Origin of the sequence: Devosia sp., from assembly GCF_014860165.1 — a bacterium.
GTDB lineage: Bacteria > Pseudomonadota > Alphaproteobacteria > Rhizobiales > Devosiaceae > Devosia.
Genome location: NZ_JACZKG010000012.1, coordinates 1 through 54,864 on the forward strand (window position 1 = coordinate 1; position 54,864 = coordinate 54,864).

General features: G+C 65.2%; 55 protein-coding genes (1 of these 55 only partly in view). 28 read left to right on the top strand and 27 right to left on the bottom strand.

The window, feature by feature from the left end; genetic code table 11:
• Nucleotides 1-117: 117 nt before the first annotated feature.
• From IH615_RS02375 to IH615_RS02395, 5 genes are all read left to right on the top strand, one after another.
• Nucleotides 118-675, top strand: coding sequence for a hypothetical protein (locus IH615_RS02375; RefSeq protein WP_291359506.1), 558 nt, complete (start codon nt 118-120; stop codon nt 673-675).
• Between the two features lie 123 nt (nt 676-798).
• On the top strand, nt 799-1,974 hold the full coding sequence (locus tag IH615_RS02380; protein ID WP_291359507.1) for an MFS transporter: 1,176 nt from the start codon (nt 799-801) through the stop codon (nt 1,972-1,974).
• On the top strand, nt 1,971-3,158 hold the full coding sequence (locus IH615_RS02385; protein WP_291359509.1) for an MFS transporter: 1,188 nt from the start codon (nt 1,971-1,973) through the stop codon (nt 3,156-3,158). The genes IH615_RS02380 and IH615_RS02385 overlap by 4 nt, the downstream gene beginning before the upstream one ends.
• 3 nt (nt 3,159-3,161) lie before the next feature.
• Entirely contained in the window at nt 3,162-3,623 is a 462-nt protein-coding gene (locus IH615_RS02390; RefSeq protein ID WP_291359510.1) for an MmcB family DNA repair protein, read from the top strand.
• A gap of 5 nt (nt 3,624-3,628) precedes the next feature.
• A complete protein-coding gene (locus tag IH615_RS02395) occupies nt 3,629-4,771 on the top strand; it encodes an MFS transporter (RefSeq protein WP_291359511.1) in 1,143 nt (380 codons plus the stop codon).
• Nucleotides 4,772-4,775: 4 nt separating this feature from the next.
• On the opposite strand, the gene IH615_RS02400 is transcribed toward IH615_RS02395, so the two are convergent.
• From IH615_RS02400 to IH615_RS02410, 3 genes are all read right to left on the bottom strand, one after another.
• Complete coding sequence (locus IH615_RS02400) at nt 4,776-6,428, bottom strand: MBL fold metallo-hydrolase (RefSeq protein ID WP_291359513.1); 1,653 nt, start codon at nt 6,426-6,428, stop codon at nt 4,776-4,778.
• 216 nt (nt 6,429-6,644) lie between these two features.
• Nucleotides 6,645-7,196 (bottom strand): ActR/PrrA/RegA family redox response regulator transcription factor, encoded by a 552-nt coding sequence (locus IH615_RS02405; RefSeq protein WP_291359515.1) that lies wholly within the window; start codon nt 7,194-7,196, stop codon nt 6,645-6,647.
• Between the two features lie 191 nt (nt 7,197-7,387).
• The gene (locus IH615_RS02410; protein WP_291359516.1) at nt 7,388-8,704 is read right to left on the bottom strand and encodes an ActS/PrrB/RegB family redox-sensitive histidine kinase; all 1,317 of its coding nucleotides are present in this window, start codon (nt 8,702-8,704) and stop codon (nt 7,388-7,390) included.
• Nucleotides 8,705-8,849: 145 nt separating this feature from the next.
• On the opposite strand from IH615_RS02410, the gene IH615_RS02415 reads away from it, so the two are divergent.
• From IH615_RS02415 to IH615_RS02430, 4 genes are all read left to right on the top strand, one after another.
• The gene (locus tag IH615_RS02415) at nt 8,850-9,335 is read left to right on the top strand and encodes a DUF2852 domain-containing protein (protein WP_291359517.1); all 486 of its coding nucleotides are present in this window, start codon (nt 8,850-8,852) and stop codon (nt 9,333-9,335) included.
• Between the two features lie 210 nt (nt 9,336-9,545).
• Entirely contained in the window at nt 9,546-10,283 is a 738-nt protein-coding gene (locus IH615_RS02420; protein ID WP_291359519.1) for a SprT family zinc-dependent metalloprotease, read from the top strand.
• Between the two features lie 57 nt (nt 10,284-10,340).
• Nucleotides 10,341-10,679 carry a hypothetical protein gene (locus IH615_RS02425; RefSeq protein WP_291359521.1) on the top strand — a complete coding sequence of 113 codons (339 nt, stop codon included), beginning with the start codon at nt 10,341-10,343 and terminating at the stop codon, nt 10,677-10,679.
• 60 nt (nt 10,680-10,739) lie between these two features.
• Nucleotides 10,740-11,426 carry a L,D-transpeptidase gene (locus IH615_RS02430; protein WP_291359522.1) on the top strand — a complete coding sequence of 229 codons (687 nt, stop codon included), beginning with the start codon at nt 10,740-10,742 and terminating at the stop codon, nt 11,424-11,426.
• Nucleotides 11,427-11,480: 54 nt separating this feature from the next.
• Here the strand turns inward: IH615_RS02430 and IH615_RS02435 are convergent, their stop codons facing one another.
• Nucleotides 11,481-14,138: a PBP1A family penicillin-binding protein gene (locus tag IH615_RS02435; protein WP_291359523.1), complete on the bottom strand. Its 2,658-nt coding sequence runs from the start codon at nt 14,136-14,138 to the stop codon at nt 11,481-11,483.
• Nucleotides 14,139-14,422: 284 nt separating this feature from the next.
• Here IH615_RS02435 and IH615_RS02440 point away from each other — a divergent pair, with 284 nt between their 5' ends.
• The gene (locus IH615_RS02440) at nt 14,423-14,953 is read left to right on the top strand and encodes a hypothetical protein (RefSeq protein WP_291359525.1); all 531 of its coding nucleotides are present in this window, start codon (nt 14,423-14,425) and stop codon (nt 14,951-14,953) included.
• Between the two features lie 42 nt (nt 14,954-14,995).
• Here the strand turns inward: IH615_RS02440 and IH615_RS02445 are convergent, their stop codons facing one another.
• Nucleotides 14,996-16,018 (bottom strand): LLM class flavin-dependent oxidoreductase, encoded by a 1,023-nt coding sequence (locus IH615_RS02445; RefSeq protein WP_291359527.1) that lies wholly within the window; start codon nt 16,016-16,018, stop codon nt 14,996-14,998.
• 198 nt (nt 16,019-16,216) lie between these two features.
• On the opposite strand from IH615_RS02445, the gene IH615_RS02450 reads away from it, so the two are divergent.
• Nucleotides 16,217-17,086: a DMT family transporter gene (locus tag IH615_RS02450; RefSeq protein WP_291359528.1), complete on the top strand. Its 870-nt coding sequence runs from the start codon at nt 16,217-16,219 to the stop codon at nt 17,084-17,086.
• Nucleotides 17,087-17,091: 5 nt separating this feature from the next.
• Here IH615_RS02450 and gyrB read toward each other — a convergent pair whose 3' ends face one another.
• From gyrB to dnaN, 3 genes are all read right to left on the bottom strand, one after another.
• Nucleotides 17,092-19,545, bottom strand: a complete 2,454-nt coding sequence (gene gyrB / locus IH615_RS02455) for a DNA topoisomerase (ATP-hydrolyzing) subunit B (RefSeq protein WP_291359531.1) — start codon at nt 19,543-19,545, stop codon at nt 17,092-17,094.
• A 103-nt stretch (nt 19,546-19,648) separates the two neighbouring features.
• Nucleotides 19,649-20,761 (bottom strand): DNA replication/repair protein RecF, encoded by a 1,113-nt coding sequence (recF, locus tag IH615_RS02460; protein WP_291359532.1) that lies wholly within the window; start codon nt 20,759-20,761, stop codon nt 19,649-19,651.
• Nucleotides 20,762-20,936: 175 nt separating this feature from the next.
• On the bottom strand, nt 20,937-22,058 hold the full coding sequence (gene dnaN / locus IH615_RS02465; protein WP_291359533.1) for a DNA polymerase III subunit beta: 1,122 nt from the start codon (nt 22,056-22,058) through the stop codon (nt 20,937-20,939).
• A gap of 212 nt (nt 22,059-22,270) precedes the next feature.
• Between dnaN and IH615_RS02470 the strand changes: the two genes are divergently transcribed.
• Nucleotides 22,271-23,122, top strand: coding sequence for an SDR family NAD(P)-dependent oxidoreductase (locus IH615_RS02470; protein ID WP_291359535.1), 852 nt, complete (start codon nt 22,271-22,273; stop codon nt 23,120-23,122).
• Between the two features lie 165 nt (nt 23,123-23,287).
• Here the strand turns inward: IH615_RS02470 and dnaA are convergent, their stop codons facing one another.
• From dnaA to mutM, 3 genes are all read right to left on the bottom strand, one after another.
• The gene (gene dnaA / locus IH615_RS02475) at nt 23,288-24,742 is read right to left on the bottom strand and encodes a chromosomal replication initiator protein DnaA (RefSeq protein WP_291359538.1); all 1,455 of its coding nucleotides are present in this window, start codon (nt 24,740-24,742) and stop codon (nt 23,288-23,290) included.
• Between the two features lie 904 nt (nt 24,743-25,646).
• Nucleotides 25,647-25,913 (bottom strand): 30S ribosomal protein S20, encoded by a 267-nt coding sequence (gene rpsT, locus IH615_RS02480; protein ID WP_291359539.1) that lies wholly within the window; start codon nt 25,911-25,913, stop codon nt 25,647-25,649.
• Between the two features lie 322 nt (nt 25,914-26,235).
• Nucleotides 26,236-27,123 carry a bifunctional DNA-formamidopyrimidine glycosylase/DNA-(apurinic or apyrimidinic site) lyase gene (mutM, locus tag IH615_RS02485; protein WP_291359541.1) on the bottom strand — a complete coding sequence of 296 codons (888 nt, stop codon included), beginning with the start codon at nt 27,121-27,123 and terminating at the stop codon, nt 26,236-26,238.
• Nucleotides 27,124-27,240: 117 nt separating this feature from the next.
• On the opposite strand from mutM, the gene ubiE reads away from it, so the two are divergent.
• The 5 genes from ubiE (at nt 27,241) to moeB (ending at nt 31,528) form a co-directional block, all read left to right on the top strand.
• The gene (ubiE, locus tag IH615_RS02490; protein ID WP_291359542.1) at nt 27,241-28,005 is read left to right on the top strand and encodes a bifunctional demethylmenaquinone methyltransferase/2-methoxy-6-polyprenyl-1,4-benzoquinol methylase UbiE; all 765 of its coding nucleotides are present in this window, start codon (nt 27,241-27,243) and stop codon (nt 28,003-28,005) included.
• Between the two features lie 3 nt (nt 28,006-28,008).
• Nucleotides 28,009-29,565: a 2-polyprenylphenol 6-hydroxylase gene (ubiB, locus tag IH615_RS02495; RefSeq protein WP_291359544.1), complete on the top strand. Its 1,557-nt coding sequence runs from the start codon at nt 28,009-28,011 to the stop codon at nt 29,563-29,565.
• Between the two features lie 101 nt (nt 29,566-29,666).
• A complete protein-coding gene (gene dut / locus IH615_RS02500) occupies nt 29,667-30,125 on the top strand; it encodes a dUTP diphosphatase (protein WP_291359546.1) in 459 nt (152 codons plus the stop codon).
• Nucleotides 30,079-30,822, top strand: coding sequence for a DUF2259 domain-containing protein (locus tag IH615_RS02505; RefSeq protein WP_291359548.1), 744 nt, complete (start codon nt 30,079-30,081; stop codon nt 30,820-30,822). Before dut ends, IH615_RS02505 begins: the two co-directional genes overlap by 47 nt.
• Complete coding sequence (gene moeB, locus IH615_RS02510) at nt 30,812-31,528, top strand: molybdopterin-synthase adenylyltransferase MoeB (protein ID WP_291359550.1); 717 nt, start codon at nt 30,812-30,814, stop codon at nt 31,526-31,528. The genes IH615_RS02505 and moeB overlap by 11 nt, the downstream gene beginning before the upstream one ends.
• A 151-nt stretch (nt 31,529-31,679) precedes the next feature.
• Here moeB and fabB read toward each other — a convergent pair whose 3' ends face one another.
• Both fabB and fabA read right to left on the bottom strand, forming a co-directional pair.
• A complete protein-coding gene (gene fabB, locus IH615_RS02515; protein ID WP_291359552.1) occupies nt 31,680-32,906 on the bottom strand; it encodes a beta-ketoacyl-ACP synthase I in 1,227 nt (408 codons plus the stop codon).
• Nucleotides 32,907-32,981: 75 nt separating this feature from the next.
• A complete protein-coding gene (gene fabA / locus IH615_RS02520; RefSeq protein WP_291359555.1) occupies nt 32,982-33,521 on the bottom strand; it encodes a 3-hydroxyacyl-[acyl-carrier-protein] dehydratase FabA in 540 nt (179 codons plus the stop codon).
• Between the two features lie 183 nt (nt 33,522-33,704).
• Between fabA and irrA the strand changes: the two genes are divergently transcribed.
• Nucleotides 33,705-34,151, top strand: coding sequence for an iron response transcriptional regulator IrrA (gene irrA / locus IH615_RS02525; RefSeq protein ID WP_291359556.1), 447 nt, complete (start codon nt 33,705-33,707; stop codon nt 34,149-34,151).
• Nucleotides 34,152-34,180: 29 nt separating this feature from the next.
• Here irrA and IH615_RS02530 read toward each other — a convergent pair whose 3' ends face one another.
• Nucleotides 34,181-34,696: a hypothetical protein gene (locus IH615_RS02530; protein WP_291359558.1), complete on the bottom strand. Its 516-nt coding sequence runs from the start codon at nt 34,694-34,696 to the stop codon at nt 34,181-34,183.
• Between the two features lie 102 nt (nt 34,697-34,798).
• Between IH615_RS02530 and IH615_RS02535 the strand changes: the two genes are divergently transcribed.
• From IH615_RS02535 to IH615_RS02550, 4 genes are read left to right on the top strand one after another with little or no spacing between them, the layout of a single operon-like run.
• A complete protein-coding gene (locus IH615_RS02535) occupies nt 34,799-35,635 on the top strand; it encodes an arylamine N-acetyltransferase (RefSeq protein ID WP_291359560.1) in 837 nt (278 codons plus the stop codon).
• Nucleotides 35,636-36,232, top strand: a complete 597-nt coding sequence (locus tag IH615_RS02540) for a YdeI/OmpD-associated family protein (RefSeq protein WP_291359561.1) — start codon at nt 35,636-35,638, stop codon at nt 36,230-36,232.
• A complete protein-coding gene (locus IH615_RS02545) occupies nt 36,229-36,771 on the top strand; it encodes a DUF1697 domain-containing protein (protein WP_291359562.1) in 543 nt (180 codons plus the stop codon). Before IH615_RS02540 ends, IH615_RS02545 begins: the two co-directional genes overlap by 4 nt.
• Nucleotides 36,768-37,703 (top strand): ribokinase, encoded by a 936-nt coding sequence (locus tag IH615_RS02550; protein WP_291359563.1) that lies wholly within the window; start codon nt 36,768-36,770, stop codon nt 37,701-37,703. The genes IH615_RS02545 and IH615_RS02550 overlap by 4 nt, the downstream gene beginning before the upstream one ends.
• A gap of 10 nt (nt 37,704-37,713) precedes the next feature.
• On the opposite strand, the gene IH615_RS02555 is transcribed toward IH615_RS02550, so the two are convergent.
• Nucleotides 37,714-38,598 carry a LysR family transcriptional regulator gene (locus tag IH615_RS02555; protein WP_291359564.1) on the bottom strand — a complete coding sequence of 295 codons (885 nt, stop codon included), beginning with the start codon at nt 38,596-38,598 and terminating at the stop codon, nt 37,714-37,716.
• 19 nt (nt 38,599-38,617) lie between these two features.
• On the opposite strand from IH615_RS02555, the gene IH615_RS02560 reads away from it, so the two are divergent.
• Complete coding sequence (locus tag IH615_RS02560; protein WP_291359565.1) at nt 38,618-39,331, top strand: NAD(P)-binding domain-containing protein; 714 nt, start codon at nt 38,618-38,620, stop codon at nt 39,329-39,331.
• A 59-nt stretch (nt 39,332-39,390) separates the two neighbouring features.
• On the opposite strand, the gene IH615_RS02565 is transcribed toward IH615_RS02560, so the two are convergent.
• Both IH615_RS02565 and infC read right to left on the bottom strand, forming a co-directional pair.
• Complete coding sequence (locus tag IH615_RS02565; protein WP_291359566.1) at nt 39,391-40,251, bottom strand: SH3 domain-containing protein; 861 nt, start codon at nt 40,249-40,251, stop codon at nt 39,391-39,393.
• A gap of 227 nt (nt 40,252-40,478) precedes the next feature.
• Entirely contained in the window at nt 40,479-41,015 is a 537-nt protein-coding gene (gene infC / locus IH615_RS02570) for a translation initiation factor IF-3 (RefSeq protein ID WP_291359674.1), read from the bottom strand.
• Between the two features lie 179 nt (nt 41,016-41,194).
• On the opposite strand from infC, the gene IH615_RS02575 reads away from it, so the two are divergent.
• Complete coding sequence (locus IH615_RS02575; protein WP_291359568.1) at nt 41,195-41,971, top strand: alpha/beta hydrolase; 777 nt, start codon at nt 41,195-41,197, stop codon at nt 41,969-41,971.
• A gap of 34 nt (nt 41,972-42,005) precedes the next feature.
• On the opposite strand, the gene IH615_RS02580 is transcribed toward IH615_RS02575, so the two are convergent.
• The 4 genes from IH615_RS02580 to IH615_RS02595 form a co-directional block, all read right to left on the bottom strand.
• Nucleotides 42,006-42,665 (bottom strand): GNAT family protein, encoded by a 660-nt coding sequence (locus tag IH615_RS02580; RefSeq protein ID WP_291359570.1) that lies wholly within the window; start codon nt 42,663-42,665, stop codon nt 42,006-42,008.
• A complete protein-coding gene (locus IH615_RS02585) occupies nt 42,662-43,534 on the bottom strand; it encodes an NAD-dependent epimerase/dehydratase family protein (RefSeq protein WP_291359572.1) in 873 nt (290 codons plus the stop codon). Before IH615_RS02585 ends, IH615_RS02580 begins: the two co-directional genes overlap by 4 nt.
• Entirely contained in the window at nt 43,534-44,673 is a 1,140-nt protein-coding gene (queG, locus tag IH615_RS02590) for a tRNA epoxyqueuosine(34) reductase QueG (protein ID WP_291359573.1), read from the bottom strand. Before queG ends, IH615_RS02585 begins: the two co-directional genes overlap by 1 nt.
• 99 nt (nt 44,674-44,772) lie before the next feature.
• Entirely contained in the window at nt 44,773-45,450 is a 678-nt protein-coding gene (locus IH615_RS02595) for a glutathione S-transferase family protein (RefSeq protein WP_291359574.1), read from the bottom strand.
• A gap of 107 nt (nt 45,451-45,557) precedes the next feature.
• Between IH615_RS02595 and IH615_RS02600 the strand changes: the two genes are divergently transcribed.
• Nucleotides 45,558-46,370: an undecaprenyl-diphosphate phosphatase gene (locus IH615_RS02600; RefSeq protein WP_291359575.1), complete on the top strand. Its 813-nt coding sequence runs from the start codon at nt 45,558-45,560 to the stop codon at nt 46,368-46,370.
• Nucleotides 46,371-46,406: 36 nt separating this feature from the next.
• On the opposite strand, the gene IH615_RS02605 is transcribed toward IH615_RS02600, so the two are convergent.
• A complete protein-coding gene (locus IH615_RS02605) occupies nt 46,407-47,030 on the bottom strand; it encodes an outer-membrane lipoprotein carrier protein LolA (protein WP_291359576.1) in 624 nt (207 codons plus the stop codon).
• 114 nt (nt 47,031-47,144) lie between these two features.
• Between IH615_RS02605 and IH615_RS02610 the strand changes: the two genes are divergently transcribed.
• Nucleotides 47,145-47,450: a hypothetical protein gene (locus tag IH615_RS02610; protein WP_291359577.1), complete on the top strand. Its 306-nt coding sequence runs from the start codon at nt 47,145-47,147 to the stop codon at nt 47,448-47,450.
• Between the two features lie 85 nt (nt 47,451-47,535).
• Here the strand turns inward: IH615_RS02610 and IH615_RS02615 are convergent, their stop codons facing one another.
• The 3 genes from IH615_RS02615 to IH615_RS02625 all read right to left on the bottom strand — a co-directional run bounded on the left by IH615_RS02615 (nt 47,536) and on the right by IH615_RS02625 (nt 52,456).
• Entirely contained in the window at nt 47,536-50,262 is a 2,727-nt protein-coding gene (locus tag IH615_RS02615) for a DNA translocase FtsK (protein WP_291359579.1), read from the bottom strand.
• A 472-nt stretch (nt 50,263-50,734) separates the two neighbouring features.
• Nucleotides 50,735-52,096: an ammonium transporter gene (locus IH615_RS02620; RefSeq protein ID WP_291359580.1), complete on the bottom strand. Its 1,362-nt coding sequence runs from the start codon at nt 52,094-52,096 to the stop codon at nt 50,735-50,737.
• 21 nt (nt 52,097-52,117) lie between these two features.
• Nucleotides 52,118-52,456, bottom strand: a complete 339-nt coding sequence (locus IH615_RS02625; protein WP_046134535.1) for a P-II family nitrogen regulator — start codon at nt 52,454-52,456, stop codon at nt 52,118-52,120.
• Between the two features lie 262 nt (nt 52,457-52,718).
• Between IH615_RS02625 and IH615_RS02630 the strand changes: the two genes are divergently transcribed.
• Both IH615_RS02630 and IH615_RS02635 read left to right on the top strand, forming a co-directional pair.
• On the top strand, nt 52,719-53,936 hold the full coding sequence (locus IH615_RS02630) for an FAD-dependent monooxygenase (RefSeq protein ID WP_291359585.1): 1,218 nt from the start codon (nt 52,719-52,721) through the stop codon (nt 53,934-53,936).
• A gap of 3 nt (nt 53,937-53,939) precedes the next feature.
• Nucleotides 53,940-54,152: a KTSC domain-containing protein gene (locus tag IH615_RS02635; RefSeq protein ID WP_291359587.1), complete on the top strand. Its 213-nt coding sequence runs from the start codon at nt 53,940-53,942 to the stop codon at nt 54,150-54,152.
• Between the two features lie 3 nt (nt 54,153-54,155).
• Here IH615_RS02635 and IH615_RS02640 read toward each other — a convergent pair whose 3' ends face one another.
• A complete protein-coding gene (locus IH615_RS02640) occupies nt 54,156-54,398 on the bottom strand; it encodes a Trm112 family protein (RefSeq protein WP_291359589.1) in 243 nt (80 codons plus the stop codon).
• Between the two features lie 62 nt (nt 54,399-54,460).
• Nucleotides 54,461-54,864: the 3' portion of an LON peptidase substrate-binding domain-containing protein gene (locus IH615_RS02645; protein WP_291359591.1), read on the bottom strand. 265 nt of this gene lie beyond the right edge of the window; 404 of the gene's 669 nt are visible here — the last part of the coding sequence; its start codon lies off the right edge, out of view; its stop codon occupies nt 54,461-54,463.

A 54,864-nucleotide genomic window follows, 5' to 3' on the forward strand; every position in this document is an offset into this window, starting at 1 on the left:
CCCCGCAAGGGGGAGGGAGGTCGACTGGGATTCCGGGAAAAAGCCTTTGGCCGGCTGATGTTAGCCCTCCCTTAGTAATCCCGTCTTAGCATGCGCGCGGGAATGCATGGAGCTGGCATGAGAGCCGCCGCCTATGTTGTCGGGCCTTTGGACGGGCCGGGCGCAGCATTGATGGATATGGCACGCCGGCTGAGCTTTTCGGCCGTGTTGCCATATGGCGGCGTGGCGCAGGCCGAGCAGCAGGCCAACCGCACGCCGGTCTGCTTCTTTCTGTTCGCGGCGGTCCCCGATGTCGGCACGCTACGCGGCGTGGCCGAGGCGATCCGGTTCTGCCCGAGCCGGCGCGTTCGCTTTTCGCCACTGATCTATTTTTCCGAGAGCCCGTCGATCGACACGATCACGCGCTGCATCAATATGGGCTTTGACGATGTCATCACCATGCCGTTCACGCGGACGCGGCTGATGGAGCGCATCGACCGGCAGATCGGGCAGAGCCACATCTATTATGAGACGCCGGGCTATTTCGGCCCCGATCGCCGCGACCGCGTCACCGGCCCCAGCCGCGCCGCCGAAAGCCGCATCGGCGGCCAGTTTCGCCGCCTCGAAATCGTGCGCAACCTGCTGACCGGGATCAATGTGGTGCGGGACGACCTCTATGCGGCGCCCGCCGGCTGAGATTCGGGCTGCGGCACTATTGCAACGTTGCAGAAGTGTTCGGAAAACGTTTCCACCCGCTATTTCCCGGATCACAGATTTCGCATAGTCTCGTGGGTACTGATTTCGCGAGTAGTTTCAGCCATGAGATTCGGCATCGATTTGCCGCCCCAGATCAAGGTGTTCGGGGCGTTTTTCATTTATTCGTTTTGCATGGGCAGCCTTTATCCGCGCCTGCCCGCCATCCAGCAGGCCATGGGCGTGGGCGAGGGCGCCCTGGGGCTGGCGCTGATCGGCGCCGCCTTCGGCACGCTGATCTCGCTGACCTTTGCCGGCCCGATCATCGAGCGCATCGGCTATCGCCGGACGCTGCTGACGGCGATCCCGCTGCTGTCGGTATTCTACGCCATTTCGGCATGGGCCCAGGGGCCGGTGATGTTCTTCCTGCTGCTGGTGCCGGTGGGGCTGACCATTGGCTGCATCGAAATCATCATCAATCTCGAGGCCGACCGGGTCGAGCATGCCATCGGCCGCCGGATCATGAACCGCGCCCATGCCTTCTGGAGCTTCGGCTTCTTCTCGGCCGGCATGGTGGGGTCCCTGGTGGCCCAGACCGGGCTGTCGCCGCAATGGCACCTGGCCATCATGGTGCCCATCGTCGCCGTCATCGCGCTGGTTCTGCTGGGCCGCTACGAGCCGGCCGAGCACCGCAGCGGCGGCAGCACCGATGCCGCCCCGCGCTTTGCCCGCCCCACCGGGGCGATCCTGATACTGGTGGGCGTCTGCCTTTCCGCCATGATCCTTGAAGGCGCCGGCATCGATTGGTCGGCCATCTATATGCGCGACGAGTTCGACGCCGCCCCGTTCTGGGCCGGCTTCGCCGTCGCCCTGGGCGCTGGTGCGCAGGCGGTGACACGGTTCTTCGCCGATGCCTTCGTCGAGCGCTGGAGCCCGGCGGTGGTGGCGCGCGGCCTGCTGGCCATTTCGGGCCTGGGTGCGCTGCTGGTGTTCTTCACGCCGGTGTGGTGGCTGGCCTATGTCGGCTTTGCCCTGATCGGCGTGGGCACCAGCGCGCTGTTTCCGCTGGCCATGTCGGCGGCGGCGCAGCGCACCGACCGTCCCGCTGCCGTCAATGTCGCAGCGCTGGCGCAGATCTCGTTCGTGTCCTTCCTGCTGGGACCGCCAATGCTGGGTTATATTGCCGAGCATTTCGGCATTCGCTGGGCCTTTGGCGTGGGCATTCCGCTGGTGATCCTGGGCCTGCTGATGGCCGATGCCGTTGGCACGCGCCGGCAGGCGCAACCGGTGCCTGCCGAATGAAAATCGCCCCGCAATACCGCATCTATGCGTGCTTCTTCCTGTTCGCCTTCGCATTGGGCGCGCTGCTGTCGCGCATGCCTGACCTGCAGACCCATCTCGATGTCAGCGAGAGCCAGCTCGGCCTCACCATCATCGGCATGTCGATCGGCTCGCTGATCTCGCTGACCTTCTCGGCGCCGCTGATCGACCGCATGGGCTCGCGCTTCACCGCCTTCGTCACGGTGCTGGGGACGGCGACGATCTACGCCCTCATCCCCTGGCTGCCCTCCGCCGTGGCGGTGTTTGTGGCGCTGTTCTTTGCCGGCCTGCTGGCCGGCGCGCTCGAGATCAATCTCAATGTCGAGACCGACCGGCTGGAGGCCCAATATGGCCGCAGCTACATGAACCGCGCCCATGGCAATTGGAGCCTGGGTTTCTTCATCACCGCCCTGCTCGGCGCCTCGCTCCGGCAGGCTGGCATGTCGATGCAGCTCCATCTGGCCATTGCCGTGGGCGCGGTATTCGTCATCGGCATCTGGATGATGAGCGGCATGGTCAATGCCCCGCACCGCCCCAACATGCATACCGGCGACACGCCGCGCATCGCCTTCCCCAACTGGGGCCTGCTGCCGCTTTGCCTGATCGGCATTGCCGCCTTCCTGGTCGAGGGCGCCGGCATCGACTGGTCGGCGATCTACATGCGCGACGTGTTTGCGGTGGAGCCGTTCATCGGCGGGCTGGGCCTGACGCTGTTCTCGGGCTTCATGGCGGCAACGCGCCTGTTTGCCGACCCCATCGTCGAACGCTTCGGGCCACGGCACACAGCCATCAGCCTGCTGACGCTGGCGGCAATCGGTGCCCTGGCGGTCGGCCTTGCGCCGGTGCCGTGGGTGGCGCTGCTCGGCTTTGCGCTGCTCGGTATCGGCTGCTCGGCGGTCTATCCGCTGGCGGTATCGGCGGCGGCACAGCGCACCGACCGGCCGAGTGCGGTCAATGTCGCGGCGCTGGGACAGGTGACGTTCATCGTGTTCTTCCTTGCCCCGCCCTTGCTCGGCTTCGTGGCCGAGTATCTGGGCATTCGCAATTCGTATCTCATCGTGCTGCCGGTGATCCTGGTCGGGCTTGTCGCCAGCCGGGCGCTGGGTACGCGCAAGCTCGACATGCCGGCGGGCCTGCCGCCGGAACCGGCGACGCCGCACGGCTGAGCCATGGAGGACCTGCCCCCCATCGTTGACCTGCGCCAATCGGCCACCGCCCTCAGGGTACAGCGCGGGGTGATGCGCATGCTGCGGGAGCGGCATGACATGGCCTGCTATGCCGAAGTGCCGCTGGCCAATGGCAGACGGGCGGATGTGCTGGCGGTGGGGCCCAAGGGGGAGATCTGGATCATCGAGATCAAGTCGAGCCTGATCGACTTCCAGGTCGACCGCAAATGGCCGGAATACCGGGAATTTTCCGACAAGTTCTTCTTTGCCAAGCCGCCGGAGCTGGAGGCGGAAATCTTCCCCGAAAGCGAGGGACTGATCGTTGCCGACGGCCATGACGGCGCCATTTTGCGCGACAGTCCGGATACGCCGCTGGCGCCGGCCCGGCGCAAGACGCTGATGCTCAAGCTGGCGCGGCTCGGCGCCGACCGTATCCACATCCTGATGGACCCCGGTCCCAAGTGAGTTCCATGCCCATTGTCCGCTGGCGCATCGTGGCGCTGTTCTTCGTGCATGCGCTGACCGTCGGCGCCATCCACACGCGCATCCCCGACGTGCAACTCCAGATCGGGCTGAGCGAGGCCCAGCTCGGGCTGGTGCTGATGGGCCAGCCGCTCGGGGCGCTGTCGATGTTCCTGTTTTCGAGCCGGATCATCGAGCGCTTCGGTCCTCGGCTGGTCATTCTCGCTCTGCTGCCGCTGGCCGCGGTGAGCGCGGCGCTGGTGACGGTCATGCTCAACCCGGTGGCAATGTTCGTGCTGCTGGCCTTCAACGGCGTCAGTTTCTCGCTCACCAATATTGCCATCAATGTGGAGGCCGACCGCATCGAGGCCGCCTCGGGCGCGCGCATCATGAATACATGCCACGGTGTGTGGAGCGTCGGGTTCCTGCTGACGTCGCTGCTGGGCGCGGCCCTGCGCGGACTCGATGTCGCCGCGGCGGTGCATCTGTGGCTGCTGGCGCCCGTCGTCATCGGAATGATGCTGCTGGTGGTGCTGCCCATGCCAATAACGCCGCCGCGCGCCCATGCCGGCGACAACAGGCGGCGCCTCGCCTGGCCGACATTGGCAACCATGGGCCTGGTTGCCTTCGGCCTGGGCGCGGGGCTCACCGAAGGCGCGGCGCGCGCCTGGTCCATCATCTACCTGCGCGACAGTTTCGAGGTCGCCGCCTGGGTCGAGTCGCTGGCGCTGCCGGCCCTGCTCGCCACCATGGCGCTGGGGCGGCTCTTGGCCGATCGCTTCATCGATCGCCATGGGCCGGTGCGGGTTGCCCGCGTGCTGGCAGCCATTGCCATTGCCGGCATGGTGCTGCTGGTGGCGTCGCCCAATGCCTGGACAGCGCTGGCGGGTTTCGGGCTGGTGGGTATCGGCATCTGCGTGCTCTATCCGCTGATGCTGTCGGCCGCGGCGCGGCTGGGCGATCGGCCGGCCAGCCAGAACGTGGCCGCGACGACGCTGATCTTCCAATTGGTCAATCTGGGTGCGCCGGTGCTGATCGGCGCCATGGCGCAGGGTTTCGGCATCCGCATGGCCTTCGCGATGCTGCTGCCGCTGCTGGCGCTGACCTGGGCCATGGCGGGAAAACTGGCGCCGAAGGCTACCCCCTCCTGACGCCCTACTCGTCGAAGCTCTGGCTCTCGACCGGGGTGATGGGCGTCGCGATGGGCGGAGGCGTGGGCGTGGCGCCCAGGATGTCGAGCTCCTTCTGCAGGGCCCGCATGATGGCCAGCTTTTCCGCCTCGGATCCGGCCTGAAGGCGCTGGCTGAGCCGGATGGAGAAATCCGAATAGGCATTGTGCCAGTCCGAATGCACCTGCAGCGGATCGATGCGCGGGACTGCCGCCTGCACCTTGGCGGTGATTCCGGCCGCAGTGAGTTCGAAATAGTCGTCCAGCAGCGGCAGGATCACCTGATCGCCGCCAACGCCCAGGGTGATGATGGCGGCGCGCAAGGCCGCCCGCTCCTCGTCTTCGCCATGGGTCAGGAAGATGGCGCCATGGGCGGGCAGGCGCTCCTTGATCCAGGTCATCAGCTCGGAATGATCGGCATGGGCCGAGTAATTGCCCAAGGAGCGAATCTGGGCGCGGATGGGCACCAGCGTGCCGTGGATGCGCGCTTCCCTGGCGCCGCTGAGAATGACGTGCCCCAAGGTGCCCGGCGCCTGGTAGCCGACGAAGAGCACGGTGGCATTGCCGCGAATGAGGTTGTTGCGAAGGTGGTGCTTGATGCGCCCGGCATCGGCCATGCCGGACGCACTGATGATGATGGCGCCGCCGCGGATGGAATTGATGGCCTTGGATTCCTCGACGCCCTCGACGATGCGGAAGCGGGGATCGTTGAACAGCTCATCGGCGCCCAGTTCGACGTCGTCGAACATTTTCGCATATTTGCGATAGACGCCGGTGACCTTGCTGGCGAGGGGCGAGTCGAGGAAGACCAGGCGCGGATCGATCTCGCCTGATTTGATGAGGACGCCGATGTCATGCAGCAACTCCTGGCTGCGCTCGACGGCAAAGGCGGGGATGACCAGATTGCCACCACGCCCCAGGGCAGTGTTGATCTCCTGCTTGAGCGCGGCGCGGCGCTGGGCCAGCGTATAATCCTCGCGCTCGCGCCCGCCATAGGTGCTCTCGCAGAGAATGTAGTCGAAGCCGGCGGGGCCTTCGGGCTCGTTGTAAAAGACCTTTTCATCGGGCCCGATATCGCCCGAGAACAAGAGGCGCATGGTCTTGTCGCCATCCTTCACCTCGACCTCGATCGAGGCCGAGCCGATGATGTGGCCCGCATTCCAGTAGCGGGCGCGCACGCCGGGGCCGGGCTCGATCCATTCGCCATAGGCGCAGGTGTTGCGATGGGCCAGCGCCTCCTCGGCATCCTCCATGGTGTAGAGCGGCTTGGCGGGCTCGTCGCCGCGCCGCGCCTGCTTCTTGGTGGCCCGCTCGGCTTCCGATTCCTGAATGCCGGCGCTGTCGGGCAGCAGATATTCGAGCAGGCCCGAGGTCGGCTCGGTCATCCACATGGGCCCGCGCCAGTGCTCGCGATAGAGTTTTGGCAACAGGCCCGCATGGTCGATATGGGCATGGGTGAGCAGCAGGAAGTCGATGCCCTTGGGGTCGAAGGGGGTGGGCTTGAGATTGAGCTCGCGGACGCTGCGATTGCCCTGGAACAGGCCGCAATCGACGAGGAACTGACCCTGCGGGTGCACGATGCGATAGCAGGAGCCGGTAACCGTGCCCGCCGCGCCGTGGAAGTGAAGGGTGACGGTCATGGGCTGGTTCCTCTGGTTTTGTTGTTGAGCCAGAGTAACGCTTTGGCATTGCGGCGAAAGAGGGGATATGACCCCGCGCCCTAACCGACGCGCGATGTCATCCCGGCGAAGGCCGGAATCCATGCGGCGAGCGACGATTGGCTGGATGTGGCGGGTAACCACGGATATGGATTCCGGCCTTCGCCGGAATGACACCGCGGGTTGGCCGCACCCGGCCTACCGCGGGGCGCGCTTGGCCAGGATGCGCTGCAGGGTGCGGCGGTGCATGTTGAGGCGGCGCGCGGTCTCGGAGACATTGCGGTCGCACAGTTCATAGACGCGCTGGATATGTTCCCAGCGGACGCGGTCGGCCGACATCGGGTTTTCCGGCGGCTCGGGCTTGTCCTCGCCGGTGGCGAGCAGGGCGTTGATGACGTCGTCGGCATCGGCGGGCTTGCTGAGATAGTCGATGGCGCCCAGCTTCACGGCGGTGACGGCGGTGGCGATATTGCCATAGCCGGTCAGCACCACGGCGCGAGCATCGGGGCGCCTGGTGTGGAGGGCCGAGACCACTTCGAGGCCGTTGCCGTCCTCAAGGCGCAGGTCGACCACCGCATAGGCGGGCGGGCGTTCCGCCACGGCGGCAAGCCCTTCGGCGACCGAGCCGGCAATGCGGACATCGAAGCCGCGGCGCGCCATGGCGCGCTCGAGGCGCTGGAGGAAGGCCGCGTCGTCATCGACAAGCAGCAGGCTGGGGTCGGTGGCCAGGAGGTCTTCGATCGTGCTCATGGGGTTTCACATAAGGCTTTGAGCGGGAAAGGTCAAAATGTACGGGGAACTCGGAACGTCCCCCCAAATACTGCGGCCGGCGCCCCTCCCCCTTGAGGGGAGAGTTGGGGAGGGGTGATTCAGTGGATCACTTGCCGGACCCCCACCCTCGATTCCTCCCCTCATGGGGGAGGGAAGGCAGACTGATGGCTCTAGCCCTCCGCCTCCACCGAACTCCGTGGCCAGACGATGCGCACCCGAGCGTGGCCGTCGGCGGCGATATTCTCGAAGGCCAGGCGGGCGCCGGTGCGCTCGAGCAGGGTCTTGGCGATGAAGACGCCCAGGCCCAGGCCGCCGGGCTTGCTGGCATCGGGCCCGTGCGGATCGCGGGGGCGGCTGGTGAGATAGGGTTCGCCCAGCCGGGCAATCAGCTCGGGCGCGAAGCCGGGGCCGTCATCGGTGATCGAGACCGAGACGGCTTCAAGATCCCAGGCCGCCTCTATCCGCACCGAGCTGCGGGCGAAATCGGTGGCGTTTTCGATCAGGTTGCCCAGGCCGTAGAGCAGGCCGACGCTGCGCTGGAACACCGGGGCCGGACCGGCCGCCCGTTCGTAATAGAACAGGATCGCCTTGCCACGGCCCTCATGTGGGCGGGCGACTTCGGCCAACAGGTCGGTCAGCGGTACGGCGGCAAAGGGATCGCCGCCTTCGCTGCCGAGGTTGCGCAGCTTGGCGAGGATGGCGCGGCAGCGGGCCGCCTGCTCGATGATGAGCTCGACATCGTCGGCCAGGTCGCTGCCCGGCTCGGCTTCGGCGCGCATTTCCTTGGCCGCCAGGGCAATGGTGGAGAGCGGGGTGCCCAGCTCGTGGGCGGCGGCGGCGGCGAGGCCATCGAGGGCCGAAAGCTGCTCCTTGCGCGAGAGGGCCAGTTCGGTCGCCGCCAGCGCGTCGGCGATCTGGCGGGCGTCATGGGCCACGCGATTGGTATAGGCGGAGATGAAGACCACGCCGCAGATGATCGAGACCCAGATGCCGATGACATAGATGCGGTTGAAGACGATGGTCTCGCCCGGCGCCCAGGGTAGCGGCAGGTGCCAGACCGAAAGGGCCGAGGCGATCAGGGCGGCCAACAGGGCGATGAGAAACGATGCCCGCTGCGGCAGCGTGGTGGCCGAGACAGAGACCGGCGCCAGCAGCAACAGCGAGAAGGGGTTCTGGAGGCCACCGGTCAGCGCCAGCAGCCCGCCCAGCTGCAGCAGGTCGAAGGCGATCTGGCTCGCCGCCGACAGCGAGGTCGGCCGATAGGCGGCGCCGAGCTTCAGCACCAGCCAGAGATTGAGGCCGGCCGACAGGCCGATCAGCGCGAAGCATTCGAGCAGCGGCAGCGGAAAGCCGAGGCCGAAGGCAACAAAAAGCACGCCTATGGCCTGTCCGCCAACGGCGAGCCAGCGCAGCAGCACCAGGGTTTGCAGGCGCAGCGGCCGCCAGGTGGAGGGCAATGGCAGGCCGTCGGCCTGGGTCATGGTCATTTTTGGGCCCTTCCGGGGCATAAGTCGGTCGCCCCATAGTGAGGCAAAAACTTCATTTCAAGGCCAAATATCGACAGGCACAGCATTGATCCCACCCCAGCGCGGGCCACCTAAGGGTCATCGTGACTGGGAGAATGAAACCGAAATGACCACAGCAATCATCAAACCTCAATGGTCCCCGCTGACCATCGCCCTCATGGTTTTGGGCTTTATCGTCTTCTGGCCGCTCGGCCTCGCCGTCCTGGGCTACATCCTGTGGGGTGAAAAGTTCGGCGGCTCGCCCGAAAAGGCCCAGGCCTACTGGAACAAGGGCAAAGCCTGGTGCAGCTCGAACAAGCATGCACATCGCGGCTGGCACAACAGCAACAGGAGCTACGGCATGAATTCGAGCGGCAATGCAGCCTTTGACGAATACCGGGCGGAACAGCTCAAGCGCCTCGAGGAAGAACGTGCTCGCCTCGACGCCGAGATCGACGCCTTCCACGAATATATGGCCAACCTCAACAAGGCCAAGGATCGGGAAGAGTTCGATCGCTTCATGAATGAGCGCCGCGGTTCGCGCCAGGGCTATACCGAGCCCAGCAAAGACAATGGCGACCAGAACAACAATGGCTGGGGCAATAACGGCTAAGCCCAGCCCTACTTCCGCCTGCCTCCCTCCCTGAAGCCGGTCGTTTCCCAACGACTGAACTGGCGCCCCGCAAGGGGCGCCATTTTTGCTGGGAGTTCCTGGACCGACAACGGCGGGCCCCACCCCACCAGGGAGGTGCCGTCCTGTGGTCGGGGGAGTCATCGTCGCAATTTCCGGCTACAATAACAGGGCGATTCCCCCCGAGCCCAGATGAACCTGTTCTTCCGCGCCAAGCCGAAAATTCCAGCCAGCACCGTCATCGAGATCGATGGCGGGCCGGTGACGGTCACCGTGCGGGTCAATGCGCGGGCGCGCAGCTATCGGCTGTCGCTGCCCCATAGCGGCGGGCCGGTGCTGACGCTGCCGCCGCATGGCAAATGGAGCGAGGCCGAGGCCTTTCTAGCTCGCCACCGCAACTGGCTGGCCGCGCGCCTCCACCGGGCACCGCAGGCGGGCCGTTTCGGCGATGGCGGCACGGTGCCACTGCGCGGCGTCGACCACCGCATCATCGGCACGGGCAAGTTGCGCGGCCGGGTCGAGGTGGCGGACGATGATGGCCAGCCGGTGCTGCTGGTGCCGGGCGATGCGGCGCATCAGGCGCGGCGATTGACCGACTGGCTCAAGGAGGAGGCGCAGGCGGACCTTTCGGCACGCACCGCCATCCATGCGGCGCGGTTGGGCGTGACGGTGAAATCGGTCAAGATGCGCAGCCAGGCCAGCCGCTGGGGCTCATGCTCGTCATCGGGCAATATCAACTACAACTGGCGGCTCATCCTGGCGCCGCCCTTCGTGCTCGATTATGTCGCTGCCCATGAAGTGGCGCATCTGGTGGAAATGAACCACTCGGCGGCCTTCTGGGCGACGGTGAAACGCACCCTGCCCGACATGGAAAAGGGCCACGCCTGGCTCAAGGCACATGGCCGGCAGTTGATGGCGCATGGCGCCTAGCCTCACAGCTGCGTGAGGCTCTCGCCTCGCCCTCCACTGCCGGCCTAGAACCGGCCCATGCAGCGTCTGGCGACTCTCATCGTGCTGATCTTTGCCTTTGCTTCCCTCGCCGGGGCAACGACGGCGCATGCCCATCGCTATGTCAGCACGCCCATCGTGGTGCTCAACCATGTCGACGCCGACAACCAGTCCATTCCGGTGGTGGTGGCAGTCCAGCGCGGCCAGATCGACCTGGGCTCGGGCATCATGATGCCCTGCGGCCCGCACCAGGCGATACCGGTCGCGGTGATGCAGCTGCCAGCGGGCGCACCTACTGCCGGCGTTCCGCCGGGCGCCGATGAAGCGGTGCCGGACTGGTCCGGGGCCGGACCGCTGCGGCCACCCAGACAGGCCTGACGACACACCTCTCCCGATCCTTTCTCTCTTACAGCCCCCTTGCGGGGCCAAGGATGTTTCATGTCGTCTATTGTTTCTGCGTCCCTGCCGCGCCGTGCGGTGCTGGCAGGTCTATCAAGCCTGGGCGCCCTTGCCCTGGCCGGCTGCGCCACCACGGCCAGCCCGCCGCCCGTCGTCCCGGCCGGGCCGGTACGCCACGCCGTGCCGCCCGATGTGCTGGCCATGTATGCCGCCCGGCCCGAGGAGGACTATCCCGTGCCCGCGGCGGACATTGCGATGATCGACCCGCTCTACTGGCGGCAGGAGATCGACAATCCGACCGGTCAGGCGGCGGGAAGCGTGGTGGTCGATACGACCAGCTTCTTCCTCTACTGGACCATGCCGAACGGGCGAGCCATGCACTATGGCGTCGGGCTGGGCCGGGCGGGCTTTGAATGGAGCGGCGAGGGCCATATCGCCTATAAGCGCAAATGGCCGGTCTGGACCCCGCCCAGGGAGATGGTCGACCGGCAGCCGGAGCTGGAAATCTACCGCAATGGCCAGCCGCCGGGCCTGCTCAATGCGCTGGGCGCCCGCGCCCTCTATATCCACCAGGGCAACCGCGACACGCTCTATCGCGTGCATGGCACGATGGATGTCGCCACCATCGGCAAGGCCGTATCGAGCGGCTGCGTGCGGCTGCTGTTCCAGGATGTGATGGACCTTTATGAGCGGGTGCCCAGCGGCAGCCCGATCCTCGTGATCTGAAACGGAAAGGCCGCCCGGTGGGCGGCCTTTTTTTGTCGGGAGACGGTGCCGGCGCTAGTTCTGCTGGTCGCCGAAGATCAGGTCCATCAGCGTGCGCTGGCTGCGCTCGTTTTCGATGGGCACCGGCTGGCCGATAGCGGCCGGCGGCTGCATCTGGGCCGGGGCGCTGGGCACCCAGACCTGCTGGCCGGTGGCCGGATCGACCACCAGGATCATGGGCTGGCCAGTCGCGGGGTCGATCGGCGCCTGGCCGACGCCATTGCTCTGCGGCTGCAGTGGGAAGCCGGTGACCGGATCGATCGCCTGCGGCTGGACGACCTGGCCGACCGGCATGCCGGTCGCGGGATCGATCTGGACGCCATTGGCATCCACCAGCATGGCGCCGGTATTGTTGATGGGCATGCCCGTGGCCGGGTCGATCTGGGCGCCGACCACGGCGCCGGTGGCGGGGTCGATCATCTGGCCGGTCTGGATGGGCTGCTGGGGAGCCGCCTGCGCCGCCGTGGCCGGCACATACTGGCCGGTCGCCGGATCAAGCTGCATCAACTGGCCGGTGGCCGGATCGACCGTGGTCTGCACCGGCGCGCCGGTGCCGGCATCGACATATTGCGTCATCGGCTGGCCGGTCGCCGGATCGATGGCCACCTGGCCGGTGGCTGGATCGATCACGGGCTGGGCCACCAACTGGCCGTCATAGCTGCCGCCGGGAATCTGGGCGACCTGCTTGCCGGCATGGGCCTTGGTCATGAATTCGGACCAGATGGCGGCCGGCACATTGCCGCCCGACAGGGTGGTCTTGGTATCATCGTCATTGCCCAGCCATACGCCGGTGACCATGGCCGCGGTATAGCCGACGAATAGCGCGTCACGCGCGCTCTGGGAGGTGCCGGTCTTGCCGGCAAACTGCCAGCCACCCAGATTGGCGCCCTTGCCCGTCCCCACCTCCACGGCGGTTTTGAGCATGTCGTTCATCTCGGCCAGGATATTGGGCGCGATGACGCGACCCGGGCCGGCATCGGAGGCCTGATAGAGCACCTCGCCGGATTTGGACGAGATGGAGGTGATCACGTTGGGGATCACGCCCATGCCGCCATTGGCGAAGGGCGCATAGGCGCTGGTGAGCTCGAGCAGGTTCACTTCCTGGGTGCCCAGCGCGATGGAGGGCACGGCGGTCAGCGGCGAGGAAATGCCCATGCGGGTCGCCACGTCGATCACCGCCTGCGGGGTGACGTCGATGGCCAGACGGGCCGCAATGGTATTGAGCGAATAGGCAAGGCCCTGACGTAGCGTCACCGTGCCGGCATATTTGCCGGAGGCATTGCGCGGGCTCCAGCCATTATATTCGAACTGGGCGTCTTCGGCCAAAGTGTCGGGCGTATAGCCCTTTTCCATGGCGGCCATATAGACGAAGGGCTTGAAGGTCGAGCCAGGCTGGCGCTTGGCCGTGACGGCGCGGTTATACTGGCTGGCCTGGTAGTCGACGCCGCCCACCATGGCACGCACGGTGCCGTCGACATCCATGGCCACCAGCGCGCCCTGGCTGAAGCCGCGCTTGGGGCCTTCGGAGGCGACGAGTTCCTTGACGATGAACTCGGCATCCTTCTGCATCTTGAAATCGATGGTGGTCTGTACCACCACGTCATCCTTGATCTCGCCGATATAGGCGGTCATCAGGCTTTCCACCCAATCGGCCACGTAGTCTTCGGAGCCCGCGACACGAGTGCGCACGGACTGGCTGGGGTCGATCTGGGCCGCAGCGGCCTCTTCAGGCGTGATGAAGCCATCGCGCGCCATGGCGTTGAGCGACAGGCGCTGACGCTCGATGGCACGTTCCGGGTTGGACTTGGGATTATAGGCCGATGGCGCGGGCAGGATGCCGGCCAGCATGGCCGCCTGGCCCAGCGACAGATTGCGCGCAGAAATGCCGAAATAGGTCTGCGCAGCCGCCTCGATACCCGTTGCCCCGGCGCCGAAATAGACGCGGTTCATATAGAGTTCGAGGATTTCTTCCTTGGTGTAGTTCTGCTCCAGCCAGACCGCGAGAATGGCTTCCTGCACCTTGCGGCCCAGGGTCTGGTCGGGGGTGAGGAAGAGGTTCTTGGCCACCTGCTGGGTGATGGTGGAGGCGCCGCGGGTGACGTCGCCGGCCTGCACCGATTCAATCGCCACCGAGATCAGGCCCAGCGGATCGACGCCGAAATGCTGCATGAAGCGGCGGTCTTCGGAAGCGATGATGGCCGCCGGGACGTAGTAGGGCAATTCGCGATAGGTGATGGCCTCGCCGCCAGTGGCGCCGCGATTGGAAATCAGGCTGCCATCGGCCGCCAGGATGCGGATGTTGGGCGGGCGATCGGGAATGGCCCAGGTATTGGACGAGGGCAGTTGCGCGCCGTAATAGACGATGACGCCGATGACGGCGATGCCGCCCCACAGGCAGGCGACGAAGCCCCACCAGAGCAGGCCCATCAGGAAGCCGCCGCGGCGCGAGCGCTTCTTGCGGGCCGGTTGGGCCTTGCCGCGACGCGGCGCCTTGGGTGGCTTGCCGCCGCCCGATCCGCCGCTGCCGACACGTTCATCGGCCACCGAGAACGGCATGGACTGGCCCAGAGTGGGCTCCACGCGCTGGCCCTTGCCGCGCGCCTCTGCCTTGGGTTTGCTGCCCTTGCCCGGCTGGCTGCCAACGCGGTCATCGGCGGAAATGCGAAAATCCATCAAGCAGACCCTGAAATCTGGTGCCTTTTGCGCGCTTCTAGCCTGTTTGCTCCCGCTGGGAAACAAGAGGTTAGCAAGCGGTTAAGGCTGATACCGACCGGCCGATGGGCGCGGCATCCCTGCCGAGGCGCTGCCCACCCGATCACAGCTATGCTTCTCAGGGGCAATTGTGGCCGGTTTATGAGGCGTTTGGCGGGTTTTGCGGCGGTGTTGCGGAGGCGTCACAGCCTTGTCCGGGGACGACGGAGGCGCTATGTGCGCCCCTCCGCCAGTGAAAGTTCGCCATGTCCTTCCGCCTCGCCGCGCTCCTGATCGCCCTGCTCACCGGCCCGGCCATGGCGGATGACCGCGCGATATTGAACGAGGCGTTCGACGCCGCCATCGCCACATTCGAGGCCGCGCGCCCGGCGCTGGTCGAAACCGAAATGGGGGTCCATGTCGCGGCCTATCGCGATGCGCTGACGCTGCAGCAGTTCCAATCCGGCCATTGGGGCGGCAGGGTGACGCTCGATCCGGATATCCGCGATACCTCGGATGGCTCCTGCAGCCGCTTTGCCGCCTTCGTCCGCATCCCGCCGGAGAATGGCGTGGTGCGCCTGGTGTTCTGCCCGCAGTTCTTTTCTGATGGCGCCGACGGGCTGCGCGAGCTGACGGTACTGCACGAAATGGTCCATGTCGTCGCCGGCCCCGACGAATGCCAGGCCATGGCCTTTGCCGCCAGGGTCGAGCAGGCGGCGACAGGGACATTTACGCCGGTGGACGCCTATTGGCAGGCCAGCGGGTGTGAGGGATCCGGGTTTCGGTTGCCGGAATAGTCCGCCGGACGACGGCTCCCTCGCCCCTGAGGGGAGAGGTAATTACCGCCAGCCGAGTGCCGGTGCGACCAGCTTCAGGATGCTCTCGATGACATGGGCATTGTAGGCCACGCCGAGCTGGTTGGGCACGGTCAGCAGCAGGGTGTCGGCTTCGGCGATTGCCTCGTCCTTGGCCAGGTCACGGATCAGCACATCCGGCTCGCCGGTATAGCCACGGCCGAAGACAGCGCGCTTTTCCGGCTCGATATAGCCGAACTGGTCTTCCTCGGGCCGGCCGGTGCCGAAATAGGCGCGGTCCATGTCGTTGACGATGGCAAAGATCGAGCGGCTGACCGAGACGCGAGGTTGCCTCGCATGCCCGGCTTCCTTCCAAGCCGCCCTAAAGGCGCGGATCTGTTCGGCCTGCTGGATGTGGAAGGGCTTGCCGCTCTCGTCGAATTTCAGCGTCGAGCTTTGGAGGTTCATGCCGAGCTTGGCGGCCCAAACGGCGGTGGCGTCGGTCGCGGCACCCCACCAGATGCGGTCGCGCAGGCCTTCGGAATGCGGCTCGAGCCGCAAGAGACCCGGAGGATTGGGGAACATCGGGCGCGGATTGGGCTGGGCAAAGCCCTGGCCCTTGAGCGCTTCGAGATAGATTTCGGCATTGGTGCGCGCCATGTCGGCATCGGTCTGGCCTTCGGCGGGCACATGGCCGAAATAGCGCCAGCCGTCGATCACCTGCTCGGGCGAACCACGACTGATGCCCAGCTGGAGGCGGCCTCCGGAAATAAGGTCGGCAGCCCCCGAATCCTCAGCCATGTAGAGCGGGTTCTCGTAACGCATGTCGATTACGGCCGTGCCGAGTTCGATCCTGCTGGTCTTGGCCCCGGCGGCGGCCAGCAGCGGAAAGGGCGAGGCCAACTGGCGGGCAAAGTGATGCACGCGGAAATAAGCGCCATCGGCCCCCAGTTCCTCGGCGGCCACGGCCAGGTCGATGGACTGCAGCAGCGCATCGCCGGCCGAGCGGGTGCCCGATTGCGGCGAGGGCGACCAGTGGCCGAAAGAGAGGAAACCGATCTTTTTCATGTGACGCGCCTGATGTGGTTGGTGGCAACGCGCCACGCTGTTCAAGACTTAGCTATGCCGCCGCCGCCACGCAACCAAGCCCGTTATGCGGAACGCATCGTTCAGGCGGGTGAACGATGCCATGCAGGCGGCGTGGAATCGGTGACAAAGGTGCAGCGCGAGCGTAGGCTGGAGGTCCATCGCAAACCGGGCTGAACAGTGTTTCGACTTGTCGGGCTGACCTTGGTTGCCATAACGGCGTTCGCGGCCAATTCCGTACTGGCCCGCCTGGCGCTGGGGTCGGGGACGACCGATGCGGGTCTCTATACCGGTGTGCGCCTGATCTCGGGAGCGCTGGTCTTGATGGGCCTTGTCTCGCTCCGCCCGCAGGGATTGCGCGCGGTGCTGGGTGCCGGAAGCTGGGCGGGCGCTGGCGGGCTATGCGCCTATGCACTGGCCTTTTCTTTCGCCTATGTCGCCCTCGGCGCCGGGACCGGGGCGCTCATCCTGTTTTCCAGCGTGCAATTCACCATGCTGGGCTGGAGCATGATCAAGGGTGAGATGCCGGGGCCGCTGGAATGGCTGGGTATCGGCCTGGCGCTTCTCGCCTTCGGCTTTCTCGTGTGGCCCGGCCTCACGTCGCCCGAGCCGCTGGCGGCGGGGCTGATGGTGGTCGCCGGCATCAGCTGGGCCGTCTATTCGCTTGTCGGCCGGGGGTCCAGCAGTCCCCTGCTCGATACAGCCGCGAACTTCCTGCGCAGCGTGCCTCTGGCCCTGCTGCTGATCGGCCTTGGCCTGCTCCAGCCACTGGGCGACTGGCAGGGTCTGGCATGGGCCATATTGTCGGGCGCCGTGGCCTCGGGACTTGGCTATGCGGTTTGGTATTCCGCCCTGCCTGGGCTGCAGCGCAAGCAGGCGGCCATCGTGCAGCTGAGCGTTCCTGCCCTGGCAGCGCTCGGCGGCGTTCTCTTCCTGCAGGAGACGCTGACAACGCGCTTGCTGCTCTGCAGCGCTGCCATTCTGGGCGGCGTATTGCTGGCTATCGTGGCCAGTGAAAGGCGCCGCCGGACCGGCGCCTCGCCTGCATAGGCCAATCAGACGTCCAGGTTGCTCACGCTGAGCGCATTGTCCTGGATGAAATCGCGCCGCGGCTCCACCAGGTCGCCCATCAGCGCGGTGAAGATCTGGTCGGCTTCGTCGGTCTGGTCGATCTCGACCTTGAGCAGGGTGCGGGCATTGGGGTCGAGCGTGGTTTCCCAGAGCTGGGAGGCGTTCATTTCGCCCAGGCCCTTGTAGCGCTGCATGGTGACACCCTTGCGGCCGGCATCGGTCACGGCCTTGAACAGGCTCGACGGTCCGAAAATCGGGATGGTCTCGCCCTTGCGGGTGAGCGTGGGCACGCCGCCATAGATTTCGTCCAGCCGCTCGGCCAATTGGCGCAGCTTGCGCGCGTCGGCGCTTTGCAGCAGCGCCTTGTCGAGCAGGTGGCGTTCGGCCACGCCGCGCACGGTGCGCGAGAAGGCAAGGTCTTCGGTATCGGTGATCTCGCCCGACCAGCCCTGTTCGAGCTCGTCGGAAATGCGATCGAGCCGATTGGCGACGCGGCCCATCACCTCGCCGATCCGCGCCGGATCGCTGAGACCCTCGGGATCGAGGCCACCCACGATGGCGGCCTGTTCGACCAGGCTTCGATTATAGCGGGTGTTGAGATTGTCGATGGCAGCAACAATGTTGCGCGCCTGCTGCACGATGGCCTGCAGATCCGCCCCGCCATGCTGGTTGCCGTCGCGCGTGGTCAGCACTGCCTCGTCGAGGCCCGCGGCAATCAGGTAGTCGTTGAGCGCATCCTCATCCTTGAGATACTGCTCGGACTTGCCGCGCATGGCTTTGTAGAGCGGCGGCTGGGCGATGTAGATGTGGCCGCGCTCGATCAGCTCCGGCGTCTGCCGGTAGAAGAAGGTCAGCAGCAAGGTGCGGATATGGGCGCCGTCCACGTCGGCGTCGGTCATGATGATGATCTTGTGGTAGCGGAGCTTGTCGGCGTTGAACTCCTCGCGGCCGATGCCGGTGCCCAGCGCGGTGATCAGCGTGCCGACCTGTTCGGACGAGATCATGCGGTCGAAGCGGGCACGCTCGACATTGAGGATCTTGCCGCGCAGTGGCAGCACGGCCTGATTGGAGCGGTCGCGCCCCTGCTTGGCCGAGCCACCGGCCGAGTCACCCTCGACGATGAAGATTTCGGACTTGGCGGGGTCGCGTTCCTGGCAATCGGCGAGCTTGCCGGGGAGCGAGGAGATTTCGAGCGCTCCCTTGCGGCGGGTCAGTTCGCGCGCCTTGCGGGCGGCCTCGCGGGCGGCGGCGGCCTCGGCCACCTTGCCGACGATGATCTTGGCCTCGTTGGGATGTTCCTCGAACCACTGGCCGAGCTTGTCGTTGACGATGTTCTCGACCACGGGGCGAACTTCGGAGGAGACCAGCTTGTCCTTGGTCTGGCTCGAAAATTTGGGGTCCGGTACCTTGACCGAGAGCACGCAGGTGAGGCCTTCGCGCGTGTCATCACCGGTCATGGTGACCTTTTCGCGCTTGGCGATGCCCGAGCTTTCGGCATAGCCGACCACCTGGCGCGTCAGCGCGCCGCGCAGGCCCGCCAGGTGCGTGCCGCCATCGCGCTGCGGGATGTTGTTGGTGAAGCACAGCACGTTCTCGTGGTAGCTGTCGTTCCACTGCAGCGCGACTTCGACGGTGATGCCGTCCTTCTCCGATATCATGGTGATCGGGCGGTCGATGACGCCGGTCTTGGACTTGTCGAGATACTGCACGAAGGCTTCCAGCCCGCCCTCGTAGAACAGTTCGGTGGTCACCGGCTCGGGATGGCGCAGATCGTTGAGCAGGATGCGGACGCCGGAATTGAGGAAAGCCAGCTCGCGCAGGCGGTGCTCCAGCGTCTTGAAGTCGAACTCCACCATGGTGAAGGTCTCGGACGACGGGAAGAAGGTGATCTCGCTGCCGCTGCGGCCATCATAGGTGCCCGGCTGCTTGTCCTCGACATAGGTGCCGGTCTGCTTGAGCGGCGCGTCGGAATTGCCATGGGTGAAGCTCATCTCGTGGATCTCGCCATCACGGCGGATCTTGAGCCTGAGCCATTGGCTGAGCGCATTGACCACCGAAACGCCCACGCCATGCAGGCCGCCCGAGACCTTGTAGCTATTCTGGTCGAACTTACCGCCGGCATGGAGCTGGGTCATGATGACCTCGGCCGCCGAGATGCCTTCTTCGGTGTGGATGCCGGTGGGAATGCCGCGACCATTGTCGATCACGGTCACCGAGCCATCGGCATTGAGCGTCACCGTTACCAGGTCCGCGTGACCCGCCAGCGCCTCGTCGATGGCATTGTCGACCACCTCATAGACCATGTGATGCAGGCCCGAGCCGTCATCCGTATCCCCGATATACATGCCGGGGCGCTTGCGCACCGCATCGAGGCCCTTGAGCACCTTGATGCTGTCGGCGCCGTATTCGTTGGGAACGGGATTTTCGCTATCGGTCATGGGGTCCGAATCAGTAGTTTTCGTCAGGGTTTCGTTCTAGCGGAACGGGGGTATATCCCCAAGCAAAATGGCCGTTTGATGGGCGTTTGCGGGGGATTGAAGGCTAGTCCTTATGCAGCCGTCCATCGCGCACCGTCACCGTCTGCGCCCGTTCGCCGAGCGCCTCGAACAGCACCCGGTCGGTGCCAGTCAGGAAGCACTGCGTCCCCAGCCCGTCGAGGGCGGAAAACAGCGCCCGACGACGGTCGGGATCGAGATGGGCAGCGATCTCATCGAGCAGCAGGAAAGGCGTGATCGAGGTCCGCAGCCGCACCAGCCGCGCATGCGCCAGGATCAGGCCGATGAGCAGGGCTTTCTGCTCCCCGGTCGACCCCAGGGCGGCCGGCATGGCCTTCTGGGCATAGGTCACTTCGAGGTCGACCCGGTGTGGTCCAGATATGGTGCGCCCGGCCGCCCGATCAACCCCGCGACTGGCCCGCCAACTCTCGGCCAGCGCAGTTTCGAGCGCCGCCGAGGAGGCCGGTTCGGCGCCCGGCTCGAAGAGCGGCGTCAGCGCCAGGTGGGCGGCGGGAAAACTGCCGTCATCAAGGCTCTGCTCGATCAGCGCCTGCAGATGGGCGAGGCTGTCCGACCGCGCCAGGTGGATGGATGCGCCCAGCTCGGCCAGTTGCGCCTCGACGGCATTGAGCCAGGCGGGATCGCCCTGGTCTTCGAGCAGGCGATTGCGCTGCCGCATGGCCTTCTCGTAGTCGCCCACCGAGGCGGAATGGGACGGGATGAGCGTCGTCACCAGCCGGTCGAGGAAGCGCCGCCGGTCGCCGGCGGGACCGGAAAACAGGCCATCCATCGATGGCGTGAGCCAGAGCACGCGCAGATAGTCGCTCATCGCCTCGATGGAGCGGGCATTGGCGCCGTTGATGCGCACGCGCCGGCCACCATCGGGCGACGCACCGGTGCCGATATCGGCGGGGCCGTCATCGGTTTCCACGGTCGCCGCCACCGCCCAGCCGATATCGGAGCCCTGCGCCTGCAGGGTCTCGAAGCTGGCGCCGCGCAGGCCCCGACCGGGGGAGAGGACCGAGATGGCCTCGAGCAGGTTGGTCTTGCCGGCGCCATTGGGCCCGGTGAGGACGACGTGGCGGGAATCGAGATCAAGCGCTGCCGCGGTGTAATTGCGGAAGGCCGTGAGGCGGAGGCGGGAGAGGTGGCGGGTCATGCTGGCATAGTGCCTTTGGAAGGCCCCCTCACCCGCCCTTCGGGCGACCTCTCCCCCAGAGGGAGAGGTAGTACTGCGGCAGCCTCGATGCCCTCTTCACCTCTCCCTTCGGGGGAGAGGTCGGCGCGTAGCGCCGGGTGAGGGGGCCTTTTCTTGGTCAGAGCTTGCAACAGCCTCAGACGCGCATCGGCATCAGGACGTACAGCGCGCGTGTCTCGCCGTCGTCGCGGACCAGGGTGGGCGAGCCGGCGTCGTTGAACATGAAGACGGCGTTATCGGAGCGGATCTGGCCGATGATGTCGAGCAGGTAGCGGGCGTTGAAGCCGATCTCGAAGCCGTCGGTGTCGAAATCCACCGCCAGTTCCTCGCTGGCCGTGCCATGATCGGGATTGGTGACCGAGAGTTCGAGCAGGCCATCCTTGGCTTGGAGCTTGACGGCCTTGCCGCCCCGGTCCGAGGCAATGGTGGAGACGCGGTCGACGGCGGTGGCAAAGCTGGCGCGGTCGACATTCATCTGCTTGTCGTTGTTCTTGGGCGTCACCCGGTCATAATCGGGGAAGGTGCCTTCGATGAGCTTGCTGAGCAGCACGACCGAGCCGACGGTGAAGCGGATCTTGGTGTCGGAGACTTCCACCGAAACGTCGCCTTCGGCGCCGTCGAGCAGCTTCTGGACTTCGCCCACGGTCTTTTTGGGCACGATGATGCCGGGCATGCCCTTGGCGCCTGCGGGCGCCTCGATCTCGGCGCGGGCCATGCGGTGGCCGTCGGTGGCGACGGCGCGCAGCACCGTGCCGACATTGCTCACCTCGACGGTGTGGAAATAGATGCCGTTGAGATAGTAGCGCGTCTCCTCGTTGGAGATGGCGAACTGGGTGCGCTCGATCAGCTCACGCAGGGCGGAAGCAGGCATGGAGAATTCGTGCCCGAAGCTGCCAGATTTCAGGTCGGGAAAGCTGTCGGGGCTGAGGCAGGCCAGGTTGAAGCGCGAGCGGCCGGAGGTGAGCACCATGTTCTCGCCGCCATCGGTCTCGAGCCGCACTTCGGCGCCGTCGGAAAGCTTGCGGACGATTTCGTAGAGCGTGTGGGCCGGAACCGTGGTGGTCCCTGCGGTCGAGACCATGGCCGGAATGGATTCGGTCACTTCGATGTCAAGATCGGTGGCCCGCAGCTCGACCTTGTCGTCGCCGGCCTTGAACAGCACGTTGGCCAGGATGGGATAGGTATTCCGCCGCTCGACCACGCGATGCACATGGCTCAGCGACTTGAGCAGATGATTGCGTTCGAGCGTGACTTTCATGCGGTAACTTCCCTGGCACTACGCGGCTGCGCTTGGGCAGCAAAAACCCCGGCAAGCCGGGGATGGACATTTACAATTTGTGCACGGATTAGCAAGGGCGAGACCGGTATCGGCGGCAGGAAATCCCCGACTTCGGCGCCCGACGCATTGTGTCGCCGGCGGGCAAGTTCGACTAGAGTCGCGCCAGCAGCATTGAACAGCAGGAGAGCATAATGGCCGAGAGTTTTGCAGCCGGTGGAATTGCGGTGATCACCGGGGGCGCCAGCGGGATCGGCCGGGCCGCCGCGCGCCGGGCCGCACAGGCGGGCATGCGAATTGCCCTGGTGGACGTCAATGCCGGCAAGCTCGCCGCTACCGCCGCCGAACTGGCGGAAATAGTGGGGAACGACAATATCCTCACCAGCACGGCCGATGTGGCCGATCCGTCCGCCATGACCGCGCTGGCGCGTCAGGTCGAGTCCCGCTGGGGCAGCCCGACGCTGCTGATGAACAATGCCGCCGCCTTCGTGGCGGGCGGCGCAGGGGGCATTCTCGATCCGGTCGAAAACTGGCAGCGCCTGTTTGCGGTCAATGTGTTGGGCATCGTCAACGGCGTGCAGGCCTTCCTGCCCGGCATGCTGGCCGCGGGCGGGCCCGCGGTGATCGTCAATACCGGTTCCAAGCAGGGCCTGACCAACCCACCCGGCAACCCGGCCTATAATACATCCAAGGCGGCGGTGAACGCCTATACGCAGAACCTGGCGCGCGACCTGCGCGAACGGGAGGACAGCCAGGTAACAGCCCATCTGCTGATTCCGGGCTGGACCACGACCGGCGATGCCGAGCACCGCAAGGGCGCCTGGCTGCCCGAGCAGGTCATCGATTTCATGGACTCTGCCATCGCGCGCGATGGTTTCTTCATTCTCTGCCCGGATGACGAGACGCCCAACGAAACCGACCACAAGCGGATATTGTGGAATGCGCTCGATATCATCGAGGACCGCCCGGCCTTGTCGCGCTGGCATCCGGAGTGGAAGGAGCGGTTTGCCGAGTTCATGGAGCGGGATCTGGTGAAGGGGCAGTAAGCCGCCGCCGCAATTCCTCTCCCCATCGGGGAGAGGTGGCTCGGCGAAGCCGAGTCGGTGAGGGGGAATCCGTCCCCTCTGATCAGTCCGAGAGAATCCCCCTCATCCGGCGCTGCGCGCCACCTTCTCCCCGATGGCGAGAAGAATTGGGGCAGAGCGCCGGCCCTATTCCTCCAGCATGCGCTTCAGCAGTTCGATTTCCTGGGCCAGCTCGACATCGTCCTTGATCATCTGTTCGACCTTGCGCACCGAATGGAGCACGGTGGTGTGATCGCGGCCGCCGAAGCGCCGACCGATTTCGGGAAGCGAGCGCGAGGTCAGCGCCTTGGCCAGGAACATGGCGATCTGGCGCGGGCGCACCACGTCGCGCGAGCGGCGGGCCGAGAGCAGTTCGTTGCGCGGCACCTTGTAGTGGCGGGAGACGATCTTGAGGATGTCCTCGATGCGGACGCGGCGTGCTTCGCGCGAGCGGATCAGGTCGCCCAGGGTCTTTTCGGCCAGCGGCACGGTGATGAGTTCACCGGTCAGCTGGTTGGCGGCGACGAGGCGGTTGACGGCGCCGTCGAGGTCGCGGCCATGGCTGACCACGGCACGGGCGACATAGTCGATGACCGGCGTGGGAAAATGCATGCCATAGCGGGTCGCCGACTGTTCGGCCCGGCGCTGCACGATGGCGCGGCGCAGGTCGAGATCGAAGCCGGAAATCGGCACCACCAGGCCTCCGGAAAGCCGCGAGCGAATGCGCTCGTCGAGCATTTCGAGATCGCGCGGCGGCGCGTCGCCGGCCACCACCACCTGCTTGGCGCCAGTGAGGAGGGTGCCGAGGGTGTGACCGAATTCGGTGGCCGACTTGCCCTGCAGGAACTGCATGTCATCGATCAGCAGCAGGTCGACGCGACGCAGCCAGTCCTTGAAGCCGAGCGCCGACTGGCGCTGCACGGCGGCAATGAAGTGGTACATGAAGTGGTCGGCCGTCAGGTAGACGATGTTCTTGCTCGGATCGGCCGACTGCACCTGATGGGCAATGGCGTTGAGCAGGTGCGACTTGCCCAGTCCGACCGTGGAATGGATATAGACCGGGTTGAAGGTCACGGTGTTGTTGGTCACCGCCTGGGCGATCTGCCTGGCCACGCCCAGCGCCATCTCATTGGCATCGCCGGGCACGAAGCTGTCGAAGGTCATGCGCGGATCGATGGCGCTGCCGGCCAGGGCATCGCCCTTGGCGGCGGAATTGTCGCGCACGAGGCGTGGCTGGCTCACCGGATGGGGGGTGGCAGGGGCCATGGCGCCTGCGGACTCGGCTGATGGGGCCGGCTCGGCCGCCACCTGAGTCAGGCGCGGACGGGCCTGGCCATTGACGCGCAGCGTCACCTGGATGCGGGCCACCTCCTCGGCATCCAGGCGGAAGGCCTCGAGAATGCGATCGGCATAATTGGACTGCACCCAGGAGCAGAGAAAGCGCGTGGGGGCAGACAGATGCACCACGTCCTCAACGATTTCCTCGAGTTCGAGGCGGGCGAACCAGGAGGCAAAGACATCCTCGCCGACTCCGGCCTTGAGGCGGGCGCGCACCCGGTTCCAGAGTTCGCGCTGACCTTCGGAGGTGTCGGAGCTGATCATGACAGGTTTTTCGCCTTTAATCGTGAGGAGTGTGGAAGAGGGATTGGCTTGGCTCCAATCGTCCCTTCCCGCCGTAACCTGTCGCATCATCGTGAAGTGCCCCATTCTGTTCGATCCGTCCGGCCCGCAAAGCTCGGATGGTATTGTCTGCCCTGTTGCCCTGCCCAGAACTCATGTCCTTTGGTCATGGCTTCGCCCTTGGCGCCCTTATGCGGACGCACTTGCTCTGTCCGGTGGCGCGCCACCGGCTTTCGTCCTAGTCTTGTCGTGAACTCGCCCCGGCCGCGCCGAAGGCCTTACTGAACCGCGACGGTCTCGATCGGACCGGCCGCCAAACTCGCTGCCAACACAACCTCTACCGAAATGATCGGCATTACCGCCGCCGAAAAACTGAAATCCAACGCCCCGAAAATGACCCCGTCAGCCACGCCGGGACACTCGTTTTTGGTGTCCGTTTTCCCGGCTGACGAGATTACTTTAGAGGGACGATTTTGGGCCCGCAACCGTGGAATCTGCAAAATGAGGGCTTGACTCCGAGGATGTCATTTTTGCTTCCGGGAGCCCGCCAAAGTGCCTCAAAGCAAGGGTCTGTGACTCAACGCAGATTCGGAACCTTAGCCCCGCCGGCATGGTCAAAATTTTATTTCCGCAAGGCCCCGTTTTTCCCGCGGAGTACCGTTTCGCGGCGACCGGGAGAATGTGCGTTCTTTGGCTAACTACCTGAAAGCAAACATACAAATTGCCGCCAGCTAGTCTGTCGGGATTTGTCGCCCGACCGTCACACCCGTGACATTAAGTCGTCATCCCGGAAAAACCATGCCCGCTACCATACAAAGAAAAAGGCTCCCGTGGGAGCCCAATTCATCGCCTAGCCGGCGCCTGATGGCGCCGTCGCGCGGGTCGATCAGACGCTGAGCGCCTTGACCCGGTTATTGAGGCGGCTGACCTTGCGGGCGGCCAGGTTGGCATGGACAATGCCCTTGGTCGCGGCGCGGTTGATTTCGGGCTCGGCAGCCTTGAGGGCGGCCATGGCAACGGCGTGATCGCCGGCCACGATGGCTTCCTCGACCTTGCGGATGAAGGTGCGCACGCGCGAACGACGCGACTTGTTGACCGCGGTGCGGGCTTCGATCTTGCGGGTAGCCTTCTTGGCTGACGGCGTATTGGCCATAACGGTCCTCTTGGCGTCCAACCGGCCGGTTGCGCGCTTGTCGCGCAGCAGTCGTCCGGGATGAAATGAAATCGGCGGCAATCGACAGCCGCCAAGTTGCGCGGTCTATAGGGGAAGTCAGGGGGAGCGTCAACTGGATTCAGGGGGTGGGGCAGCTATGCGCAGCCGCTCCTTTCCAGCGGGGCGGCCGAGCTGCCCACCCCCAGAGCGCGTCACCCTCGGGCCTGACCCGAGGGCTCTGCACTAATCGATTGAGCAGCAAGTATAGGGCGCTCGGGTCAAGCCCTGACGTGACGATCCAGTTGGTCATGGCACCGGGGTGTCACGGCGCCTTCTGGCAGACCGGGCAGAAGAAGGTCGAGCGCCCGGACTGCACGATGCGCTCGATGGTACCGGTACAGAGCGGCGTCGGGCAGGGTTGGCCTTCGCGGTCATAGACGGCAAAGCGGTGCTGGAAATAGCCCGAGCCACCTTCGGCATTACGGAAGTCCCTGAGGGTGGAGCCGCCCACCTCGATGGCTTCCACCAGCACCTGGCGTACCGCATGGGCCAGATCCTCGAGCGCCGTCTTGGGCTTGCCCTTGGCTGTCACCAGCGTGCCGGCCAGAACGGTGGGCAGGATATGGCTGCGGTGCAGCGCCTCGGCGACATAGATATTGCCCAGACCCGCCACCACGCGCTGATCGAGCAGCGCCGCCTTGATGGGGGCCTTCTTGCCCTTGAAAGCGTCCGCCATTTCATCGGCATTGAAGTCGTTGCCCAGGGGCTCGGGGCCAAGGTCCTTGAGATAAGGGCTATCGGCCACATCGTCATAAAGGTCGACAAAACCGAAGCGGCGCGGGTCGGCATAGATCAGGTGGCTCCGGCCATGGCCGGGGTGGGCGATGTCCCAGACCATATGGTCATGCTTTGGTTCGGTGCCGGGCTCATAGTAACGTGGCGGCTTGTCGATACCGTGCTCGGCAAAGCGCCACGAGCCGGTCATGCCCAGATGGCTGAGCACGGTCTTGCCATTGGAGAGGGCGATCAGCAGGTATTTGGCCCGCCGGCTGACCGAAACGATGTTCTGGCCCTCGAGGGCCTGCGGCAGGCCCTGGGGGAAGGGGAAACGCAGGTCCTTGCGGTTGAGCGTGACCTTGTCGATGCGGGCGCCGACCAGCCAGGGTTCGAGGCCGCGCCTGACGGTTTCGACCTCGGGCAATTCGGGCATGTTTTGGCCTCTTTACCTGTGCGACTTTGTGCCATGGCAAAGCCGGGTTGGGTTGAATATGGTGCGCCCCGATAGAGAGCCTATCGACGCAATATCAAAATGGACAGGGCGATAGCCATGACCGACGCGCAGGAAACCACGCATTTCGGCGAACAGACCGTGGCCATGGATGACAAGCAGGGCATGGTCAATGCCGTGTTCCACGGCGTCGCCGATCGCTACGACCTGATGAACGACCTGATGAGCGGCGGGATCCACCGCATCTGGAAGGATGCGATGGTCAACGACCTGGCCCCACCCAAAGCCGGCTCGCGGCCCTGGCGGGTGCTCGATATGGCCGGCGGCACCGGCGATATCGCCGAGCGCATCATCAATGCCTCGGTGGGCTATGCGGAAGTGGTGGTCTCGGACATCAATTCGGACATGCTGCGGGTGGGGGCCGAGCGGGCGAAGGGCTGGCGCTATCCGGCGCAGGCCAGCTTCGTTGAGGCCAATGCGGAGGAGTTGCCCTTCGCCGATGACAGCTTTGACGCCTATACGATCGCCTTCGGCATCCGCAACGTGCCGCGCATCCAGAAGGCGCTCAATGAAGCCCATCGCGTGCTCAAGCGCGGCGGGCGTATCCTGGTGCTGGAATTTTCCCAGGTCGACGTGCCGGGCCTCGATGCGGTGTATCGCGTCTTCTCGGATCGGGTCATTCCGCCCATGGGCAAGCTGGTCACCGGCGATGCGCAGCCCTACCAGTATCTGGTGGAATCGATCCGCAAGTTCCCCAATCCGCAGGCCTTTTCGGCCATGCTGACGACCGCCGGTTTCAAGCGGGTCAAGCACACCCCCTTTTCGGGCAATATCGCCACGCTGTTTTCGGGGTGGAAGATTTAGCCAATGATCATCGGGGCCTATTTCCGCCTGATCCGGGCCGGCTACGTGCTGGCGCGCGAAGGCGCGCTGTCCATACCGGGCGAACTGCCCCCCGCGCTGGCGCCGCTGCGTTTCGGCATCTGGCTGGGGCGGCTGGTCGAGCGGCCCAGCGTGCGCAAGACGGGCCATGTCGAGCGCCTCAACCGGGCGCTCAACCGGCTGGGCCCCACCTATGTCAAATTCGGCCAGACGCTGGCAACCCGGCCCGATGTGGTCGGCGCGACCATCGCCAATGACCTAGCGGGCCTCCAGGACAAGATGGAGCCGTTCGATGCGGCCCTGGTGCCTGGCATCCTGGCGGCGGCGCTCGACGACAAGGCGGCCGAGCTGACCGAGCTTTCGCCGCCCGTGGCCGCCGCCTCGATCGCGCAGGTGCACAAGGCGCGGCTGAAGCCCGCCAATGGCCTGCCGCGAACCGTGGCGGTCAAGGTGCTGCGGCCCGGCGTCGAGACGCGCTTCCGCTCCGATATCGAGAGCTTCTATGCCGCGGCGCGCCTCGCCGAAGGCCTGGTGCGCTCGACCCGCCGGCTGCGGCCGACCGAAGTGGTCGAGACACTGGACCGCTCGGCCCGGCTCGAACTCGACCTGCGGCTCGAGGCGGCGGCCATTTCCGAGATGGCCGAGAATATCAAGGACGATACCGGCTTCGTCATTCCCACGGTCAGCTGGGACCACGTGGCGCAGAATGTGCTCACCACGAGCTGGGTCGATGGCATCCCCATCCGCGAGCATGCAGCGCTCGATGCCGCGGGCATCGACCGCAAGGCGCTGGCGGCCAAGCTGCTGCAGAGCTTTCTCAAGCACGCCATCCGCGACGGCTTCTTCCATGCCGACATGCATCCGGGCAACCTGTTCGCCGATCCCCGCACCGGCGACGTGATCGCCGTCGATTTCGGCATTATGGGTCGCATCAACCGCAAGGAGCGGCGGTTCCTCGCCGATATCCTCTACGGCTTCATCACCCGCAACTATCGGCTGGTGGCCGAGCGGCACTTCGATATCGGCTATGTGCCCAAAGATCAGTCGATAGATGATTTCGCCCTGGCCATCCGCTCCATCGGCGAGCCACTGCATGGCCGCACGGCCTCCGACATTTCCATGGCCCGCGTGCTGGGGCAGCTGTTTGCCATCACCGACCTCTTTTCCATGCAGACCCGCCCCGAGCTGGTGCTGCTGCAGAAATCGATGGTGCTGGTTGAGGGTGTCGCGCGGGCGCTCGATCCCGATCTCGATATCTGGACGGTGGCGGAGCCCGTGGTCGGCGACTGGCTGCGCAAGGAAGCGGGACCGCTGGGGCGGATCGAGGACATCAAGGATCATTTCAAGGTCATTGCCGAGGCGGCCGGCCGGCTACCTGTGATTGCCGCGCAGGCCGAGCTGGCGCTGGCCGATTATCACGCGGGCAAGATGCGGCCGCAGGGCGACGGGCTGATGCGCTGGGCGATCCTGGGCCTGATCGGCGTCACCGGGCTGACCATGCTGGCATTGCTCTATCGGCTGGCGACCATGCCGTCCTGGTAGGCACCTTGCCGATTCAATGACTTAACCCTAGATTGCCGCGCAACGGCCTCGCATGCGGCATGGCCACGAGCTTGGTGACAAGCGACGGAGGCGTCCGTTTCATGGTCGATAGCATACCAATCGAGCTGGTCTGGCTCGCCCATGGCAAGGGCCTGCCGCTGCCGCGCCAGCAGACGCCGGGCGCGGCCGGACTTGACCTGTCGGCGGCGCTGGCCGCCGATGAGGTGGTCGAGATCGCTCCTGGCGGGATAGCAATGATCCCGACCGGTCTTATGATTGCAATACCGCTGGGCTACGAAGCCCAGATAAGGCCGCGTTCGGGCCTTGCGGCCAAACACGGCATCACGGTGCTCAATTCGCCCGGCACGGTGGATGCGGACTATCGGGGCGAGGTCAAGGTGCTGCTGATCAACCACGGCGCTGCCCCCTTCGCGGTGCGCCGGGGCGAGCGCATTGCGCAGATGGTGGTGGCGCCGGTCAGCCGGGTGGTGTTCGAGGAAGTGGAGGCACTTGATGAAACCGAACGTGGCGAGGGCGGGCATGGCTCGACTGGGCGCTAGCCTCCTGGCCGTGCTGGCGTTGGCAGCCCCGGCCATGGCGGGCGACCGCGCACTGGTCGACATCATCGGCTATTCCGAGGATGCGCGCTATTTTGCCTTCGAGGAATTCGGCATCCAGGACGGCTCCGGCTTTGCCTATTCGAGCATCTATATCGTCGATCTCTCTACCGACTCCTGGGTGGTGGGGACGCCGATCCGCGAACAGGCCGATGACGAGGGCATCTCGCTCAGCCAGATCCGCGCCGAAGTGCAGTTGCAGGCCGCCGAGGACCTGGCCGATTTCGGCATCGACAGGCCGGCGGAATATGCGGCACTGCTCGGCGATGGCGCGCCCGATGCGGACGGCAGCAGCTTGCGGTTCGGCTCGCCCGGCTATGGCCCCGGCGAAGTGTCCGGCGATTACGAGCTGCGCCTCTCGAGCTTTCCGACCACGGCGGCGGCGCCATGTGCCGAGTGGTTTTCGGTCGATCCCATGGGCTACCAGTTGGTCATCGCCGACACGGGCGGCGAGCGGCTGATCCATCGCGACGGACCGCTGCCGCGTTCGCGCGGCTGCCCGGTGACCTATCGCATCCATGGCGTGGTGCTGCCCTTCAATGCCGGCTCGATCAGCCATGCGGTGGCGCTCATCTCGGTCTATCCGGGCGGTTTCGAAGGGCCTGACCGCCGTTTCATCGCGGTGCCGCTTGGCCTCTGACCCGCTCTCACCGGAGGAAACGCGGCGCTATGCGCGCCACCTGGTGCTCAAGGGCATGGGCGGCGCCGGCCAGCAGGCGTTGAAGCGGGCGCGGGTGCTGGTGGTCGGGGCGGGCGGATTGGGCAGCCCGGCTATCGCCTATCTGGCGGGCGCCGGGGTCGGTACACTCGGAATCGTCGATCATGACGCGGTGTCGCTGAGCAACCTGCAGCGGCAGGTGATCCATAGCGAGATCGGCGCCAACAAGGCCGAGAGCGCGGGACGCTTTGCCCATGCGCTCAACCCCCATGTGCAGATCGTCGTTCACGCCGAGCGTATCGAGGCCGCCAATGTGGCAGCGATCATCGCGGGCTATGACCTGGTGCTTGATGGCACCGACAACCTGGCGACACGGCGCATTGTCGCCGGGGCCTGCGAGGCACGTGGCCTGCCGCTGGTTTCGGGGGCGGTGTCGATGTTTGACGGGCAAGTGACGGTCTTTGCCCCCGGGGGGCCGCGCTTTGGCGCGCTCTATCCCCAGGAAGCCGATGATGCCGACCTGCCCAGCTGCGAGGCCACGGGTATTCTCGGGCCGCTCACCGGGGTGATCGGCAGCCTGATGGCCATGGAAGCGATCAAGCTCATATCAGGCATCGGCGAGCCGCTGATCGGTCGCGTGCTGACCTATGACGGCCAGGGTGGGCGGTTCAGCGAGTTTGGGTTTTGAAGGGATCGGACAGACCACCGCGCGCCCTTACCCACCGGCCGTCACCCTCGGGCTTGACCCGAGGGCTCTTCACTTGCTGAGCCATCGATACGTACAGTGCCCTCAGGTCTAGCCGAGGGTGACGATCGGGTATGGGGTAGATCAGGGGCCCTCAGGCGTCCGGGTGCTTGAAGACCAGAGCCGCATTGGTGCCGCCGAAGCCGAAGGAGTTGGACAGCACCACGCCCAGGTCCACGTCATCGCGGCGCTGGCGCAGGATGGGCATGTCCGCGAAGGCCGGATCGAGATTTTCGATATTGGCGCTTTCGGCAATGAAGCGGTGTTTCATCATCAGGATCGAATAGATCGACTCATGCACGCCCGTGGCGCCCTGGCTGTGTCCGGTCAGCGACTTGGTGGCCGAAATGGGCGGGCACTTGTCCTCGTTGCCAAAGAGGGCGCGGATCGCCTCGATCTCGCGCAGGTCGCCCACCGGAGTCGAGGTGGCATGCGGGTTTATATAGTCGACCTTGGGGCCGACATTCTTCAATGCCATGCGCATGCAGCGCTCGGCGCCTTCGCCTGATGGAGCGACCATGTCGAGGCCATCGGAAGTGGCGCCATAGCCGACCAGCTCGGCCCAGATTTTCGCGCCGCGCGCCTTGGCGTGCTCGTATTCCTCCAGCACCAATACGCCGGCACCGCCCGAGATGACGAAACCGTCGCGCGCCGCGTCATAGCAGCGGCTGGCCTTTTCCGGGGTGGCGTTGAAGTCCGAGCTCATGGCGCCCATGGCGTCGAACAGGTCTGACAGCGTCCAGTCGAGGTCTTCATGGCCGCCGGCAAAGACGATGTCCTGCTTGCCCAGCATGATCTGTTCCATGGCATTGCCGATGCAATGCTTGGACGTCGCGCAGGCGGCGGTGATGGTATAGTTGATGCCCTTGATGCCAAAGGGCGTCGCCAGCGTCGCCGAGGCGGTGGAGCCCATGGCCTTGGGCACGGCCAGCGGCCCGATGCGCTTGGGGCTCAGATTCTTGCGGGTAATGTCGGCGGCCTCGACAATGGTGCGGGTCGACGCGCCACCCGAGCCCATGACGATGCCCGTCATGGGGTTGGAGATATCGCTTTGCTCGAGCCCGGCATCTGATATCGCCTGCTGCATGGCCAGGTAGTTCCAGGCCGCGCCCTTGCCCATGAAGCGGGTGACCCGGCGGTCGAGGATTTCGAACGGATCGAGCCGGGGGTCGCCCTTGACCTGGCTGCGGAAGCCCAGTTCGGCATAGTCAGGCGCGGTGACAATGCCGGGCTTGGCGGCGCGCAGGCTTGCCGTGACCTCGTCCAGGCTATTGCCGATCGAGGAAATGATACCCATGCCGGTGACGACAACTCGTCTCATCTTCGCCTCGCTCCGTCGTATTCCGGGCGCCCTTGAAACGGCGCCTCTTATGCTTGCTTTGCGTTCAGGGCAGAACTACGCCGGCTCGGCGCTTTTCTGTGCCATCATCTGGCTGTCGGTAAACAGGCCAACGCGCAGGTCCTTGGCTTCGTAGATCACCTTTCCGTCAGCCTTGACCCAGCCATCGGCGATACCCAGGGTCAGCCGACCCTTCATCACCCGCTTGAGGTCGATGCCGTATTCGACCAGCTTGACGTCGTCGGTGACCTGGCCGGTGAACTTGATTTCCCCGCCCAACGCGCGGCCGCGGCCGGGCTGGCCGATCCAGCTCAGGAAGAACCCAGTCATCTGCCAGATGGCATCGAGCCCCAGGCAACCGGGCATGACCGGGTCGCCGATGAAGTGGCATTTGAAGAACCAGAGGTCCGGATTGACGTCGAGTTCGGCGCGGACTTCGCCCTTGCCATAGGCGCCCCCGGTCTCGGAAATGGAGGTGATGCGATCAAACATCAGCATGGGCGGGGCCGGCAGGCGGGCATCACCCTGGCCGGGCAGTTCGCCCCGACCATGGGCCAGCAGTTCCTCATACCCAAATGCGCTCTGCCGTTCGGCCATGCCTGATACCCCTGACAACCCTGTATTGGTCTCGTATAGGCGCACACCAGAGGGGTCAAGTCAGCCCCGATTGACCATTCGGCGCAAATGCCGGCCTGCGGCAGCCGTGCCGCTTGTGTGAATTTTCCGCCATAGTTATAAGGAAGCCAGCAATTTCCGGCCCTTCCGTCGACCAAGGACCCAATGACCGATCGCAACCAGACCGTTCGTGCCATGCCGTCGCGCAAGCCCTGCCTTACGGCGGTGCTGCGCATGGCCGGTCTCCGCCCGACCCGTCAGCGCGTGGCGCTTGCCGAACTGCTGTTCGGCGGGCCGCATCGCCATGTCAGCGCCGAGCAGCTGCATGGCGAGGCCACCGAGGCCCGGGTCGGCGTATCGCTGGCCACGATCTACAACACGCTGCACCAGTTCCACGAAGCGGGCCTGCTGCGCGAAGTGGCGGTTGACGCGTCGCGCTCCTATTTCGACACCGACACGTCAGACCATCATCACTTCTACGTGGAAGACGAGCAGCGGATGATCGACATTCCGGCCTCGTCGGTCGAGTTCGCCTCCCTGCCCGAAGCCCCCCAGGGCATGAAGGTCAGCCACGTGGATGTCGTCATCCGCGTCCGCAAGGCGCAGGCGTAAGCCTTCTGCCAGATTGAGTCGGTCGTGGCTCAGAGCTTGCCGAAGGCGACGCCCTTCCAGCCCCAGCCATGCTGCTGCGCCAGCTCGATCAGCGGGTCTTTGATCTCGCTGGTCTCGAAGCGATATTGATAGACCTTGCCCCAGGCGCTGAGGTCCTCCTTGAAGGCATAGGCGGTGCCGAAGCTCATTTCAGTCTTCTGGCCGCGGAAGGCCTCGGCGCTGAGCGAGAGGGTCGGCACGCCGGCCCGCCACTCTAACGTCCATTCCTGATCGAGTGAGCGCACCTCGCCCTTGGCCTCGTCGAACTTCATGAGCACCTTGAACACCCTGGTGAGGCTGGCCTTGGCAAAGATCTCGTACCAGCGCGCATCGACGATTTTCCATTCGGCGACGAGGTCGACGCCTTCAGGGGCGCCATCGCGGATAATAAAGGGCGCGGTGTCGCGATTGCTGGCCAGCAGGGCCGCGCGCAAGGCGGCTGCCGGCTGCCTGGCGACCCCTGATGGCGCTGGTTTGCTGCCGGTAATCCAATCGAGAAGTCCCATGTCCAGCCCCTCCCGCAGGCTAAATCGCCAACCGTGCCGGTGACAGCAGCGGCCGCATCGCCCATATTGCGGGCCGAACGACATCTGCCGCAAGGGTGGTCAATGAGCCAAAAGGTCAGTCTCAACGCCTATTTCGAGCGAATCGGCTTTGCCGGTTCGATCGCCCCGACCTTGGCGACACTCGAACTCATCCACGCGCTGCATCCGGCAGTGATCCCCTTCGAGAATCTCAATCCCCTGCTGGGCCTGCCGGTTAACCTCGACCTGCCCAGCATCGAGAAGAAGCTGCTGACCGAGAAGCGTGGCGGCTATTGCTTCGAGCACAACCTGCTGCTGATGGCGGTGCTGCGCGAACTCGATTTTTCCGTGCGCGGCCTGGCGGCCAGGGTCGTCTGGTTTGATCCCACCGCCATCGACCGGCCGCCGACGCATATGCTGCTGGCCGTCGATATCGGCGGCGCGAGCTATGTCGCCGATGTCGGCTTTGGCGGGCTGACGCTGACAGCGCCGCTCAAGCTCAAGGCCGAAGCCGAGCAACCCACACCGCATGACACTTTCCGCCTGACCGGCGGCGAACCGGACTGGACGCTGGAGGCTCGGATCGAGGGGGAGTGGAAGCCGCTCTATGTCTTCGACACCATCGAGCACAGCCCCGATTACTATGAGGCGCCGAACCTCTCCCTGTCGACCGACCCCGATTCGCGTTTCCGCACAGAGCTGCGGGCGGCGCTGTCGCCGCCGGGCAAGCGGCTGGCGCTGCGCAACAACCGCTTCACCACCCATATTGCCGGCGAGCCATCCGAGAGCCGGCTGCTGACCAGCGTCGCCGAATTGCGCGAGCTGCTGTCGGGCACGTTCGGCATCCAGTTGCCCCCGGCCGGACTGCTCGACCCCAGGCTCGAAGTCATCCTCGCCGATGCCGGGGTCACCGAGGTCTAGATGGCACCCGTCCATGTCGACCCGGCAAAAGTGCGCGAATTTGCCAGCAAGGATGCCTTCTACGACTGGCTCGCCGAGAACCACGACAGCGAGGATGAGGTGTGGATCCGCATCTTCAAGAAGGGCAGCGGCATAGCCAGCATCGACGCGGTGCAGGCCATCGACGTGGTCCTCTGCTGGGGCTGGATCGACGCTATCCGCAAGGGCTGGGACGACGTTTCCTTCGTGCAGCGCTATACCCGCCGCGGCAGGAAGAGCGCCTGGAGCGACATCAACAAGGCCAATGTCATCAGGCTGATCGAGGAAGGCAAAATGACCGAGCATGGCCTTGGGCATGTCGAGCTGGCCAAGGCCGATGGCCGTTGGGATGCCAGCTATCGCACCACCATGGACCCGCCCGAGGACCTGCTGTCGGCGATCGAGGCGAGCGCCAGGGCCAGCGAATTCTACCGCACGCTGACCGCGCAGAACCGCTTCGCCCTGACATATCGCGTCATCGCCCTCAAGACCCCGGCCGCGCGGGCCCGCAAGATTGATGGTTTTGTCGAGATGCTGGAGAAGGGCGAAACGATCTATCCGCAGAAGGCCAAGGGATGATGGGCACCTGGGTGGCTTTCCTGCGCGGCATCAACCTGGGCAAGCGGCAGGTCAAGATGGCCGAGCTCAAGGCCTGCCTTGAAGCGGCTGGCTTTTCCAACATCAAGACCGTCGTGGCCAGCGGCAATGTGCGCCTCGAAGCCGAGGGGAAGGCCGAGGCGATAAAGACGAAGCTGGAGCAGGCCATCGCGGCCCGGTTCGGCTTTGCGGTAGGCGTGGTGCTGCGCTCGGAAGCCGAGCTGACCGAAATGCTGGCCGGCCACCCCTTCGGCACGCTCGACCCCAAGGCCGATGTCACCCGCCATGTGCTGATGTTCGACCAGAAGCTGCCATCGGGCATGACGCTGGCCGATCGCCCCGGCCATACCGAAATCCTGCGCATCGATGCCAGGGACATCTATATCGCCGGCTACCGGCAGCCCAATGGGCGCTATACCGAAGGCGTGGAAGAAGTGCTCAAGCCCCTCTATGCCAGGCTGGACAAGGGTGTGCTCGACACGATGCGCAACTGGAACACGATAGAAAAGATGCTCGCATGATCACTGTCTTCGGCTCGACCAATCTCGACCAGATCGGCACTGTCAGCCGCCTGCCCAAGCCGGGCGAGACGGTGGCCGGGGGGACCTTCTCGATGGCCGCGGGCGGCAAGGGCGCCAACCAGGCGCTGGCCGCGCGGCGCGCGGGCGCCAGCGTGCGCCATGTCTCGGGCGTGGGCAGCGATGCCTTTGCCGACCTGGCGCTGGCTCTGCTCAAGGCCGATGGGGTGGACCTTTCGGCCATGAAGGTGGTGGAGGGCGCCACCGGCATTGCCATGATCTTCGTGGACAGCCAGGGCGAGAATGTCATCGCCATCCTGCCGGGCGCCAATGGCGCCATGACGGCTGCTGATGCGGATGCGGCGCTGAAGGGGCTCAGCGGCGGGGTCATGCTGGTGCAGCAGGAAATTCCGCAGGCAGCGACCGAGCGGGCGCTGGACCTGGCGCGCGCGCAGGGCATCATCGCCATCCTCAACACCGCGCCGTTCCTCGACAGCACGGCGGCGCTGGCGCCCAAGGCGGCAATCCTGATCGCCAACGAAACCGAATTCGCCCTGCTGACCGCCAGCGGCAGCGGGCTGACCGCCAGCGGCAGCGGGCTGACCGGCCGCGGCATCGCCGAACTCGACGCCGCCATGGGTGACTGGGCAGCCAGGCACAACCAGACCGTCATCGTGACGCTGGGCGGCGATGGCGCGCGCGCCGTCACGGCCACGGGCCAGCTCATCAGCGTGCCGGCGCTGCCGATCAAGCCGGTCGATACCGTAGGCGCCGGCGACACCTTCTGCGGCTATCTGGCTGCCGGGCTCGATGCCGGCCTCGACCTCGAAAGCGCCATGAAGCGCGCCGCGGTTGCAGCCAGCCTCGCCTGCCTCAAGCCGGGCGCGCAGCCGGCCATTCCGACGGCCGCCGAGGTCGAACAGGCGATGAAGTAGGCTCTTCACCTCAGCTTTCCCGGAACCCCTCAGCGACTGCCGCGATGAAGGCCGAGACCCGGCGCGGCACCAGGTGGCGGGAGGAATGGAGGGTGTGGATGGGCAGGGTCGGCAGCGACCAGTCGCCCAGGATCCGCACCAGCGCGCCATTCGCCAGGTCGTCGCTGACCAGATCGAGCGGCAGATAGACGATGCCCGCGCCGTCGATGGCCATGGCGCGCTGGGCTTCGCCATTGTCGATCTCGATGCCGCCGCCCACCTCCACGGTCAGCGGCGCCCCCGTCGCATCCTGGAAGGTCCAGCGATTGCGCGGGATGAGGTTGAGATTGAGAATGCAGCGGGCCCGCTCTAGGTCGGCTGGATGGCGCGGCGTGCCGTGCCGCGCCAGGAAATCCGGCGAGGCGCAGCAGGCGAAGCGGTAGGTGCCGACACGCCGCGCCAGCATCGATGACGATGGCAGTGTCCCGATGCGCACCGCCAGATCGAAGCCCTCGGCGATCAGATCCACCCGCCGGTCGGTCAGGCTCATCTCGAAGATGATGCCGGGATGGGCGGCGGTGAAGCGCGCGATGATGGGCGGCAGCCGGCGGATGCCGACCGTGGTGGGAGCCGTCAGCCGGATGCGGCCGCTCAGCGGCCCCGATGTGGATATGTCCGCCAGCGCCTCGGTCGCGGCGATGACCGCCTCGGCCCGGCCGAGGAATTCCTGGCCGGCCTCGGTCAGCCGCTGGCTGCGGGTGGTGCGCTCGATCAGCGCGGCGCCGTATCGTTGCTCCAGCCCCTGAATGCGCCGCCCCACCATGGCCGGCGACAGGTTGAGCTGGCGGGCCGCCTTGGCAAAGCTGCCGATCCGGGCGGCGGCGATGAAGGTGCGCAATTCGTCAAGTTCGGCCATTCGATACTTATGTGCAATTATGTTCGCACCAGACAAGCAATTCTCTTTGGAATTGGCAAGGCGCATTTTGTGGTCATCGCATTCAACCCGACGGAGACTTCCAATGACCACAATCGCAATCATCGGCCTGGGCAATATGGGCAAGGGCCTGGCCAAGCGCCTGGCCGGCCGCAGCAACCTGGTGCTGGCGTCGCGCGACAAAGCCGCCGCCACAGCCTTTGCCGCCACCCTGCCGGCCGGCGTGACAGTGCTCGACCAGGACGCGGCCATTGCCAAGGCCGACATCGTGGTGCTCGCCCTGCCCTATGCGGCGGCGCTGGAGGCTGCCGCCAATCCGGCGCTGGCTGGCAAGGTCGTGCTCGACATCTCCAACCCGGTAAAGGCGGATTTCTCGGGCCTCACCATCGGGCATACCACCTCGGCATCCGAGGAGCTGCAGGCCGCCGCCCCCGGCGCCAAGGTGGTCAAGGCCTTCAACACCATCTTTGCCAGCCTCTTCGACCTGCCCGCCACCCAGACCGCCGCCATCCCGGTCTTCGTGGCCGGCAATGACGAGGCTGCCACTGCGGTGGTTGCCGAGGTCGTGACCCTTGCCGGCTTTGCCGCCGAACAGACCGGCAGCCTCGACGCCGCCCGCCTCCTCGAGCCGCTCGGCATGCTCAACATCCGCTTTGGCTATGGCCTGGGCCACGGCACCGGCATTGCCCCGGCATGGACGAAACTGGCGGCTTGAGCCGCACCCGTACTGACGCGTGCAGAAGCGGATCACCGCCCGCTTCTGCACACAGGGCGTCACTCTTCCAGACGGCTGAGAAAGCTGCCGTGGACCCAGCCGGTTCTGCCATCTGCGATCTCGATGCCGTACCAGGAGCCTGACATCCTCGTTGGAACTACGGTGGTCCCGCCAGCGATCTGGGTAAGGACGGTGGCGCTTGCTGCAGGTGCCGCCCGCACATTCAGCGCGTTGGCGGTTACCCTGAACCGGGGGAATGCCGACGCTTCCTGCCTGGTGCCGACGGGAACATTGCCGTCGTCCGTACCTCCCCCGGCAAGATGGCATCCGGCAAGGAGCACCAGAAAGCCGGAGACAATGAGCCACCCGACCCGATAGTTTCGTTTGGAGGACCGCCTGTTTGCAGCGGCATGCGGCCTCTCCACTTGCAGGGCTTCCGGGGGTCTCACGGCGGGGAGCATGTCATCGCTGGGCCACATCACCCCGCCCTGGCGCAGGCTGGCGCGCCACAGCTTTTTCCGAGCATCGGCCGGCTCAAGATGCCGGTACTTGCCACCGGAGAATTTGGGCCAATCCAACGCCAGCCCCACCTTCACCAGCTCAGCGGCCAGATCGCGGCCATCAGGCAGAAAGCACTGCGCGACGAGGCGGTCATAGGACATTTCGGGCTTGATATGGGCCGTCACCGTCTGGCCCTTGCACAGCTTCACCAGGGTCCATTTCGACTGCTGGCCCCAGGGATGATCCAGTTCAGGCGCGTCGATTCCGGCGAGCCGAATGTGCATTTTGTCGATAACGATGGTGTCGCCGTCGACTACCCAACACCGGCCCCTGACGATGGTTTCCGGGGGCGGCTCCTGGTTCGGCTGCACGACGACGATCCGCATCTCGCGCGGAATGGAGCGGTCCGGTGGGCGCATCGGCGCACTCCACCGGGGCTGTGGCGGCCCCGGCGCCTTCATTACCTTCACCAAAAGCCGGAATAGTCGCATGCCCCTCCCCCAAGGGTCGCGGTAGTATTCATACCGCCGCACAAGACTTGACCTAAAACGGCCTCCAGCAAAAGGGCCGCAACGGCCTGCGACCTGTCCACAAAGCAAAAGCGGGCCTCTCGGCCCGCTTTCTAAACTCTCAAACCGGCAAACCCTTACTTGGGCGCCAGGACCATGACCATTTGCCGGCCTTCGGAGCGCGGCTGGCTTTCGACCTTGGCCACGGGGTCCATCTGTTCGCGGACCTTGATGAGCAGCTGCATGCCCAGTTCCTGGTGCGCCATTTCGCGGCCGCGGAAGCGCATGGTGACCTTGACCCGGTCGCCATCATCGAGGAAGCGCTGCACGGCCTTCATCTTGGTCTCGTAGTCGTGCGTGTCGATATTGGGACGCAGCTGGACTTCCTTGACCTCGATCACCTTCTGCTTCTTGCGCGCCTCGGCAGCTTTTTTCTGCGCGGCATACTTGAAGCGGCCGAGGTCCAGCATCTTGGCGACCGGCGGCACGGCATTGGGAGAGATCAGAACAAGGTCCAGCCCCTGTTCCTGGGCTTCCGCGAGCGCCGCTCGGGTGTTGACGACACCCCGGTTCTCGCCTTCAGCATCGATGAGTTGCACATCGGGGCTGGTGATATCTTCGTTAGAGGGCGGCCCATCTTTTTGGGGCGCGACGGGTCTCATGGGACGACGAATGGCAAAGGATCCTTGCGTTGTTGAGCCGGGTGGTGAAATCGCGCATAAAATCGTGTTACGCGACGCATAAGTCAACTGGCAAAACGCCAGAAAATCCGGCCTGTTGCGCCATTGAAACGCCGTGATCGCCGCGCCGGGCCAACATGGCTAACGCTCGGTGTCACCCGACGGGAAGTTCCATGACCATATCACCTCCAAACAGCTTCCGCATCCCCGTCGGCACCGGCGCTGCCGGGCGTGACATTGCCGTCGAGCAGCGCCCGGGCCGAGCGCCCGGCATGTTCTGGCTTGGCGGCTTCCGCTCCGACATGGCCGGCAGCAAGGCGATGGCGCTCGACGCGCTGGGCGCCGAACAAGGCCTCTGCGTCACCCGCTTTGATTATTCCGGCCATGGCATTTCCGGCGGCGACTTCAACGAGGGCACCATCAGCCGCTGGCTGGAAGAGGCCGAGGTGGTGTTCGCCGCCACCAGCGGCCCGCAGATCATCGTCGGATCGTCCATGGGCGGCTGGCTGGCGCTGCTGCTGGCCCGCGCCCTGCTGCGCCGCGGCAGCCATGCGCATGGGCTGGTGCTAATCGCGCCGGCGCCTGACATGACGCATGAGCTGATGCTGCCCGGTTTCACGCCGGCAGAACACGAATCGCTGCAAAACAACGGCTATATCGACCAGCCGAGCCAATATTCCGAGACCCCCTATCGCATCACGCGCGCGCTCATCGAGGACGGCGCGCAGCACCTGCTGTTTGGCGGCGTCATCGAGACCGGCTGCCCTGTCACCATCCTGCAGGGCGGGCAGGACCCCGATGTGCCGCCGGCCCATGCCATCAAGCTGGTGACGCATATCCTGCATGATCCGGTGACGCTGACGCTGATCCCGGACGGGGACCATCGCCTGAGCCGCGACGAGGATCTGGCGCGGCTGAAGGAAGCGGTGATGCGGATGGTGGAGGGGTGACTTCACCTCTCCCTTCGGGGAGAGGGGAAGAGGCCTATCCCCGCGTCTGCAACCTGCTCTTCTGCACCCCATCCGCATCGAAATTGTCGGGGCTCAGCCAGCGTTCGTATTCCGCCCGCATGGCCGGCCACTCGCTGTCCAGGATCGAGAACCAGGCGGTGTCGCGATTGACGCCCTTCATGATCATGTCCTGCCGGAACACGCCTTCGAACTGAAAACCGAAGCGTCTTGCTGCCGCCTTGCTGGGCTCGTTGCGGTCATTGCATTTCCATTCGAAGCGCCGATAGCCCAGGTCATCGAAGGCATGGCGGGCGAAGAGGAAAAGCGCCTCGGTTGCCAGCGGCGTGCGCGCCATGGGCAGGCCCCAATAGATGCCGCCGATCTCGACCGAGCCATGCTCGGGCCGGATGCGCATCCAGCCCTGCTGGCCGACCGCCTTGCCGCGCGCCTTGTCGATGACGGCGACATAGATCGGATCGGTCTCGGTTTTGGCCTTCTCGATCCGGGCCTCCATCTCGGCAAGGCTTCCGGGCGCATTGCTGAACAACCAGCGATAGCGCTCGACCCCGCCGGGCATGGTCGAAACCTCGTAGAGGTCGGTCGCATGTTTTTGGTCAATCGGCTCGAGCCGCACATAGCGGCCCTCGAGAACGATGCGTTGGGGGGCGGATTTGGCGGGCTGCGGCGCGCTCATGCCTGTTCCTTCAGATAAATGGCGGCGAGCCCTTCCCGGTAGGTGGGGTAGAGCAGTTCGATACCCAGCGCCTGCTTGATGGCGGCGTTGGAGACGCGCTTGTTGTCGGCATAGAAGCTTCGCTGCATCGGGGTCATTTCGGCCGTTTCAAACGGAATCTCGGGCGGCGGTTCGATTCCCAGCATCGCCGCTGCATGGGCGATCACCTCCTGCGGCGGCGCCGGTTCGTCATCGCCCAGGTTGAAGGTACCGTCGAGCCGCGCCGCGGCTGCCAGCGCGGTCACCCGTCCGATATCGTCGACATGAATGCGGTTGAACACCTGGCCCGGCTTGACCACCCGCCGGGACGTTCCGTCCCGCAGCTTGTCGAAGGTCGAGCGGCCCAGGCCATAGATGCCGGCAAGCCGCAGAATCGTCAGCGGCAGGCCGCGCTGTGCCGCATAGTCGCGCCAGGCCTGCTCGGCCAGCACGCGGCGGTCGGAGCGCTCGTTGCGCGGCACCAGGGGCGCCGATTCATCGATCCAGGCGCCACCGAAATCCCCATAGACCCCGACGGTGGAATAATAGCAGAGCCATTCAAGATTGGTCGCCGCATCGAGATCGGCGCGGTGATGGAGCAGCGCCGAATCGCCATCGGGGCCCGGTGCGATGGACAAGATGACATGGCTGGCGTCGCGCAGGCTGGGGCCGAGCGTGGCGCCCGGTGCGGTGCCGTCGAAGACATGGGCATCGATTCCGCCGCGCGCCAGCATCTGGGCCTTGTCGGCGGTACGAACGGTGCCCGAAATGCTAACAGCGTGTGAACCAATTCGCAGGTTTGTTACAGCCGCCTGCGAGGAAAAACCCAGGCCGAAGAAGAAGGCGTGCATCAGATATCCCCGGTCCATTCCAGCGCAACCGAGCTATCGCCTTCCCGCGCCAGATAGGCAAGTCTGAGACTGTCGGCCCGCTCCGGCGCCAAACGCCGCAGCGCCCAAATCGCCGCCCCGCGTACCACCGGCTCGTCGGCATCGAGCCGCGCCTCGACCAGCGGGACGAGTGCCGGATCGCCGGAATTGCCGATGGCGATCAGGACGTTGCGCAGGAAGCGGGCCAGGCCGATGCGCTTGATAGGCGAGCCGACGAACAGGCTGCGGAACCCGGCATCGTCGAGTTGCACGAGGTCTGCCAGAGCTGGCCGCTCCAGCTCCGGCCGCGCGCGGAGCCTCGCTTCGCGGCTGACCGAGGCGAACTTGTTCCATGGGCAAACGGCCAGGCAATCGTCGCAGCCATAGATGCGATTGCCCATCGGGACGCGAAACTCCAATGGAATCTGGTCCTTATGCTCGACCGTGAGATAGGCGAGACACCGCCGCGAATCGAGCTGGAAGGGTGCGGGGAAGGCACTGGTGGGGCAGATATCGAGGCAGCGCGTGCAGGTGCCGCAGCTTTCCGGAAGGGGCTTGTCGCCGGGCAGGTCGGCCGAAGTCAGGATCGCCCCCAGGAACAGCCAGGAGCCGAAGTCGCGGCTGACCAGAACCGTATGCTTGCCCTGCCAGCCCAGCCCCGCCGCCTCGGCCAGCGGCTTTTCCATCAGGGGGGCGGTATCGACGAAGACCTTGACCTCGGCGCCGGAGCGGCGCGCGAGCAGGCCGGCAATATCCTTGAGCTTGCCCTTGATGATCTCGTGATAGTCGCGGTTGCGGGCATAGACCGAGATGGTGCCAAGGGACTTTTCGCCCAGGATGGCGAGCGGATCGGTCTCGGGGCCGTAATTGATGCCCAGCACGATGACCGATCTTGCCGCGGGCCACATGCCCTGGGGGCTGCCGCGGCGATCGGCGGTCTCGGCCATCCAATCCATGTCGCCATGCCAGCCGGCAGCCAGGGCGGCGTTGAGCTTTGCGGGCAAGTCGGGGCGGGCATCGGCCGGGGCGATGCCGAAGCTGTCAAAGCCAAGCGCCGCGGCGCGGGCGCGCAGTTCGGCGACGAGGGTTTCGGGGTCGACGGGGGCACTTGCCATCTTCATCCGGGTCATTCCCGCGCAGGCGGGAATCCCTGTTTAGGAGGGGCGAACGAACACCGCAAACGGAGATTCCCGCCTGCGCGGGAATGACCCGGTGAGTTGCTAGAAATCGAGGTCCGCATAGCCCTTGTGCGGCGGCATAGCCACGACGCGGTCGTTGAGCAGGGTGCGGAAGGCAGGGCGCGACTTGATGCGGGAATACCAGTCGCGGGTTTCCCCGGCCTTGCCCCAGTCGATGTCGCCCAGATAGTCGAGCGTGGACAGATGCGCCGCCAGGGCAAAATCGGCCAGGGTCAGGCTGTCGCCGGACAGCCAGGAGCGGGTGGCAAACAGCCAGTTGAAGTAGAGCATGTGCTCGTTCAGGTTCGCCTTGGCCACGCGCAGCACGGCCGGATCGGGCGTGGCGCCCTTCTGGTCGCGCTTGACGATCTTTTCCTCGAGCACATAGCGGGTGACTTCGTCATTGAGCTTGAAGATCACCCATTCGATCAGCCGCCACATCTCGGCGCGCGGCCCCGGCTCGACCGGGATAAGACCGGTGACGACGCTGGGGGTATAGAGATCCTCGATGGTATGGATATTGGCGAGCAGGCCGACAATGGGCTGGTCGTCGTCACCCAGGAAGATGGGCAAGGTGGCGGCGGGGTTGATCTCAAGCAACTCTGCCGTGCGCAGCCAGGGCTTGATCTCCTCCATGTCCAGCGGCACACCGTATTCGGCACACATCAGCCGGATGAGGCGCGAGGCGGGATCGAGGGGATGGTGCAGCAGGCTCGGCATATGGACGCTCGTCTCTTCTTGCGGTTGCCGGGGCTGCTTGGCGCTGTGGGCGAACAGCGCTAGAGCTTGCCAGATATACAGCCCGCCTGACTGAATTAGGGGATCAAATGAACGCCGATCAAGGTCTTTTTGTGCCGCTGATCCTTGGAATTCTCGAAGGGCTTACCGAATTCCTGCCGGTGAGCTCCACCGGGCACCTGCTGCTGGCCGGCCATTTCTTCGGGCTGACCCAGCCGACGACATTCGTGGTGCTGATCCAGCTGGGGGCCATCCTGGCCGTCATCACCGTCTATTTCGCCAAATTGGGCATGCTGATCCGCGATGCGCTGACGGGCAAGGCCTATGCCTGGCAGTTCGCGCTGTCGGTGATCCTGGCCTGCCTGCCCGCGGTCGTGGCGGGCGTGTTGCTGCGGGATTTCATCCAGGGGGATCTGTGGGAATCGGCTGCCCTGATCTGCTGGACGCTGCTGATCGGCGGCATCGTCCTGCTGGTTGTCGACCGGCTGCCACTCGCCCCGAAATATGACGATATCTACCAGTTTCCCTGGCATCTGGCCCTGATCGTGGGCCTGTTCCAGATGCTGAGCCTCGTTCCCGGCGTGTCGCGCTCGGGGGCGACAGTGGTGGGTGGCATGCTGTTTGGCGCCAGCAAGCGCGCGGCGGCGGAATTCACCTTCTTCATCGCCCTGCCGATCATGGTCGGCGCCTTCGGCTACGACCTCTACAAGAGCCGTGACCTGATCGACAGCTCCATCGCCCTCAATGTCGCCATCGGTTTTGCCGCCGCCTTCATCGTCGGGGCGCTGGTGGTGCGGTACCTGCTGGGCTTTGTCAGCAAATACGGCTTCGCCCCCTTTGCCTGGTGGCGCATCGTGGTGGGCATTGCCGGGCTGGTGGCAATCTACGCCCTGGGTCGGTAGCTTTCTTGCCTCTCCCCTTGGGGAGAGGTGAAGGGCTTACTGCTCGAGCGGCTTGTAGGTCGCCGGGATGGAGAAGAAGGCGCGCGGGATTTCCACGTCCTTTTCCACGTCATAGAGTGAGAAGGTCAGCTCGGCGCCTGACGGCTCGACCAGGCTCCACTGGGCCAGTTCCTTGGTGTCGGTCCCGAAGATCAGCGATACCTGCACCGTGCCGGCGACGGTCTCGTCGATCACTGTGATGGCCATGTAGCCATCGGACGTAGTGACATCGACGACATTGGCATTGAGCAGGTCGATCTTGTCGCCGAGGAACTGGCGCAGCGGGATCGAGTCCTGCGGATAGGCGTAATAGGTCTCGTCGCGCCGGTTGAGCACGTAGAAGCCGCGCCCGATCGAGACGATTTCCTCGCGGCTGGGCGGCGCGTAGCGGAAAGCGATCTTGTCGGGCCGCTCGAGGAAGAAGGTGCCTTCGGACCGCCCGCCATTGGTGTCGATCTGGAGGAACCGGCCAACCATGGTACGAATGGCTGAATTATGCGCGCCGATATCGGTGATGAGCTGCTGTTCTTCGGGCGTCAGCGCCCGGTCGAGGGCCCAGGCGGGAACGCCAAGGGCAAAGGCGGCGGAAAGGCCGAGCAGCAGGGCATCGCGGCGAATCATGGAGGAAGGTCCCCGACTATTGGTTGGTTATAGGCTAACCTAGAAAGCAATTGCGGCAACAGGTGGTTCCCACCGTTCAGCTGCCATACAGCTAATGCCATGAGGGAGATGACGATGGCGCGATGGAAATGGGTTGGTTTGGTTATGCTGACGGGGACCGTGCCGGCGATGGCGGCGCTGCCGCCGCACTACCAGCGACAGGATGAACTCGAAGCCATTATCGGGCATGTGGTCGAGGAATTCGGCATCGATCACCCCATCGAGTCCATCATGATGAAGGGCACCGACTTCTATGACGTCATCAGCGGCGCGTGCCGCATGGAGGTGGTCATCGTCGACGTGCCGCCGGCGGCCGGGGCCGAGCCGATGGCCGGCCCGCGCCAGTTCGCTGTCGAATCCGGCCCCTTGGTCTGCGAGTAGGGTTCGGAGCGCCACGCGAGACGCCGGACAAAACGAATGCCCCGGCACTCGGGCCGGGGCTCGGATGTTCTGATGCCCGTCGGCGCTAATAGCCGTCGGCGTTATTGCCGACCAGGATTTCGCGCTTGCCGGCGTGGTTGGCCTGGGAGATGACGCCTTCGCGCTCCATGCGCTCGATCAGGGTCGCAGCCTTGTTGTAGCCGATGGCGAGGCGCCGCTGGACATAGGAGGTGGAGGCCTTCTTGTCTGACAGCACGATATGGACTGCCTTGTCGTAGAGTTCGTCGCCCGAACCGGCATAGTCGTCGCCGCCCGAGGCACCGTCGCCGCCGAATTCGCCGCCTTCGTCTTCCTCCTCGGTGATCGAATCGAGGTAGTCGGGCTGGCCCTGGCTCTTGAGATGGGCCACCACGGCCTCGACTTCGCTGTCGGCCACGAAGGGGCCGTGCAGGCGCTTGGTGCGGCCACCCGAGGCCATGTAGAGCATGTCGCCATTGCCCAGCAGCTGCTCGGCGCCCTGCTCGCCCAGAATGGTGCGCGAATCGATCTTGGACGTCACCATGAAGGAGATGCGCGTGGGGAAGTTGGCCTTGATCGTGCCGGTGATGACGTCGACCGAGGGGCGCTGGGTGGCGGTAATGATATGGATGCCGGCGGCACGGGCCATCTGGGCGAGGCGCTGGATGGCACCTTCGATGTCCTTGCCGGCCACCATCATCAGGTCGGCCATTTCGTCGACGATGACGACGATATAGGGCAAGGGCTCGAGATCGAACTCTTCGCTCTCGAAGATTGCCTCGCCGGTCTCGCGGTCAAAGCCGGTCTGCACGGTGCGGGTGATGACCTCGCCCTTGGCCTTGGATTCGGTGACGCGCTGGTTGAAGCCGTCGATATTGCGGACGCCGATCTTGCTCATCTTGCGATAGCGATCTTCCATCTCGCGCACGGCCCATTTGAGCGCCACCACCGCCTTTTGCGGATCGGTGACGACGGGGGTCAGCAGATGCGGGATGCCGTCATAGATGCTCAGTTCCAGCATCTTGGGGTCGATCATGATCATGCGGCACTGCTCGGGCGTCATCTGGTAGAGCAGGCTGAGGATGAAGGTGTTGATACCCACCGACTTGCCCGAGCCGGTAGTGCCGGCGATCAGCAGATGCGGCATGCGCGCCAAGTCGGCGATGACAGGCTCGCCGCCAATGGTCTTGCCCAGGCAGATGGGGAGCTTGCCCTTCATCTTCTCGAAATCGGAAGAGGCCAGCATTTCGCGGAAATAGACGGTTTCGCGGACCTGGTTGGGCAGCTCGATGCCGATGGCATTGCGGCCGGGCACCACGGCGACGCGGGCGGAGATGGCGCTCATCGAGCGGGCGATATCGTCGGCCAGCGAAATGACGCGGGATGATTTGATGCCCGGGGCCGGTTCGAGTTCGAACAGGGTGACCACCGGGCCGGGGCGGACATTGATGATGTCGCCCTTGACGCCGAAATCGCTCAGCACTTCCTCGAGGCGCCGTGCCATGGCTTCGAGCCGCTCGGGCGCATGCTCGGGCGACGGGCCAAGATGCTTGGGCTCCGACAGCAGGCTCAGCGGCGGCAGCTCGAAGCCGCCGGGCTCATCGAGGAAGGAGGCCTGGGCCTCGCGCATCATGCGCTGGCCGGGCACCGGGCGGGGCGCTGGGGCAGCGACGCGGGGCTTGGCCGGATCGACCGGGTGGAAGCGCGAATCGCCGCGCTGCTGGTGACTGGGTATGGGCGCCGACGGGGCATCGGGCACAAAGGGGATGTCGTCCTCGGCCTCATCAGGGTAGTCGAGTTCGGTATCGTCGTAGCTGGGCCGGGCATTGATGCGGGGCGAGATTTCAGGCTCGGCCGCGAAGGCCGGTTCGACGGGGGCGTGAATACGGCGCGCTTGGGGCGGGGCGACGGAGGGCTCGCGCCGTTCGGCCACAGGGCCGTGACCATCCAGGCTCGGCTCGACCTCGTCGTCGCGCCAGCTGGCGGTCTCGGCGGCCCGACGCTCGGCATGGTTGGCGCGGGCGCGGCGGAACGCGGTGCGCAGCGAATAGCCGGTATGGACGACGGCGCCGAGCACGATATCGACGATCGGGTTGGTCTCGGGCTCATCAGCTTCGACCGGGGCGGCAGCGCCCTTGCGACCGGCGGCGGCTGACGCGGGCTTGCGCGGGCCTGTCGGCACCGCGGTGCCCAGGCCCATGGCAATCCAGAAGGCGGCAGTCGCCGGAATGGCAATGATGATGGCAAACAGCACCGCGGTCACCGCCTGCGGCGCTTCGCCGGTGACGAGCGCGGCCAGTCCGACAAAGCCGTTACCAATGAGGCCGCCAAGGCCAGTGGGCAGCGGCCAGCTTGCCGGCATGGCAACGAAGGAGAGCACGCCCGCGAGCAGCAGCGTGGCGGCGATCCAGGCCAGCGAGCGCAGGCCCATATGGCTGGGCATGCGGCGACGGGCGAAGGCCCAGCCCCACAGAGCGGGCGGCACCAGCAGCGCCAGCGCGGCAAGGCCAAAGACCTGGAATAGCGCATCGGCGATGGCTGCGCCGGGAAAGCCCAGCCAGTTGGCCGGTGCCTTGGATGTCGCATAGGAGAAGCTCGGATCGTCCACCGACCAGGAGGCGAGAGCGACCAGGCAGATGCCGACGAGGCCGAGCAGCACCAGACCCACCACGCGCACCGGAATGCGAATCGCCAGAGCCGGCGGCGGCACCGGAGCGGTCCTGGTGGCGCCGGCGCGCGAGCGCTGCGGCACGGAGCGGATTTCGTCAAGCACTGGCGAGGGAGAACTGGGCATGGGCGAACTCAATACTTGCCCGGCTGAGACCGGGCCCACATTGCCGCCATGCTAGAGCGATCGGGTTAACCCAAGGCTAACCATGGGTGTTGGGAGGGGCCTCTTTACCTCTCCCTTCGGGGAAAGGTCGGAGCGAAGCGACGGGTGAGGGGCCTTTTCTCGGCTCGATGTTGGGGGAAGGCCCCTCACCCGACCCAATAGGTCGACCTCTCCTCCGAAGGGAGAGGTGAAGAAAGAAACGGCCCGCTTCCGGAGAAGCGGGCCAGGGGGACCGCGCGGGTCGCGAGGGAGAGCGTGCCGCGGGTAAAGACGTTGATCGTGGAGTGCGGCCCGTGCAGTTTTGCGAGTGGGAAGCCTCTGTGGCGGGCCAAGAGGGGCACGAGCCGCACGCCACGATCAACGTTCGCATGATCCTTGAGTCGACCATGCGAGGGAGAGGCGGGCGGCGCGGACGCCGCCCGGAAAGTCGGACTTAGTTGTAGGCGCGTTCGCCGTGGCTCGAGAGATCCAGGCCATCGCTTTCGCTCGATTCGGGGACGCGGGCGCCGCCGAAGATGGCCTTGACGATGAGCATGGCGACCAGGGCAACCACACCCGACCAGACCACGGCGATGCCGACGGCAGTGAGCTGGATCATGAACTGGCCAGTGATCGAGTATTCCTCGGCAACGCCCAGCGGATAGCCGCCGAGGCCGGGAGCGGCAACGATGGCGGTGCCCAGGGCACCGACGATACCGCCGACACCATGGATGCCGAACACGTCGAGGCTGTCGTCATACTTGAGCATGGGCTTGAGGTTGACGACTGCCCACAGGCAGACGATGCCGGCAACGGCGCCGAGCACGATGGCGCCACCGATACCGGCAAAGCCGGCAGCAGGGGTGATGGCCACGAGGCCGGCAACGGCACCCGAGACAGCGCCCAGGGCCGAAGCATGGCCGCGGGTGACCTTTTCGCCGATAGCCCAGGCCAGGGCCGCAGCAGACGGCGCCAGGATGGTGTTGATCAGGGCGACGGCAGTCAGCGAATTGGCCTCAAGGTTGGAGCCGGCGTTGAAGCCGAACCAGCCGAACCACAGCATGCCGGCACCGACAAAGGTCCAGACCAGGTTGTGGGGAGCGATCGGCTCCTTCATGTAGCCCAGGCGCGGGCCAAGCACGATGGCGGCGACGAGTGCGGCCACACCGGAATTGATGTGAACCACGGTACCGCCGGCGAAGTCATAGGCGCCCATGCCGAACAGCAGACCAGGGCCGGCCCAGACCATGTGGGCGATCGGCAGATAGGAGAAGGTGAACCAGATGGCGAGGAACGTCAGCAGCGCGCCGAACTTCATGCGCTCGGCGATGCCGCCGACGATGAGGGTGGCAGTGATGCAGGCGAAGGTCATCTGGAAGGCCACGAACACCATTTCAGGCAGCTCGAAACCAGCCGAGAAGGTGGCGGCGGTGGATTCGAGCGTGACGCCCGACAGGAAGAACTTGGAGAAATCGCCGATGAAGGCCGAGAGGCCGCCTTCGGTGGGGCCGGCAAAGGCCAGCGAGTAGCCGTAGGCAACCCAGAGGATGGCGATCAGCGAGAAGCCGAGGAACACCTGGGTCAGCACCGAGAGGATATTCTTGGCGCGGACCAGGCCGCCATAGAACAGGGCGAGGCCCGGCACGGTCATGAAGATCACGACCATGGTGCAGACCATCATCCAGGCGGTGTCACCCTTGTCGACAACGGCCGCGGCTTCTTCAACGACGGGCGCGGCAGCGTCCTGGGCAAATGCGGGCAGGGCCAGCAGGAGGGAGGCGAGTGCGACGCTTCCCAAAATCTTTGACGTCTTCATCTGTTTTTCTCCCGATGACGCTTAGAGGGCAGCCGCGCCGGTTTCACCGGTACGGATACGGGTGACGGCAAGCAGATCGAGCACGAAGATCTTGCCATCGCCGATGCGACCGGTCTGGGCGCTGTCGCGGATGGCGGTGCTCACGGCATCGGCGAGCGCGTCATCAACGGCGATCTCGACCTTGAGCTTGGGCAGGAAGTGCACGGCATATTCGGTGCCGCGGTAGATTTCCGAATGCCCCTTCTGGCGGCCATAACCCTTCACCTCGGTCACGGTCATGCCGTGAACGTCGAGTGAGTTGAGAGCCTGGCGAACCTCTTCGAGGCGTGATGGCTTGATAATTGCGATCACCAGTTTCATGTGAGCCCCTTTGCGCTTGGCGCTTGTCTGGAATGGCAAACTAGACTCAAGCGCCGTGCCAGTTGGACAGCACCCCTAAAATCCGCATGAATTCAAAGGGTTAACGATTTGAAAATCGATCCTGCGCGTGCGGCCCAACCGAAATGCGTAATTATTGTGCATTTCTGGACCGAGTTGAACAAATATGAAGCAGCGCCGCGGCGATCCGCGCGCTTGCGCAAAACGACAGCAGGACCACAATAGAACTCCAAGGAGACCGGAGATGAGTGAGCAGGCCTATGACGTGCTGATCGTCGGCGGTGGCCCAGTGGGGCTGACGCTGGCCCTGGCACTGGTGCAGTCGGCAAGGGGCATCCGTGTGGGCCTCGTCGACCGGCGGCCGCTTTCGGTGCCGCGGGACGCGCGCGCCTCGGCCATCGCCGCCGGCGTGCGGCGCGTCTTCGAGACGCTGGGCGTGTGGCCCGGCATGGCGGGGGCGGCGCAACCGATCACCACGATGCGCATCACCGATTCGGGCCAGGGTGATATTTCGCGGCCCCTGTTCCTCACCTTCGACGGCGATATCGCACCGGGCGAGGCCTTTGCCCACATGGTACCCAACAGCGTCAGCGCGCAGGTGCTGCTCGACGCTGTGGCCGATAAGATCTCGGTCATCGCACCGGCAACGATCAGCGGCTATACCGTCGAGGGCGGGGCAGCCCGCCTGATGCTGGACGCTGGCCGCATCCTGACTGCGCCGCTGCTGGTTGCCGCCGATGGTGGGCAATCCGCGCTGCGCGGCATGGCGGGCATCGGCGTCATCGCCCACGACTATCAACAGACCGGGCTGGTCACCACTATCGGCCATGAACTGCCCCATAACGGCGTGGCCTATGAGCATTTCCGCCCCGCCGGACCCTTTGCCAGCCTGCCGCTGCCAGGCAATCGCTCTTCGCTGGTCTGGACCGAGAGCCGGGAGGCGGCGCCACGATTCCTCGCCATGGAGCAGGCGCAACTGGCCCGGGAGATCGAGGCGGTGATGGGCTCGACGCTGGGCGCGGTGACGGTGGAGGAAAAGCTGATGGGCTTTCCGCTCCGGCTGCAGATCGCGCGCGAATTCGTCGCCCCGCGGCTGGCGCTGGTGGGCGACGCGGCCCATGTGGTTCATCCCATTGCCGGCCAGGGCCTCAATCTGGGCCTCAAGGATGTGGCGGCTTTGGCCGAAGTGGTCATCGAGGCGATCCGCCTGGGGCTCGACCATGGCAGCGACGACGTGCTGGGCCGCTACCAGAGCTGGCGCCGGCTCGATACATCGGCCATGGCCGCGATGACCGACGGACTCAACCGGCTCTTTTCCAACGACCTGGCGCCGGTGCGCGCCTTGCGCGATTTCGGCCTGGGCCTGGTGGATCGAGCCGGCCCTATCAAGTCGGCGCTGATCCGCACCGCTTCGGGTGTCTCGCCCAGCGGTCCGAGGCTGCTGAGCGGTCTGCCGATCTGAGCCATGGTCCGCTTCGATTCCAGCGCCATCTGGCGAGCGGAATATGACCCGGACGAGCAGTTGCTGCAGCTGTGGTTCACGGGCGATGCGCTGCCCTATGGCTATCGCCACGTCCCCGAGGATGTGTTCGACGAACTCTGTGCCGCCGATTCGCAGGGCCGGTTCTTCGCCGCCCATGTCCGCGACCGCTACGAGGTCATTCCACCTCCTGAATGACGGCTAATGGCCGTCCTTGAGGTCGGGCAACTCCCGCAACGCTTCCGGCTCGACGGTGCGGGCCTCGTCGAGACTGAGCAGGGGCACGCCATTGACGACGGGGAAGGCCAGGCGCGCCGCCACCGAGATCAGTTCGGTCCGGTCGGCGGAGAGCATCAGCCGCGTCTTGGTCAGCGGACAGACCAGCATTTCGAGCGTCTTCACATCAAGGACATGACGCGGATTGACCGATGGCGCCTGGCTCATGGCGGGGTCTCAATTGTCGCGTTTCCGAACCGCAGAACCGTATCCACTTTTGCTGAAAACACTCAATTCAGCGGAGCAGCGCCGCCGCTGCCGCCACGGGCAATTTCATATTCGGTCATGGCGATCAGCGTCTCGGCGCGCTGCTCCAGCGTCTGCGCCTCAAGCAGCACCTGCTTTTCGGCTGGACCATAGGGCCCCACCATGCAGCAGAAATTGACGAGGTCGGCAGTGCCGGTGCGCTCGATCTCTTCCCAGTTGAGCTCGATGCTGGCGAATTCGGCATAGTCGCGCATCATGCGGACGAAACGCTCGCGATCCACCGCCTCTTCGCCGAAGTCGCGGGTGAAGTCGGTGGCAAAGTCTTCGGCCGAAATCACGCCCTGCCGATAGGGCGTCATGACCGTGAGTTCATGCACAAGGCGGAAGCGGGAAACGCCTTCGAGGATAATGAAATAGCGCCCCTCGC

Coding starts and splice junctions, on each gene's coding strand:
- fabB (WP_291359552.1), bottom strand. CDS start 32,906: ATGAGACGAGTTGTCGTCACCGGCATGGGTATCATTTCCTCGATCGGC.
- IH615_RS02620 (WP_291359580.1), bottom strand. CDS start 52,096: ATGAAGACGTCAAAGATTTTGGGAAGCGTCGCACTCGCCTCCCTCCTG.
- IH615_RS02560 (WP_291359565.1), top strand. CDS start 38,618: ATGTTCGCACCAGACAAGCAATTCTCTTTGGAATTGGCAAGGCGCATT.
- dnaN (WP_291359533.1), bottom strand. CDS start 22,058: ATGAAAGTCACGCTCGAACGCAATCATCTGCTCAAGTCGCTGAGCCAT.
- IH615_RS02625 (WP_046134535.1), bottom strand. CDS start 52,456: ATGAAACTGGTGATCGCAATTATCAAGCCATCACGCCTCGAAGAGGTT.
- IH615_RS02640 (WP_291359589.1), bottom strand. CDS start 54,398: ATGAGCCAGGCGCCATCGGTCAATCCGCGTCATGTCCTTGATGTGAAG.
- IH615_RS02635 (WP_291359587.1), top strand. CDS start 53,940: ATGGTCCGCTTCGATTCCAGCGCCATCTGGCGAGCGGAATATGACCCG.
- IH615_RS02580 (WP_291359570.1), bottom strand. CDS start 42,665: ATGAGCGCGCCGCAGCCCGCCAAATCCGCCCCCCAACGCATCGTTCTC.
- IH615_RS02545 (WP_291359562.1), top strand. CDS start 36,229: ATGATGGGCACCTGGGTGGCTTTCCTGCGCGGCATCAACCTGGGCAAG.
- IH615_RS02600 (WP_291359575.1), top strand. CDS start 45,558: ATGAACGCCGATCAAGGTCTTTTTGTGCCGCTGATCCTTGGAATTCTC.
- IH615_RS02540 (WP_291359561.1), top strand. CDS start 35,636: ATGGCACCCGTCCATGTCGACCCGGCAAAAGTGCGCGAATTTGCCAGC.
- IH615_RS02555 (WP_291359564.1), bottom strand. CDS start 38,598: ATGGCCGAACTTGACGAATTGCGCACCTTCATCGCCGCCGCCCGGATC.
- IH615_RS02395 (WP_291359511.1), top strand. CDS start 3,629: ATGCCCATTGTCCGCTGGCGCATCGTGGCGCTGTTCTTCGTGCATGCG.
- IH615_RS02535 (WP_291359560.1), top strand. CDS start 34,799: ATGAGCCAAAAGGTCAGTCTCAACGCCTATTTCGAGCGAATCGGCTTT.
- IH615_RS02470 (WP_291359535.1), top strand. CDS start 22,271: ATGGCCGAGAGTTTTGCAGCCGGTGGAATTGCGGTGATCACCGGGGGC.
- IH615_RS02425 (WP_291359521.1), top strand. CDS start 10,341: ATGCAGCGTCTGGCGACTCTCATCGTGCTGATCTTTGCCTTTGCTTCC.
- IH615_RS02530 (WP_291359558.1), bottom strand. CDS start 34,696: ATGGGACTTCTCGATTGGATTACCGGCAGCAAACCAGCGCCATCAGGG.
- gyrB (WP_291359531.1), bottom strand. CDS start 19,545: ATGACCGATAGCGAAAATCCCGTTCCCAACGAATACGGCGCCGACAGC.
- IH615_RS02610 (WP_291359577.1), top strand. CDS start 47,145: ATGGCGCGATGGAAATGGGTTGGTTTGGTTATGCTGACGGGGACCGTG.
- IH615_RS02380 (WP_291359507.1), top strand. CDS start 799: ATGAGATTCGGCATCGATTTGCCGCCCCAGATCAAGGTGTTCGGGGCG.
- IH615_RS02505 (WP_291359548.1), top strand. CDS start 30,079: ATGAAACCGAACGTGGCGAGGGCGGGCATGGCTCGACTGGGCGCTAGC.
- queG (WP_291359573.1), bottom strand. CDS start 44,673: ATGAAGATGGCAAGTGCCCCCGTCGACCCCGAAACCCTCGTCGCCGAA.
- IH615_RS02405 (WP_291359515.1), bottom strand. CDS start 7,196: ATGAGCACGATCGAAGACCTCCTGGCCACCGACCCCAGCCTGCTGCTT.
- IH615_RS02430 (WP_291359522.1), top strand. CDS start 10,740: ATGTCGTCTATTGTTTCTGCGTCCCTGCCGCGCCGTGCGGTGCTGGCA.
- recF (WP_291359532.1), bottom strand. CDS start 20,761: ATGACCCGCCACCTCTCCCGCCTCCGCCTCACGGCCTTCCGCAATTAC.
- IH615_RS02410 (WP_291359516.1), bottom strand. CDS start 8,704: ATGACCATGACCCAGGCCGACGGCCTGCCATTGCCCTCCACCTGGCGG.
- dut (WP_291359546.1), top strand. CDS start 29,667: ATGGTCGATAGCATACCAATCGAGCTGGTCTGGCTCGCCCATGGCAAG.
- IH615_RS02550 (WP_291359563.1), top strand. CDS start 36,768: ATGATCACTGTCTTCGGCTCGACCAATCTCGACCAGATCGGCACTGTC.
- irrA (WP_291359556.1), top strand. CDS start 33,705: ATGACCGATCGCAACCAGACCGTTCGTGCCATGCCGTCGCGCAAGCCC.
- IH615_RS02390 (WP_291359510.1), top strand. CDS start 3,162: ATGGAGGACCTGCCCCCCATCGTTGACCTGCGCCAATCGGCCACCGCC.
- IH615_RS02385 (WP_291359509.1), top strand. CDS start 1,971: ATGAAAATCGCCCCGCAATACCGCATCTATGCGTGCTTCTTCCTGTTC.
- IH615_RS02585 (WP_291359572.1), bottom strand. CDS start 43,534: ATGCACGCCTTCTTCTTCGGCCTGGGTTTTTCCTCGCAGGCGGCTGTA.
- IH615_RS02445 (WP_291359527.1), bottom strand. CDS start 16,018: ATGAAAAAGATCGGTTTCCTCTCTTTCGGCCACTGGTCGCCCTCGCCG.
- mutM (WP_291359541.1), bottom strand. CDS start 27,123: ATGCCCGAATTGCCCGAGGTCGAAACCGTCAGGCGCGGCCTCGAACCC.
- rpsT (WP_291359539.1), bottom strand. CDS start 25,913: ATGGCCAATACGCCGTCAGCCAAGAAGGCTACCCGCAAGATCGAAGCC.
- IH615_RS02575 (WP_291359568.1), top strand. CDS start 41,195: ATGACCATATCACCTCCAAACAGCTTCCGCATCCCCGTCGGCACCGGC.
- IH615_RS02595 (WP_291359574.1), bottom strand. CDS start 45,450: ATGCCGAGCCTGCTGCACCATCCCCTCGATCCCGCCTCGCGCCTCATC.
- IH615_RS02415 (WP_291359517.1), top strand. CDS start 8,850: ATGACCACAGCAATCATCAAACCTCAATGGTCCCCGCTGACCATCGCC.
- IH615_RS02615 (WP_291359579.1), bottom strand. CDS start 50,262: ATGCCCAGTTCTCCCTCGCCAGTGCTTGACGAAATCCGCTCCGTGCCG.
- IH615_RS02400 (WP_291359513.1), bottom strand. CDS start 6,428: ATGACCGTCACCCTTCACTTCCACGGCGCGGCGGGCACGGTTACCGGC.
- ubiB (WP_291359544.1), top strand. CDS start 28,009: ATGATCATCGGGGCCTATTTCCGCCTGATCCGGGCCGGCTACGTGCTG.
- IH615_RS02565 (WP_291359566.1), bottom strand. CDS start 40,251: ATGCGCCCACCGGACCGCTCCATTCCGCGCGAGATGCGGATCGTCGTC.
- IH615_RS02375 (WP_291359506.1), top strand. CDS start 118: ATGAGAGCCGCCGCCTATGTTGTCGGGCCTTTGGACGGGCCGGGCGCA.
- IH615_RS02630 (WP_291359585.1), top strand. CDS start 52,719: ATGAGTGAGCAGGCCTATGACGTGCTGATCGTCGGCGGTGGCCCAGTG.
- IH615_RS02435 (WP_291359523.1), bottom strand. CDS start 14,138: ATGGATTTTCGCATTTCCGCCGATGACCGCGTTGGCAGCCAGCCGGGC.
- ubiE (WP_291359542.1), top strand. CDS start 27,241: ATGACCGACGCGCAGGAAACCACGCATTTCGGCGAACAGACCGTGGCC.
- IH615_RS02440 (WP_291359525.1), top strand. CDS start 14,423: ATGTCCTTCCGCCTCGCCGCGCTCCTGATCGCCCTGCTCACCGGCCCG.
- dnaA (WP_291359538.1), bottom strand. CDS start 24,742: ATGATCAGCTCCGACACCTCCGAAGGTCAGCGCGAACTCTGGAACCGG.
- IH615_RS02605 (WP_291359576.1), bottom strand. CDS start 47,030: ATGATTCGCCGCGATGCCCTGCTGCTCGGCCTTTCCGCCGCCTTTGCC.
- fabA (WP_291359555.1), bottom strand. CDS start 33,521: ATGGCCGAACGGCAGAGCGCATTTGGGTATGAGGAACTGCTGGCCCAT.
- IH615_RS02420 (WP_291359519.1), top strand. CDS start 9,546: ATGAACCTGTTCTTCCGCGCCAAGCCGAAAATTCCAGCCAGCACCGTC.